Annotated in this window: 51 protein-coding genes, 1 tRNA gene and 1 riboswitch (1 of these 53 running past the window's edge); of the genes, 16 read left to right on the top strand and 36 right to left on the bottom strand. The window is 73.4% G+C overall.

The window, feature by feature from the left end; translation table 11 throughout:
* Window positions 1-194, bottom strand: partial view of a thiamine ABC transporter substrate binding subunit gene (locus ACFP2E_RS10210; protein ID WP_378522497.1) — the beginning only. The gene continues 904 nt to the left of window position 1, outside the view; the window shows 194 of its 1,098 coding nt (coding positions 1-194); the start codon lies at window positions 192-194; its stop codon lies beyond the left edge, outside the window.
* Window positions 183-293, bottom strand: a riboswitch (TPP riboswitch). It overlaps the preceding gene by 12 nt.
* A 63-nt stretch (window positions 294-356) precedes the next feature.
* Here ACFP2E_RS10210 and ACFP2E_RS10205 point away from each other — a divergent pair.
* Both ACFP2E_RS10205 and ACFP2E_RS10200 read left to right on the top strand, forming a co-directional pair.
* Window positions 357-1,271 (top strand): alpha/beta hydrolase, encoded by a 915-nt coding sequence (locus tag ACFP2E_RS10205; RefSeq protein ID WP_378522496.1) that lies wholly within the window; start codon window positions 357-359, stop codon window positions 1,269-1,271.
* A 19-nt stretch (window positions 1,272-1,290) separates the two neighbouring features.
* Window positions 1,291-1,722 carry a GNAT family N-acetyltransferase gene (locus ACFP2E_RS10200; RefSeq protein WP_378522495.1) on the top strand — a complete coding sequence of 144 codons (432 nt, stop codon included), beginning with the start codon at window positions 1,291-1,293 and terminating at the stop codon, window positions 1,720-1,722.
* Here ACFP2E_RS10200 and ACFP2E_RS10195 read toward each other — a convergent pair.
* Complete coding sequence (locus ACFP2E_RS10195; protein WP_378522494.1) at window positions 1,709-2,812, bottom strand: MBL fold metallo-hydrolase; 1,104 nt, start codon at window positions 2,810-2,812, stop codon at window positions 1,709-1,711. The two genes, ACFP2E_RS10200 and ACFP2E_RS10195, sit on opposite strands and share 14 nt — an antisense overlap.
* 73 nt (window positions 2,813-2,885) lie before the next feature.
* On the opposite strand from ACFP2E_RS10195, the gene ACFP2E_RS10190 reads away from it, so the two are divergent.
* The gene (locus ACFP2E_RS10190; RefSeq protein ID WP_378522493.1) at window positions 2,886-3,986 is read left to right on the top strand and encodes a PP2C family protein-serine/threonine phosphatase; all 1,101 of its coding nucleotides are present in this window, start codon (window positions 2,886-2,888) and stop codon (window positions 3,984-3,986) included.
* 57 nt (window positions 3,987-4,043) lie between these two features.
* Here ACFP2E_RS10190 and ACFP2E_RS10185 read toward each other — a convergent pair whose 3' ends face one another.
* Entirely contained in the window at window positions 4,044-4,352 is a 309-nt protein-coding gene (locus ACFP2E_RS10185) for an HU family DNA-binding protein (protein WP_378522492.1), read from the bottom strand.
* Between the two features lie 203 nt (window positions 4,353-4,555).
* Window positions 4,556-5,803, bottom strand: coding sequence for an alpha-hydroxy-acid oxidizing protein (locus tag ACFP2E_RS10180; protein WP_378522491.1), 1,248 nt, complete (start codon window positions 5,801-5,803; stop codon window positions 4,556-4,558).
* A gap of 121 nt (window positions 5,804-5,924) precedes the next feature.
* Between ACFP2E_RS10180 and ACFP2E_RS10175 the strand changes: the two genes are divergently transcribed.
* Together ACFP2E_RS10175 and ACFP2E_RS10170 are read left to right on the top strand one after the other, a co-directional pair.
* Window positions 5,925-6,251, top strand: coding sequence for a putative quinol monooxygenase (locus tag ACFP2E_RS10175; RefSeq protein ID WP_378522490.1), 327 nt, complete (start codon window positions 5,925-5,927; stop codon window positions 6,249-6,251).
* 165 nt (window positions 6,252-6,416) lie between these two features.
* A complete protein-coding gene (locus ACFP2E_RS10170; RefSeq protein ID WP_378522489.1) occupies window positions 6,417-7,631 on the top strand; it encodes an ATP-binding protein in 1,215 nt (404 codons plus the stop codon).
* A 23-nt stretch (window positions 7,632-7,654) separates the two neighbouring features.
* On the opposite strand, the gene ACFP2E_RS10165 is transcribed toward ACFP2E_RS10170, so the two are convergent.
* The 7 genes from ACFP2E_RS10165 to gabT form a co-directional block, all read right to left on the bottom strand.
* A complete protein-coding gene (locus ACFP2E_RS10165) occupies window positions 7,655-8,053 on the bottom strand; it encodes a rhodanese-like domain-containing protein (protein ID WP_378522488.1) in 399 nt (132 codons plus the stop codon).
* 32 nt (window positions 8,054-8,085) lie between these two features.
* Window positions 8,086-8,700: an SAM-dependent methyltransferase gene (locus tag ACFP2E_RS10160; protein ID WP_378522487.1), complete on the bottom strand. Its 615-nt coding sequence runs from the start codon at window positions 8,698-8,700 to the stop codon at window positions 8,086-8,088.
* Window positions 8,701-8,802: 102 nt separating this feature from the next.
* On the bottom strand, window positions 8,803-9,942 hold the full coding sequence (locus ACFP2E_RS10155; RefSeq protein WP_378522486.1) for a glycoside hydrolase family 6 protein: 1,140 nt from the start codon (window positions 9,940-9,942) through the stop codon (window positions 8,803-8,805).
* 114 nt (window positions 9,943-10,056) lie between these two features.
* A complete protein-coding gene (locus ACFP2E_RS10150) occupies window positions 10,057-10,932 on the bottom strand; it encodes a carbohydrate kinase family protein (protein ID WP_378522485.1) in 876 nt (291 codons plus the stop codon).
* A gap of 183 nt (window positions 10,933-11,115) precedes the next feature.
* Window positions 11,116-12,624, bottom strand: a complete 1,509-nt coding sequence (locus ACFP2E_RS10145) for an NAD-dependent succinate-semialdehyde dehydrogenase (protein ID WP_378522484.1) — start codon at window positions 12,622-12,624, stop codon at window positions 11,116-11,118.
* 48 nt (window positions 12,625-12,672) lie between these two features.
* Window positions 12,673-13,959, bottom strand: coding sequence for a Glu/Leu/Phe/Val dehydrogenase (locus ACFP2E_RS10140; protein WP_378522483.1), 1,287 nt, complete (start codon window positions 13,957-13,959; stop codon window positions 12,673-12,675).
* Window positions 13,956-15,332, bottom strand: a complete 1,377-nt coding sequence (gabT, locus tag ACFP2E_RS10135) for a 4-aminobutyrate--2-oxoglutarate transaminase (protein ID WP_378522482.1) — start codon at window positions 15,330-15,332, stop codon at window positions 13,956-13,958. Before gabT ends, ACFP2E_RS10140 begins: the two co-directional genes overlap by 4 nt.
* Before the next feature lie 113 nt (window positions 15,333-15,445).
* Here gabT and ACFP2E_RS10130 point away from each other — a divergent pair, with 113 nt between their 5' ends.
* On the top strand, window positions 15,446-16,930 hold the full coding sequence (locus ACFP2E_RS10130) for a PucR family transcriptional regulator (protein WP_378522481.1): 1,485 nt from the start codon (window positions 15,446-15,448) through the stop codon (window positions 16,928-16,930).
* Here the strand turns inward: ACFP2E_RS10130 and ACFP2E_RS10125 are convergent.
* The 6 genes from ACFP2E_RS10125 to ACFP2E_RS10100 form a co-directional block, all read right to left on the bottom strand.
* On the bottom strand, window positions 16,916-18,073 hold the full coding sequence (locus tag ACFP2E_RS10125) for a serine hydrolase domain-containing protein (protein ID WP_378522480.1): 1,158 nt from the start codon (window positions 18,071-18,073) through the stop codon (window positions 16,916-16,918). The genes ACFP2E_RS10130 and ACFP2E_RS10125 overlap by 15 nt on opposite strands.
* Window positions 18,070-18,903 (bottom strand): ABC transporter ATP-binding protein, encoded by an 834-nt coding sequence (locus ACFP2E_RS10120; protein WP_378522479.1) that lies wholly within the window; start codon window positions 18,901-18,903, stop codon window positions 18,070-18,072. Before ACFP2E_RS10120 ends, ACFP2E_RS10125 begins: the two co-directional genes overlap by 4 nt.
* Entirely contained in the window at window positions 18,900-19,907 is a 1,008-nt protein-coding gene (locus tag ACFP2E_RS10115) for an ABC transporter ATP-binding protein (protein WP_378522478.1), read from the bottom strand. Before ACFP2E_RS10115 ends, ACFP2E_RS10120 begins: the two co-directional genes overlap by 4 nt.
* A complete protein-coding gene (locus ACFP2E_RS10110; protein ID WP_378522477.1) occupies window positions 19,904-20,803 on the bottom strand; it encodes an ABC transporter permease in 900 nt (299 codons plus the stop codon). The genes ACFP2E_RS10115 and ACFP2E_RS10110 overlap by 4 nt, the downstream gene beginning before the upstream one ends.
* Before the next feature lies 1 nt (window position 20,804).
* The gene (locus ACFP2E_RS10105; protein WP_378522476.1) at window positions 20,805-21,818 is read right to left on the bottom strand and encodes an ABC transporter permease; all 1,014 of its coding nucleotides are present in this window, start codon (window positions 21,816-21,818) and stop codon (window positions 20,805-20,807) included.
* 108 nt (window positions 21,819-21,926) lie between these two features.
* Window positions 21,927-23,513, bottom strand: a complete 1,587-nt coding sequence (locus ACFP2E_RS10100; protein WP_378522475.1) for an ABC transporter substrate-binding protein — start codon at window positions 23,511-23,513, stop codon at window positions 21,927-21,929.
* 100 nt (window positions 23,514-23,613) lie between these two features.
* Here ACFP2E_RS10100 and ACFP2E_RS10095 point away from each other — a divergent pair, with 100 nt between their 5' ends.
* Window positions 23,614-24,495 (top strand): LysR family transcriptional regulator, encoded by an 882-nt coding sequence (locus ACFP2E_RS10095; protein WP_378539329.1) that lies wholly within the window; start codon window positions 23,614-23,616, stop codon window positions 24,493-24,495.
* A gap of 53 nt (window positions 24,496-24,548) precedes the next feature.
* On the opposite strand, the gene ACFP2E_RS10090 is transcribed toward ACFP2E_RS10095, so the two are convergent.
* Window positions 24,549-26,846, bottom strand: a complete 2,298-nt coding sequence (locus ACFP2E_RS10090) for a hypothetical protein (protein WP_378522473.1) — start codon at window positions 26,844-26,846, stop codon at window positions 24,549-24,551.
* Between the two features lie 193 nt (window positions 26,847-27,039).
* Here ACFP2E_RS10090 and ACFP2E_RS10085 point away from each other — a divergent pair, with 193 nt between their 5' ends.
* Together ACFP2E_RS10085 and ACFP2E_RS10080 are read left to right on the top strand one after the other, a co-directional pair.
* Window positions 27,040-28,809 carry an SLC13 family permease gene (locus ACFP2E_RS10085; protein WP_378522472.1) on the top strand — a complete coding sequence of 590 codons (1,770 nt, stop codon included), beginning with the start codon at window positions 27,040-27,042 and terminating at the stop codon, window positions 28,807-28,809.
* A gap of 100 nt (window positions 28,810-28,909) precedes the next feature.
* Window positions 28,910-29,113 (top strand): hypothetical protein, encoded by a 204-nt coding sequence (locus ACFP2E_RS10080; RefSeq protein WP_378522471.1) that lies wholly within the window; start codon window positions 28,910-28,912, stop codon window positions 29,111-29,113.
* A gap of 180 nt (window positions 29,114-29,293) precedes the next feature.
* Here the strand turns inward: ACFP2E_RS10080 and ACFP2E_RS10075 are convergent, their stop codons facing one another.
* The 5 genes from ACFP2E_RS10075 to ACFP2E_RS10055 form a co-directional block, all read right to left on the bottom strand.
* The gene (locus ACFP2E_RS10075; protein WP_378522470.1) at window positions 29,294-30,511 is read right to left on the bottom strand and encodes a multidrug effflux MFS transporter; all 1,218 of its coding nucleotides are present in this window, start codon (window positions 30,509-30,511) and stop codon (window positions 29,294-29,296) included.
* A gap of 14 nt (window positions 30,512-30,525) precedes the next feature.
* Window positions 30,526-30,777 carry a nickel-binding protein gene (locus tag ACFP2E_RS10070; RefSeq protein WP_378522469.1) on the bottom strand — a complete coding sequence of 84 codons (252 nt, stop codon included), beginning with the start codon at window positions 30,775-30,777 and terminating at the stop codon, window positions 30,526-30,528.
* Window positions 30,778-30,871: 94 nt separating this feature from the next.
* Window positions 30,872-33,472, bottom strand: a complete 2,601-nt coding sequence (locus tag ACFP2E_RS10065; RefSeq protein WP_378522468.1) for an ATP-binding protein — start codon at window positions 33,470-33,472, stop codon at window positions 30,872-30,874.
* A 141-nt stretch (window positions 33,473-33,613) separates the two neighbouring features.
* A tRNA-Thr gene (locus ACFP2E_RS10060) sits at window positions 33,614-33,686 on the bottom strand.
* A gap of 83 nt (window positions 33,687-33,769) precedes the next feature.
* A complete protein-coding gene (locus ACFP2E_RS10055; RefSeq protein WP_378522467.1) occupies window positions 33,770-33,952 on the bottom strand; it encodes a hypothetical protein in 183 nt (60 codons plus the stop codon).
* 104 nt (window positions 33,953-34,056) lie between these two features.
* Here ACFP2E_RS10055 and ACFP2E_RS10050 point away from each other — a divergent pair, with 104 nt between their 5' ends.
* Window positions 34,057-34,983 carry a LysR family transcriptional regulator gene (locus ACFP2E_RS10050; protein WP_378522466.1) on the top strand — a complete coding sequence of 309 codons (927 nt, stop codon included), beginning with the start codon at window positions 34,057-34,059 and terminating at the stop codon, window positions 34,981-34,983.
* A gap of 18 nt (window positions 34,984-35,001) precedes the next feature.
* On the opposite strand, the gene ACFP2E_RS10045 is transcribed toward ACFP2E_RS10050, so the two are convergent.
* From ACFP2E_RS10045 to topA, 5 genes are read right to left on the bottom strand one after another with little or no spacing between them, the layout of a single operon-like run.
* Window positions 35,002-36,597: an alpha/beta hydrolase gene (locus tag ACFP2E_RS10045; RefSeq protein ID WP_378522465.1), complete on the bottom strand. Its 1,596-nt coding sequence runs from the start codon at window positions 36,595-36,597 to the stop codon at window positions 35,002-35,004.
* A gap of 35 nt (window positions 36,598-36,632) precedes the next feature.
* Window positions 36,633-37,814: a DNA polymerase III subunit delta' gene (locus ACFP2E_RS10040; protein ID WP_378522464.1), complete on the bottom strand. Its 1,182-nt coding sequence runs from the start codon at window positions 37,812-37,814 to the stop codon at window positions 36,633-36,635.
* Complete coding sequence (tmk, locus tag ACFP2E_RS10035) at window positions 37,811-38,464, bottom strand: dTMP kinase (RefSeq protein ID WP_378522463.1); 654 nt, start codon at window positions 38,462-38,464, stop codon at window positions 37,811-37,813. Before tmk ends, ACFP2E_RS10040 begins: the two co-directional genes overlap by 4 nt.
* A gap of 10 nt (window positions 38,465-38,474) precedes the next feature.
* Entirely contained in the window at window positions 38,475-38,927 is a 453-nt protein-coding gene (locus ACFP2E_RS10030; RefSeq protein WP_378522462.1) for a hypothetical protein, read from the bottom strand.
* Between the two features lie 32 nt (window positions 38,928-38,959).
* A complete protein-coding gene (gene topA / locus ACFP2E_RS10025; RefSeq protein ID WP_378522461.1) occupies window positions 38,960-41,704 on the bottom strand; it encodes a type I DNA topoisomerase in 2,745 nt (914 codons plus the stop codon).
* A 164-nt stretch (window positions 41,705-41,868) separates the two neighbouring features.
* On the opposite strand from topA, the gene ACFP2E_RS10020 reads away from it, so the two are divergent.
* The 3 genes from ACFP2E_RS10020 to ACFP2E_RS10010 all read left to right on the top strand — a co-directional run bounded on the left by ACFP2E_RS10020 (window position 41,869) and on the right by ACFP2E_RS10010 (window position 44,136).
* Entirely contained in the window at window positions 41,869-42,672 is an 804-nt protein-coding gene (locus tag ACFP2E_RS10020; protein ID WP_378522460.1) for a hypothetical protein, read from the top strand.
* 224 nt (window positions 42,673-42,896) lie between these two features.
* A complete protein-coding gene (locus ACFP2E_RS10015; RefSeq protein ID WP_378522459.1) occupies window positions 42,897-43,370 on the top strand; it encodes an RNA polymerase sigma factor in 474 nt (157 codons plus the stop codon).
* A 4-nt stretch (window positions 43,371-43,374) separates the two neighbouring features.
* A complete protein-coding gene (locus ACFP2E_RS10010) occupies window positions 43,375-44,136 on the top strand; it encodes a hypothetical protein (RefSeq protein WP_378522458.1) in 762 nt (253 codons plus the stop codon).
* On the opposite strand, the gene ACFP2E_RS10005 is transcribed toward ACFP2E_RS10010, so the two are convergent.
* A complete protein-coding gene (locus ACFP2E_RS10005; RefSeq protein WP_378522457.1) occupies window positions 44,133-45,617 on the bottom strand; it encodes a methyltransferase in 1,485 nt (494 codons plus the stop codon). The genes ACFP2E_RS10010 and ACFP2E_RS10005 overlap by 4 nt on opposite strands.
* Window positions 45,618-45,690: 73 nt before the next feature.
* Here ACFP2E_RS10005 and ACFP2E_RS10000 point away from each other — a divergent pair, with 73 nt between their 5' ends.
* Complete coding sequence (locus tag ACFP2E_RS10000) at window positions 45,691-47,700, top strand: fused MFS/spermidine synthase (protein WP_378522456.1); 2,010 nt, start codon at window positions 45,691-45,693, stop codon at window positions 47,698-47,700.
* 73 nt (window positions 47,701-47,773) lie between these two features.
* On the opposite strand, the gene ACFP2E_RS09995 is transcribed toward ACFP2E_RS10000, so the two are convergent.
* Window positions 47,774-50,209, bottom strand: coding sequence for a sodium-translocating pyrophosphatase (locus ACFP2E_RS09995; RefSeq protein ID WP_378522455.1), 2,436 nt, complete (start codon window positions 50,207-50,209; stop codon window positions 47,774-47,776).
* A gap of 233 nt (window positions 50,210-50,442) precedes the next feature.
* A complete protein-coding gene (locus tag ACFP2E_RS09990) occupies window positions 50,443-50,781 on the bottom strand; it encodes an anti-sigma factor antagonist (protein WP_378522454.1) in 339 nt (112 codons plus the stop codon).
* A 197-nt stretch (window positions 50,782-50,978) separates the two neighbouring features.
* Here ACFP2E_RS09990 and ACFP2E_RS09985 point away from each other — a divergent pair, with 197 nt between their 5' ends.
* Window positions 50,979-53,366: a DEAD/DEAH box helicase gene (locus tag ACFP2E_RS09985; protein WP_378522453.1), complete on the top strand. Its 2,388-nt coding sequence runs from the start codon at window positions 50,979-50,981 to the stop codon at window positions 53,364-53,366.
* A gap of 24 nt (window positions 53,367-53,390) precedes the next feature.
* Window positions 53,391-53,819: a hypothetical protein gene (locus ACFP2E_RS09980; RefSeq protein ID WP_378522452.1), complete on the top strand. Its 429-nt coding sequence runs from the start codon at window positions 53,391-53,393 to the stop codon at window positions 53,817-53,819.
* 21 nt (window positions 53,820-53,840) lie between these two features.
* On the opposite strand, the gene ACFP2E_RS09975 is transcribed toward ACFP2E_RS09980, so the two are convergent.
* The 5 genes from ACFP2E_RS09975 to ACFP2E_RS09955 form a co-directional block, all read right to left on the bottom strand.
* Window positions 53,841-54,203 carry an Rv3654c family TadE-like protein gene (locus tag ACFP2E_RS09975; protein WP_378522451.1) on the bottom strand — a complete coding sequence of 121 codons (363 nt, stop codon included), beginning with the start codon at window positions 54,201-54,203 and terminating at the stop codon, window positions 53,841-53,843.
* Entirely contained in the window at window positions 54,200-54,565 is a 366-nt protein-coding gene (locus tag ACFP2E_RS09970; RefSeq protein ID WP_378522450.1) for a TadE family type IV pilus minor pilin, read from the bottom strand. The genes ACFP2E_RS09975 and ACFP2E_RS09970 overlap by 4 nt, the downstream gene beginning before the upstream one ends.
* Window positions 54,562-54,801, bottom strand: coding sequence for a DUF4244 domain-containing protein (locus ACFP2E_RS09965; protein WP_378522449.1), 240 nt, complete (start codon window positions 54,799-54,801; stop codon window positions 54,562-54,564). The genes ACFP2E_RS09970 and ACFP2E_RS09965 overlap by 4 nt, the downstream gene beginning before the upstream one ends.
* A gap of 154 nt (window positions 54,802-54,955) precedes the next feature.
* A complete protein-coding gene (locus tag ACFP2E_RS09960) occupies window positions 54,956-55,495 on the bottom strand; it encodes a type II secretion system F family protein (protein WP_378522448.1) in 540 nt (179 codons plus the stop codon).
* Between the two features lie 230 nt (window positions 55,496-55,725).
* Window positions 55,726-56,477: type II secretion system F family protein (locus ACFP2E_RS09955; RefSeq protein ID WP_378539327.1), on the bottom strand; the 752-nt coding region annotated here is incomplete at its 5' end.

The raw sequence follows: 56,477 nt of genomic DNA, 5'->3' as shown, positions 1-56,477 counted from the left end.
AGCTTCTTCGGCAGGCTGAACGACTCGTGCGTGACCAGCACGACCGGCCCGCCGGCGGTCTGGCCGCCCTCCTCGGGGGCGGGCGCCGGGTCGTCCTGGGCGACGACGGTGCAGGACGACAATGCCAGCGCACCCATAGCGGAGGTGGTGGCGGTGAGCGCGAGCGCGCGCGGCACGGAACGGACGGACTTCATCGGACTCCCTATCGCCGGTGCTAACCGGATCAGGTTCGGAGGGTCTGCGGCGGTTCCCGCACTCTCAGCACGCCCGGGCGTGCTCCCCTGTCTGTGGCGTCCAGCCTACGACGCCGGCGGTCGGCCGGATCCGGGGCCCGTCCCCAGCCCTAGGCTGGGCCCGTGCCCAGCCGCCGCCACGACCTCCTCGCCTACGCCGTCCCGCGGCTGCGCAAGGCCCGCGACCTCGACACCGAGGAGCGCGAGCGGGCCCGGGTGATGCGCTGGCACGCCGGCCTCGACCGGACGTTCCCGACCCGGCTGGTGCGGCGCTTCGACCGCCGGTTCACGCTCCGCGAGGAGGACGCCGGCGGGTTCCCGTCGTACGTGATGGAGCCGCGCGGCGTCGCCGTCCGGCGCACCGTCGTCTACGTCCACGGCGGCGGCTTCATGGCGCCGATCGACCCCTTTCACGTCAGGTACGCCGCCCGCCTCGCCCGCGGGCTGCAGGCGCGGGTGGTGCTGCCCGACTACCCGCTCGCGCCCGAGCACACCTGGCGCGACTCGTTCGACGCGATGACCGACCTCGCGGCACGCTGGTCGGAGCCCCACAACGGCGGCGGCGCGGGCACGGTGCTCGCCGGCGACTCGGCCGGCGGCGGCTACGCCCTGGCCCTGGCGCTGGCGCTGCGCGACCGGGGCGGCCCGCAGCCGGCGCAGCTGCTGCTGCACGCGCCCTGGGTCGACCTCACCGCCAGCACCCCGGAGACGGTCCACGTCGCCGACCACGACCCGTGGCTCTTCCTCGGCAAGATGCACGCCTACGCCGCGTGGTGGGCGGGGTCCGAGGAGGACCTGGCCCGGCCCGAGGTGAGCCCGGCGCTCGGCGACCTGCGCGGCCTGCCGCCGGCGCTGATGTTCTGCGGCACCCGCGACCTGCTCGTGCCCGGCTGCCGGCTGCTGGCCGACCGGGCCGCCGCCGCCGGCTGGGACCTGCGCTACCTCGAGGCGCCCGACCTGATCCACGTCTTCCCGCTGCTGCCCTTCATCCCCGAGGCGCGGCGCGCCTGGCGGCACACGCTGGAGTTCCTGCGATGACATCCCGCACGAGCCCCCGATGAGTCTCACGAGCCTGTCCTTCGACGCCCTCGACGCGCACACGGCGTACGACGCGTGGCGGCTGCGGCAGGACGTCTTCGTGGTCGAGCAGGAGTGCCCCTACCCCGACCTCGACGGCCGTGACCACGAGCCCGGCACCCGCCACGTCCTGCTGCGCGACGGCGACCGGCTGGTGGGCTACGCGCGGGTGCTCGACGACGGCGACGTGTGGCGCATCGGCCGGGTCGTGCTGGCCCGCGAGGCGCGCGGCCGCGGCCTCGCCGACGGCCTGGTGACGACCGCGCTCGCCGACTGCGTCGGCCGCGACGTGGTGCTCGACGCGCAGTCGGGGCTCGTGGGCTGGTACGCCGGGCACGGCTTCGAGGTGGCCGGGTCGGAGTTCCTCGAGGACGGCATCCCGCACGTGCCGATGCGGCTCAGGCAGTCCTGACGCCCGGGTCGGCGACCGGCCCGAACACCACGACCCCGTCGGGCCCGGTCTCGCGGGTCGCCCGGCCGCGGGTGACGAGCAGCTCGAGGTGCGCCTTGGTCTCCAGGGCGGCGAGCGCGGTGTTGAAGACGTCGAGCTCGGCGAGGCTGCGGGCGTGGCGGGTCCACGGCAGCGCTCCGGCGACCTCGACGGCGCTGAGGGCACGGTCGCCGGCGGGGCCGGCGGCCAGAGCCTCCGCGCACAGGTCGAGCCGGGCGTCGTGGTGGGCGAGCAGCTCGTCGACCCGGGCGTGGGTCGAGGCCGCGACCGGGCCGTGGGCCGGGAGCAGCCGCAGGTCAGGCAGACCGCGCACCTTGGTGAGCGAGGCGAGGAAGTCGCCGAGCGGCTGGGCGGCGGGGACCGGCTCGAAGCCGATCGACGGGGTGATCGTGGGCAGCACGTGGTCGCCCGCGAACAGCAGCCCCGAGGGCCGGTCCGCGAAGACGTAGTGGCCCTGGGTGTGGCCGGGCGTGTGGACCGCGCCGATCGTGCGCGAGCCGACCGTGAGCTCGCGGTCCCCCTCGAGCCAGGCGTCGGGGTACCCCCACTGGCCGAGGTCCGGGCGGCGGCCGTCGGTGAACTTCTGCCACTGACGGGCCACGTCGACCGCGCCCGCGGCGACCAGCAGGTCGACGGTCGGGTCGCTCCCGTCCTCCCGATGGGCGCCGTGCAGCAGGTCCAGGGTGGGCTTGTCCCCCAGGCCGAGGCTGACGTGGGCGCCGCACTCGCGGGCGATCACCGACGCCTGCGTGTAGTGGTCGCGGTGCACGTGGGTGACCAGGAAGCGGGTGATGTCGTGCACGGCGTACCCGATGCTGTCGAGCGCCTCCTCCAGGAGCCGGCGGCTCTCCGCCAGCGCCCAGCCGCCGTCCACGAGCGTGAGCCCCGCGTCGGTCTCGAGCGCGTAGACGTTGACGGCGCGCAGCCCGTCGTTCGGCAGCGGCAGCGGGATCCGGTGGACGCCGGGTGAGACCGGCCACGCGCCGGGATCCGACCAGTGGCGTCCGGAGTCCGGTGACACCGCGTGGGCGGTGTCGCTCGTCGCGGTCATTCGCGGGACTCTACGGCCCCGGGGCTGTGCGAGGGATGGCATCCCGGGGGTCCGGGTGCCCTAGGGTCGTCGGGTGGCCGGGACCGGGACCGAACGCGCGATGACCAGGGACGAGGGGTGGTTCGCCCTCTCGCTCCTGCTGCTCGCCGTCGTGACGGTCGTCGACCTGGTGACGCCGCGGAACAACCTGTCCGTCGCGTGCGCCGCGGCCCCGTTCCTCGCCGCGGCCACCTGCAACGCCGGTCGCGCGCTCCTGGTGGCCCTGGCCTCGCTCGGCGCCGGCCTCGCCCTGGTGGTGACCAACCGTGAGGACGCGCTGTCCGACACCACCCGCGTGGTGGTGCTGCTGCTCGCTGCCGTCCTCGGACCTCTCGTGGCCCGCACCCGGGAACGCCGTGAGCGTCAGGTCCGCGACCTCGCCCGGGTGGCGCGGGTCGCGCAGGAGGCGATCCTGACGCCCGTGCCGCCGTCGGCCGGGGTGCTGCGACTCGCCACGGCGTACGAGTCCGCCAGCCGGGAGGCGCAGCTCGGCGGCGACCTCTTCGCGGCAGTCCGCACCGACGACGCCACGCGCCTGCTGGTCGGCGACGTCCGCGGCAAGGGGCTGGACGCGGTGAAGACCGCGGCGCTCGCGCTGGCGCTGTTCCGCGAGGCCGCCCACCGCTTCGACTCCCCGGAGGGGATCGCCCGCCACTGCGACGAGCAGCTGCGGCCGCAGCTGGCCGACGAGGACTTCGTGACCGCGATCTTCGCCTCCATCGGCGACGACGGCTGCGTCGAGTACGTCAGCCACGGCCACCCGGCCCCGCTGCTGGCCCGCGCGGACTCGGTGGCGCCGGTGGAGGTCGAGAACCCCGGCCTCCCGCTGGGGCTCGGCCTCGAGGGTCTCGGCCCCGGGACCGAGCAGATCGCCCTCGAGGCCGGAGACCGGCTGCTGTTCTTCACCGACGGACTGGTCGAGGCCCGCGACCGCCAGGGCCGCTTCATCGACGTGATGGAGCTGGCCGCCGACCTCGGCACCGCCGACTTCGACCGGGTGCTGCCGAGCCTGCTGCTGCGGCTCCACTCGGCGGCCCCGCAGATGGACGACGACCTCGCCCTGCTGCTGGTCGAGTACGACGCACGTGAGGAGCCGGCCGCCACCCCGGAGACCGAGGCCGCCGCACCCGCCTGAAATGGCGCGCGGGCGCCCCACCGACCGGTGGGACGCCCGCGCAGCGCTGAGGGAGGTTCAGCCCTCGTTGACGGAGCGCTTGAGCGCGGCGCCGGCCTTGAACGCGGGGGCCTTGCTCGCGGCGATCTTGATCTCCTCGCCGGTCTGCGGGTTGCGGCCGGTGCGGGCGGAGCGCTCGCGCACCTCGAAGGTGCCGAAGCCCGGCAGGGTGACGCTGTCGCCCTTGACCAGGGTGGAGGAGATGCCGTCCACCACGGCGTCGACGACGCGCTCGGCCTGGGCCTTGGTCAGCTCAGCGGCCTCGGCAACGTGCTCGACGAGCTCGCGCTTGTTCATGTGTTCAACCTTTCGTCTGGGGTCGTGCACCGCCTCCGGTGCACGTGCCTGCGGACCTCGCCCGCGGGCCTGGGGTGGCCGGGACGCGCCCGGCCGGTGCCCACAGGGGCACACGACCGCACACCCTAAGCGCCTCGACCCCCCGAATGGTGCACGTGGCCCGGATTTCGGGGCGTCGGGACGTCCGGCGGGGTCCTCCCGACCCGACTTGACGGATGGCTCAGCGACGCCGATCAGCGACGCGGGGCGAGCCGCCGCAGCTGTACGACGTGGTCGGGGGTCAGCTCGTCGAGGGTGCGGACACCGAGCAGCTTCATGGTCCGCTCGACCTGGCCCGCGAGGATCTCGATGACCCGGTCGACGCCCTCGCGCCCGCCGGCCATCAGGCCGTAGAGGTAGGCCCGACCGACCAGCGTGAAGCGGGCGCCGTGCGCGACGGCCGCCACCACGTCCTGGCCGGACATGATCCCGGTGTCGAGGTGGACCTCGACCTCCGGATGGTGGGCGCCGAGCGCCGCCACGACCTCGGGCAGCAGGTGGAACGGGACCGGGGCGCGGTCGAGCTGGCGGCCGCCGTGGTTGGACAGCAGTACGGCGTCGACGCCGACGTCCGCGCAGCGGCGGGCGTCGTCGACGGTCTGCACGCCCTTGACCACGACCTTGCCTGGCCACTGCTCCTTGATCCACGCGAGGTCGTCGAAGGTCACGGTCGGGTCGAACATCGTGTCGAGCAGGTCGGCGACCGTGCCCGACCACGCGTCGAGCGAGGCGAAGGCGAGCGGCTCGGTGGTGAGGAAGTTGATCCACCAGGCCGGGCGCGGGACGGCGTTGGCGACGGTCCGCGGCGTCAGCGTCGGCGGGATCGTCATCCCGTTGCGCACGTCCCGCAGCCGGGCCCCGGCCACCGGCACGTCGACGGTGACCAGCAGCGTGTCGTAGCCGGCCCTCGCGGCCCGGTCGACCAGCGCCATCGACCGGTCGCGGTCCTTCCACATGTAGAGCTGGAACCAGTTCCGCGCCCCCGACGAGGCGGGTGCAGCGGCGGCCACGTCCTCGATCGAGGTGGTCCCCATCGTCGACAGCGAGAACGGGATGCCGGCCGCGGCCGCGGCCGTGGCGCCGGCGATCTCCCCCTCCGCCTGCATCATCCGGGTGAACCCGGTCGGAGCGATCCCGAAGGGCAGCGACACCCGCTTGCCCAGCACCTCGCGCGACGTGTCCACCTCGGAGACGTCCCGCAGGACCGCCGGGCGGAACTCCACGTCGGCGAAGGCCTCCCGGGCGCGCACCAGCGAGACCTCGCCGTCGGCGGCGCCGTCGGTGTAGTCGAACGCCGCCCGCGGCGTCCGCCGCTTCGCGATGCGCCGCAGGTCCTCGACGGTCAGCGCCTTCGCCAGCCGCCGCTCCTTCGCCGACCAGGTCGGCTCCTTGAACTTCAGCAGCGGTGCGAGGTCGCGCCGGCGAGGCAGCTGTCGCTTCATGCGGTCACTCCATCACGTGGGCCGCGCCACTGACGTCGGCACCGGCGCGGACCCCGGCCTGCCCGACCACCGGGCCGGTGGCAGCATCGACCGGCGAGCCCCCCACACGAAGGAGCCCCCCTTGATCTTCATCACCGCCAAGTTCCGCGTCCTGCCCGAGCACGCCGAGGCGTGGCCCGAGATCTCGCGCGACTTCACCGAGGCGACCCGCGCCGAGCCGGGCTGCCTGTGGTTCGACTGGTCGCGCAGCATCGACGACCCGAACGAGTACGTGCTGGTGGAGGCGTTCGCCGACGGCGACGCCGGCGCCGCCCACGTCGGCTCGCCGCACTTCAAGCAGGCCCAGGCGGACCTGCCGCAGTACCTGCAGGAGACCCCGCGCATCGTGAACTTCGAGGTGCCCGGCACCGAGTGGTCGGAGCTCGGGGAGATGGCCGTCGACCGCTGACCTCGGCCGGCGTGGAGGTGGCGATGCCCCCACGTGTTGCCGCCGTTTTCCGCGTTCCCGGCAAGTCCGCCGCCGTCATCGACTAGCCTCGCGTCAGGCCGCGGGGGAAATGATCTGCGACCGCGGTCTACGTTCATCCCGGGGGACGGACCGAAGGAATTGCGCATGCCCTCCGCCGCCCGCACCGGCACGCCCGACGTCGAGAGGTACGACGTCCTCCACCGCCCGCCGCGCCGCGACCTGGTCGCGCTGGCGGAGATCGCGGCCCAGGTCGCCGGCGCACCGATGGCCACGGTGAACCTCTTCACCGACTCCGAGCAGCACCAGGTGGCGACCGCCGGCTTCGACGCCGCCGTGTGCGACCGCAAGGACTCGATGTGCGCGCACGTGGTCGACTCCCGCGAGGCGATCGTCGTCGAGGACGCCCGGCACGACCCGCGCTTCCGCGACAACCCCTTCGTCTGCGGCCCACTCGGGTCCGTCCGCTTCTACGCCAGCCACCTGCTGACCGCCCCGTCGGGGGCGCCGATCGGGACGCTGGCGGTCTTCGACACCGAGCCCCGGTCGTTGGACGCCGAGGCGCGGGCAGCGCTTCAGGCGCTCGCCGACCGGGTGGTCGACCTCCTGGAGCTCGACCTGCGCACCCGCGAGCTCGAGGCCACGGTGCACCGGCTGGAGGTGGTGCAGGCCGACCTCGAGCGCTCCAACGGCCGGCTGGCCGGGTTCGCCGGACAGGCCAGCCACGACCTGCGCAACCCGCTGGCGGCGCTGACCTTCGCGCTGTCGGACATCGAGTACCGCCTCGAGTCGGCGGCCGGCGCGGGGACCGTGGAGGACCCCGAGAAGCTGCTCTGGCTGGCGCAGCGCGGGTCGGCCGCCGCCGCCCGGATGGAGGGGCTCATCGGCGGGATGCTGGCCTTCGCGCGGCTCGGTGGTTCGGCGCGGCACGTCCCCGTCGACCTCGGCACGGTGATGACCGAGGTCCGCGAGGACCTCGCCGAGCTGCTGCGGGGCGCCACGCTCTTCGACGGCGAGCTGCCCACGGTCACGGGCGACCCCGTCCAGCTCCGGGCGGCGCTGCAGAACCTCGTCGCCAACGCGGCCAAGTTCACGCTGCCCGGCCACGCGCCGGTCATCCGGGTCTCGGCGGAGCGCTGCGAGAGTGGCTGGCGGGTGGCCGTCGCCGACCGGGGGCCGGGCGTGCCCAAGGGGCAGCGTCACCGGATCTTCGAGCCGCTGGCCCGGCTCGACGAGCGCGTCGAGGGGATCGGCCTGGGACTGGCCACGGTCACCCGCATCATCGACGCCCACGGCGGCGACCTCGGGGTCGAGGAGAACCCCGGCGGCGGTGCGGTCTTCTGGTTCACCGTCCCGGACTGACCGCCCGCAGCCGCTGACCCCGCCTACGCCTCCCCGCGTGACCAGCGCAGCCAGGCCTGGAAGCCGCCGGCGAGGTCGGTGGCGCGCGCAAGGCCCAGCCGGCGCAGCGTCGCCGCGGCGAGGCTGGAGCTGAAGCCCTCGTTGCAGACCACGATCACCCGGATGTCGGTGTCGACGGCGACATGCAGGTGGAACGGGCAGCTCGGGTCGAGCCGCCACTCCAGCACGTTGCGGTCGACGACCAGGGCGCCCGGCAGCGCGCCGTCGCGCTCGCGCTGCTCCCACGGCCGGGTGTCCACGACGACCGCCCCCGCGGCGATCTCGGCGTCGAGGTCCTCGGGGAGGACACGGTCGAGACCCTCGCGGGCGACCTCCAGCAGCTGGTCGATGCTCGCTCGCTCTCCCTGGTCCATGGCGTCCATGGCGACCCCTCGTTGCTGTCCCCCGGGGCAGGTCAGCCCGGCACGGCGAGCCCGACGACGTGCCAGGTCAGGCCCCGGTGGCGGTAGCGCTCCCGCAGCGGGCCGGCTGCGGCCGACTCACGGAGCGCCTCGGGGTCGTGGAGGTAGGTGCGGAAGGTCCAGCCCCGCACCCTGAAGAACAGGTTGGCCACCGGGAACAGCACCCGGGTGACCGGGTTGCGCGGCGGGTGGCTGAAGACCAGCAGCCGGCGCGCGTGCCCGGCCGCCACGCCGAGCAGCCGCTGGTGGTCGGGGTAGCAGCAGACCACCCGGTGCAGCACCACGATGTCGTGCGGCTCGACGGCGCCAGGATCCTGGGCGAGGTCGACCTGCTTGCGGGTCATCCGCTCGGCGAAGCCCGCCTCCCCGGCCAGCGCCCGGGCGTCCTCCTCGTAGGAGTCCACGAGCTCGAGGTTGGTCGCCCGGGTCGCGCCGCGTCGCAGCAGCTCGACCTGGATGTCACCGACCCCCCCGCCGATCTCGAGCACCGACGCGCCCTGGACGCCCCCGTGCTCGACGAGGAAGTCGACCATCCGGCGGGCGGTGCGGTCGAGGCCGCGGCGGCGGTAGCGGCGCGCCAGCGAGCGCGAGAACCGCGAGCCGAACATGTCGCGGTACCCCGACGGATCGCAGCAGCCACCCATACCCGGAGTATTCCGCCACCGGCGGGGTGAGGGAACCGCCCGGACGGGCCGTTCTGGTCAGTCCGGTCAGTACGGTGTCGTCCGCGCCATCGCCAGCGCCCGCTTCCTCGAGAACGGCGCGCTCTGCATCACCAGCCACGGCCGGCCGATCCAGAGGTAGGCGTCGACGTGGCGGCGGGCGCGAGTCCGGTTGGCGTCGGTGAGCCCCCAGCGCTCGTCGGCCACCTTCGTGGTCGGCGGGATGCCGAGCGTGACGCACACCCGCTCGTCCCTGGTCTCGCACACCTTGGCGTTGTTGGGGTGGGAGCCGCGGTAGTCGTTGAAGTTGAACGGCTGGCCGTTCTCCGACGTGCTCACCACGAAGTGCCGGTCGGGGATGCCGCGGCGCTCGAGCTCGGCCACCACCTTGGTGCCGTGGGCGATGTTCTCGTCGGTCGAGGTGTAGTGGGTGACGTTGAGCGCGAAGCCCCGCACGTGCTCGACCCCGGCCCGGACCAGGAGCTCCGCGGCGGTCTCGGGGTCGTCCTTCGGCCAGTCCGAGGCGCCGGCGTCGATGTAGGTGGCGGCGTTGGGAAGCTCGGCGAACATCCGGGCGGCGTACGCGATGAGGCGTGAGTAGACACGCGAGCCGCCGGGCGCCATGAGCGCGAACGGCCCGTCGGGCTGGAGGATGATCGCGGCGTGCGCGTCGCCGGTGGCCGCGGCGAAGTTGCGGATCCACCGCTTGTACTGACGTCGCTCCTTCCTCGTGGGCAGCCGTTCCTTGGCCTCCTGCTGCCAGGGCACCATCCGATACACCGTCATCTGCGACAGCACCTCGGGGTCGCCGCCGGTGGAGTTCTGGATGTGGTCGCGCACCTTGGCGCCGATCTCTTTGGGGCTGCCGGTCCAGGCGCCGAACCACCGCGCCTTGGGCCGCAGCGCGATCTTGCCGAGCAGCTTCTTCTTGCGGCCGGTGGCGTTGACGTACGGCGCCCACGCGAGCTCGCCGGGCCCCTTGTAGACCCCCATCCGGCGGCCGGCCAGCGGGTTGTCGGAGGCCGCTCCCGCCGCTTCGGGCGCGTGGGCCGTGGGCGCAGGCTGCGGCTCCGCGGGCGAGCCGCCCGCGGGCACGGCGAGGCCACCGAGACCGGTGAGCAGCAACGTCGCCGCCACCAGGCGGCACCGCGCGCGGCGGGAGGCCGGGCTGGAAGTGGTGCTGGGCATGGACTTCCTCCCGAGATCGATCGGCCGGGCCCCTCCGGCCGTCACCCCTTCACCTTGCCCCGGGTGCGGCCCTGCTGTCAGCGGTTCCGGGGCAGCGGATCGGGTGCCGTTCGGTCAGGTCGCGGCGTCGAGGAGCGGGCTGAGGTGGCGGGTGCCGAGCGCCCGGGCCGCCTGACGGGCGCCCGCGCGCAGCGCGTCGTCCACGTCGCACCCGTCGAGCGTCGCGGCCAGGACGCCCGCCATGAACGCGTCACCCGCGCCGTTGGTGTCGACGACCTCGGCGACCGGTACCGCGGCCACGCGGTGCTCGGCGTGACCGGCCGACACCGCGACCGCGCCCGAGGCGCCGAGCGTGCACACCGCGAGCATTGCGCCCTCGTCCACGAGCCGGTGCAGGAAGCCGACCGGATCCGGCTGCCGGTCGGCGTTCATGAAGACGTGGGAGGCGGCCGCGAGGAACGGTCGGTGGTAGTCGTCGGTGCCGTTGTAGTCGTGGACGTCGGTCCACACCGGCAGCCCGGTCTCGGCGACCGCGGGCAGCAGCGCCCGGGACCGGTCGGACAGGTCCATCACCGCCACCCTCGCGCCGGCCAGTGCTGACGTGAGCTCCGGGCCCGGCGGGGAGGCGTCGGCCGGCGGGACGTCGAGGTAGAGCGACACCCGGCCGCCGTGGGCGTCCATCAGGTTGAGGTGGCGCTCGGTGGGACCGTCGGCGACGACAGCGTCGACCGCGACCCCCGCCTTGCCCAGGGCGTCGAGGACGAGGCGACCGCGCTCGTCGTCACCGACGACGGTGTGCAGCAGGACGCTGCGGCCGAGGTCGACGAGGTGCAGCGCCTTCCCGGCCGACGTGCCACCCACCGTCTCGTGGGCACCGCGCGCGAAGACCATGTGCGGCTCCGGCCTCGGCAGCACGTCGAGGTCGACCATCTGGTTCCACGACGCCGGCCCGCAGACCACCACCTCGGGACCCACCGCACCACGCTCCACGCCCACTCCTCACTCGTCAGGTGCGAGAAGTGTGCCGTCTCGGGTGGCACCGGTGGTCGAGGTGCGAGCGCAGCGAGCCTCGAGACCCCGACGCCGGCGCAGGGCAGCAACCACCCGGCGTACCGAGGTCTCGACGAGCTCGACCGACGGGGCCACCGCCCTGCTTCCGTGCGCCGGAGCGGGTCAGCTCCAGTCGACGGAGAAGTAGCTGGTCTCGCGGAAGGCGCGGATGCCCTCGCTGGCGCCCTCGCGACCGAGGCCGGACTGCTTGACGCCGCCGAAGGGCGCCGCGGGGTCGCTGACGAGGCCGCGGTTGACGCCGACCATGCCCGCCTCGAGCCGCTCGGAGAGCTGCAGCGCCCAGCGCAGGTCGCGGGAGTAGACGTAGGCGGCGAGGCCGAGCTCCGAGTCGTTGGCCTGGGCGAGCAGGTCCGCCTCGTCGTGCCAGCGCACGACGGGCGCGACCGGGCCGAAGGCCTCCTGGCGGACGACGTCGGCATCGCCGGGAACGTCGACGAGCACCGCCGGCGCGACGAAATGGCCGGGAAGGCCGGGCACCTCGGCGCGGTGCGCCACCCGGGCGCCCCGGTCCAGCGCCTCGGCGACGAGCGCCTCGACGCCGTCCTTCGCCCGCGCGCTGATGACCGGGCCGATCGCCGCCTCGTCGAAGGCGCTGCCGACCGTGAGCGCCTCCACAGCGGCGCCGAACTGCGCCACGAACTCGTCGTGGACCGCGTCGTGGACGTAGAACCGGTTCGCGGCGGTGCAGGCCTGGCCGCCGTTGCGGAACTTCGCGATCATCGCGCCCTGCACCGCGGCCGCCACGTCGGCGTCGGCCGCGACCACGAACGGCGCGTTGCCGCCGAGCTCCATCGAGGAGCTGACGACGCGGTCGGCGGCCTGCGCCAGCAGGTGCCGGCCGACGCCGGTGGAGCCGGTGAAGGAGATCTTGCGGACCCGCGGGTCGGCCAGCCAGCCGCCGACCACGGCGGCCGGGTCGGTGGTGTGGACGATGTTGACCACGCCCGCCGGCACACCGGCCTCCTCGAGCAACCTGCCCAGCAGGATCGCGGTCAGCGGCGTCTCGGCGGCGGGCTTGAGGACCACGGCGCAGCCGGCGCCGAGCGCCGGCGCGATCTTCCGGGTGGCCATCGCCGCGGGGAAGTTCCACGGCGTGACCAGGGCGGCGACGCCGACCGGCCGGGAGGTGACGATCGTGCGGGTGCCGCCCGCCGGCGCCTCCTGGTAACCACCGTCGAGCCGCACCGTCTCCTCGGCGAACCAGCGGAAGAACTCCGCGGCGTACGTCGCCTCGGCGCGCGCGTCCGCGAGCGACTTGCCGTTCTCGGCGCTGATCAGGGCGGCGAACGCGTCGGCCCGCTCGGTCATCAGCTCGAAGGCGCGACGCAGTACCTCGGACCGGCGCCGGGGCGGCGTCGCCGCCCACGCAGCCTGGGCGGCCGCGGCGGCGTCGACCGCGGCCGTGGCCTCGGAGGCGCCGCCGTCGGCGACGTCGGCCAGGTGGACCAGCGTCGCCGGGTCGTCGACGGGGAAGGTCCGTCCGTCGACGGCGGCCACGTGGTGGCCGCCGATCAGCAGCCCGCTCGCGGCGTCGAGCGCGGCCACGGTGTCGCGCACGTCCGCGGGGACACGGGTGTCGGGTGCCGGACGGTCCAGCGTGGTGTCGGTCATCGGGTCTCCTCGGGGGCGGTTCAGGTTCGGGTCAGCCGGGGCGGCCGGTCACGGGTAGAGCCCGCGCGCCTGGTGGGCGAGCGCGACCCGCTCGACGGCGAGCGTGGTGGCGGCGGTCCGCAACGGGACGCCGAGCCTGCGGGCGTGGGCGGTCACCCGCTCCCACGCGCGGCCCATCCGGTCGGCGAGCCGCAGCTCGACCTCGTCCTCGCTCCACCAGTAGGCCTGGTTGGCCTGGACCCACTCGAAGTAGGACACGATCACGCCGCCCGCGTTGGCGAGGATGTCCGGGACCACCAGCACGCCGGCGGCCTCCAGGACGGCGTCGGCCTCCGGGGTGGTCGGGCCGTTGGCACCCTCGACCACGACGCGGGCGCGGACCCGGCCCGCGTTCTCGCGGTGGATCACGCCCTCGACCGCTGCCGGGACCAGCAGGTCGACGTCGAGCTCCAGCACCTCCGCGGCCGGGATCGCGTCGCCGCCGGCGAAGCCGGCGACGGTGCCGGTGGCGTCGACGTGCGCCTCGAGCGCCGCGACGTCGAGTCCGCGCGGGTCGGCGACGGCACCGTCGACGTCGCTGACCGCGACGACCCGGACGCCGGCGTCGGCGAGGAAGCGGGCGGCGCCGCGGCCGACCTTGCCGAAGCCCTGCACGGACGCGGTCGCGCCGGCCGGCTCGATGCCGACGTGGCGCAGCGCGGCCAGGGCGACGTGGACGACGCCGCGCGAGGTGGCGCTCGGGCGGCCGAGCGAGCCGCCGAGCTCCAGCGGCTTGCCGGTGGTCACGCCGAGGACGGTGTGGCCGCGCTGGACGGAGTAGGTGTCCATCAGCCAGGCCATGGCGCGCTCGTCGGTGCCGATGTCGGGCGCCGGGATGTCGTGGGCCGGGCCGATCACCGGGCTGATCTCACTGGTGTAGCGGCGCGTCACCCGCTCGAGCTCGGCGAGGGAGTACTGCCGCGGGTCGATGCGTACGCCGCCCTTCGCGCCGCCGTACGGCACGTCGAGCAGGGCGCACTTCCAGGTCATCCACATCGCCAGCGCGCGGACCTCGTCGAGGGTGACGTCCGGGCTGTAGCGCAGGCCGCCCTTGGCCGGGCCGCGGGAGAAGTTGTGCTGCACGCGGTGGCCGGTGAGCACCTCGATCCGCCCGTCGTCGCGGCGCAGCGGGATGCTGACGGTGACCTCGCGGCGCGGGGAGGCCAGCATCCGGTGGAGGCCCTCGTCGTAGCCGAGGACCTCGACCGCGCCCGCGAGCTGGGTGAGCGCGTCGGCGAGCGGCGTCTGCTCGACCGGCGCCCCGGCCAGGGCGTCGGCGACCGGCGCGGCCGTCACCGGACCTCCCCGAAGACCTCGTCGAGCACGTCGCAGGCCTCGGCAAGCAGCGCGTCGGTGATGGCCAGCGGCGGCAGGAAGCGCAGCACGTTGCCGTGGGTGCCGCAGGTCAGGACGACGACGCCTCGGGCGTGCGCGGCCGCAGCGACACGCTTGGTCAGGTCGGCGTCCGGCTCGGTGGTGCCGGGCACGACCAGCTCGACGGCCAGCATCGCCCCGCGGCCGCGGACCTCGCCGACCCGCGGGTCGCGCTGCTGCAGCGCGCGGAGCCGCCCGCCCAGGAGCCGGCCGATCTCCTCGGCACGCCCGAGCAGCCCCTCGGACTCGATGGTGTCGATCGTGGCGAGCGCGGCCGCGCAGGCGAGCGGGTTGCCGCCGTAGGTGCCGCCGAGGCCACCGGAGTGGACGGCGTCCATCATCTCGGCGCGGCCGGTCACGGCGCTGAGCGGCAGACCACCCGCGATCCCCTTGGCCGACACGACGAGGTCCGGCACCACGGCGTCGTGCTCGACGGCGAACATCTTCCCGGTGCGGGCGAACCCGGTCTGCACCTCGTCGGCGACGAAGACGACACCGTTGGCACGGCACCAGCTTGCCAGCGCCGACAGGAAGCCGGGGGCGGGCACGATGAAGCCGCCCTCGCCCTGGATCGGCTCGATGACCACGGCCGCGAGGTTGGTCGCGCCGACCTGGCTCTCGATCACGTCGATGGCGCGCTGCGCGGCGGTGTGGCCCTCGAGCCCGCCGTCGCGGAACGGGTAGGACAGCGGCGCCCGGTGGACGTCGGAGGCGAACGGCCCGAAGCCGTGCTTGTACGGCATGTTCTTGGCCGTCATCGCCATCGTGAGGTTGGTGCGGCCGTGGTAGGCGTGGTCGAAGACGACCACCGCGGTGCGGCCGGTGTACGCGCGAGCGACCTTGACGGCGTTCTCCACGGCCTCGGCGCCGGAGTTGAAGAGGGCGGTGCGCTTCTCGTGGTCGCCCGGAGTGAGCCGGTTCAGCGCCTCGGCGACCTCCACGTAGCCCTCGTAGGGCGTGACCATGAAGCAGGTGTGGGTGAAGGCGGCGGCCTGCTCGGTCACCGCCTCCACCACACGCGGCGCACTGTTGCCGACCGTGGTGACGGCGATGCCGGAGCCGAGGTCGATGAGCGAGTTGCCGTCGACGTCGACGAGCACACCACCGCCCGCCGCGGTGACGTAGACCGGCAGCGTGGTGCCGACGCCGGCGGCGACCGCGGCACCCTTGCGGTCCTGGAGCTCCCGCGACGCGGGCCCCGGGATCTCGGTGACCAGGCGGCGCTCCTGCGGCAGGGCGGGCCCGCCGGCGGTGCGCGGCGCGCTGGGTGCGGTCGGCTGGGCGGTCGCGGTCATGGCTGCTCCTCGTGCGTGCGGATCGGGTACGCGCACCGTAGGGCGGCCGTCGGAACCGGCACGATGTCGGTTGTGCACAATTTGCACAGGCTGCCTGTGCAAAACTGTCACCCGTGGTGACCGTGGCCGACCTGCTCGCCGTCGAGGGGCTCGGCCTCACCCTGCGGCACGCCGCCGACACCGGGGCGACCCTGCGCTGGGTGGCCACCAGCGAGCTCGTCGACCCCTCCCCGTTCCTCGAGGGCGGGGAGGTGCTGCTCACCACCGGCATCGAGACCGCCGCCTGGGCCGAGGAGTGGGAGCCGTACGCCGCACGGCTGGCCGGGCGCGGTGTGGTCGCCCTCGGGCTCGGCCTGGAGCTGACCCACGCCGTCACCCCGGAGGAGCTGGTCGAGGCCTGCCGCCGGCACCGGCTCACGCTCTTCGAGGTGCCACTGTCGACCTCCTTCGTGGCGGTGAGCCGGACCGCCGCCTCGCTGCTGCAGGCCGAGGAGGAGTCGGCGACCGCGCGGGGCCTGGAGCAGCAGCGGCTGCTGGTGCAGGCGGCGCTGCGCGAGGACGACCCGGGCGCCCTCGTGCGCCGGGTGGCGCAGGTCGGCGTGGCCGCCTGCACGGTCACCACCGACGGCGGGAGCGACCTCGGGCCGTTCGGCGACCGTCCCGAGGTCCTCGACCCGGTGGCGGTCCGCGAGTCGGTGGCCGGCATCCGCCGCCGGGGACTGCGGGCGGCGGCGAGCCACAGCACCCCGGCGGGGACGTTGCTGGTCCACCCGCTCGGGGTCCGGGGCCGCCCCTCGCGCTACCTCGTCGTCGGCTTCGCCGGCCACGTCACCGAGCAGCAGCGCGCCGCCGTCGCGACCGCAGTCGCCCTGGCCGGGCTGGCCGAGGAGCGCCACCGGACCGCCCGGGAGTCGGACCGGCGGTTGCGGGCTCGCGCGACCGAGCTGCTCGTGACCGGCGACCGACGGACCTGCGCCCTGGTCCTGGACCTGGTCTCACCGCCCCGGCCCCGCGTGCCGGGGTCGCTCGTCGTGCTGCGCGCCGCCGGGTCCGACGAGGACCTGGAGGACGCGCTCGGCGCGGTGGAGGTGGCCGGCGCCCTCGCGGGCGTCGTGGCCGGCGAGCTCGTCACGGTAGTCGGGCCGGCCCGGGCACGGCCCCTCGCCGAGGCGCTCGTCGCAGCAGGGCTACGGGTGGGCCTGGGCGAGACCGTGCCGGCCGACCGGGCGGCGTACGGCCACGAGACCGCGGGTCATGCTCTCGAGCTCACGACCACCGACTCGCCGGTGGCCTCGTGGGCAGAGACGGTCCACGAGGGCGTGCTCTCGCTGGTCGACCCGGACCGGGCGGCGGCGTTCGGGCAGGCGTTCCTCGGCGACCTCGCCGAGCGGGGCGACCACCTGGTCGAGACGCTGCGGTCCTTCCTCGTCCACCACGGGTCGCTGCTGAAGGTGGCCGCCGACCTCGGGGTGCACCGCAACACCGTGCGCCACCGCGTGGCCCAGGTCGAGGAGGTGCTGGGCAGGTCGCTCGCCGACCCGCAGGCGCGGGTCGACGCGTGGGTGGCGCTGCAGGCGCGGCCGTCAGCCGGCGACTGAGGCAACGAGCCAGCGCATGAACTCGCTGTTCGCGCGCAGCGCGTCGAGCGAGACCGCGTCGCGGTGGGCGGCGAACTTCGCCACGACCACCCGCGCGGTCGGGTCGACCCAGAGGTACTGGCCGTGGATGCCCGCGCCGTAGACCACGCCGTGGTCGTCGCCGGTGACCCACCACTGGCCGAGGTAGCTGCCGTTCGGGTGGACCTCCTGGAACGGGCTCCCCGCAGCCGCCTCCAGGCTGCCGCCCGCCAGCAGCTGCTGGATCCACGCCTCGGGCACGACCTGCCGGCCGTCGACCGCGCCGCCGTCGAGCACCAGCTGGCCGAAGCGGGCGAGGTCACGGGCGGTGCAGGCGACGCCGCCGTTGGCGAAGGCGAAGCCGCCCGGGTCGACGGTGATGACGGCGTCGTTCTCCGTCGGCACCAGCGACCACAGCTCGTCGGAGAGCACCTCGTGGTAGCGGCGGCCGGTGGCGCGCTCGACCACCCACGCTAGCGAGTCCGTCGTGGCCGAGCAGTACTGCAGGTGCCGGCCGTGCTCGCCCAGCCGCTTCAGCGTCGTCAGGAACTCGTAGGTGTCCGCCGGGTCGTCCGGGAGCCGGGGCCGCCAGCCGGCGACGCGGTCCTGCTGCGCGACGTGGGCGGCGGGGTCGTGGTAGGCCTCGACGTAGTCGACGGAGACCTGCATGTCGAGCGCCTGGCGGATGGTGGCGTCGCCGAACGCCGACCCTGCCAGGTCGGGCACGACGCTGCCGATGGTCGTCTCCTCCGTGACCACGCCCTGCCCGATGAGCCGACCGTAGAGCAGTCCGCAGAGGCTCTTCGAGATCGACATCAGCGTGTGCCTGGTGTCGACGGTCATGTCCTCGCCGTACCACTCACGCACCGGTACACCGTCGCGCAGCACCACGACCGCGCGGCTGCCGGTGGCCTCGACGAAGCCGTCGAACCGGGACCGGTCGAGGTCCCCGAGCCCGACCGCGCCACCTCCGGTCCGCTCGCCGCGGGAGACGACCGCGGTCGGGACGAGCTCGGTCAGGTGGCTGAAGCCCCACGCGTTCCACGGGCTGTCCTGCCAGTTGGTGAGGTTGACCTCGCCGGGAGCCGGGGGGTGGGCCAGGGCGTAGCCGGGTCGGCTGTTCACGTGAGGGAGTCCTCTCGGCTGGGAAGCAGGGAACGCAGGTTCTCGCTGTCGACGGACGGGCTGGCTGCGACGAGCTCGCGCGTGTAGTCGTGCCGGGGATCGGTGAGCACCTGCTCAGCGAGCCCCCGCTCGACGACGCGCCCGCGCAGCATCACGACCACCGACTCCGCGAGATAGCGGACGACGTCGAGGTCGTGGGAGATCATGATGAAGGTGAGGCCGTGCTCGGCCCGCAGGTCGCGCAGCAGGTTGAGGATCTGCGCCTGCACGGACACATCGAGCGCCGACGTCGGCTCGTCGAGGATGAGCAGCTCGGGTGAGGTGGCGAGCGCCCGGGCGATGCCGACGCGCTGGCACTGGCCGCCGGAGAGCTGGTGCGGCAGCCGGTCCCGGTGGGACGCGGCGAGGCCGACCTGCTCGAGCAGCTCCTCGACGCGGCGCTGCCGATCGGGCGCGCGCATCCGACCGTGCAGCTGCAGCGGCTCGGACACGGAGTCGGCGACGGTCATCCGCGGGTTGAGCGCCTGTACCGGGGTCTGGAAGACCATGCCGATCCGGCTGCGCATCCGCCGCCGCTCCCGGCCGTTCATCGTGCCCAGCTCGGTGTCGTCGAAGGTGACGGTCCCCGAGGTGGGGCGCAGCAGTCCGAGCATGCAGCGCACCAGTGTCGTCTTGCCCGAGCCGGACTCCCCCACCACACCGAGCGAGGTGCCTCGGTTGACGCTGACCGAGACGTGGTCGAGGGCGGTGTGGGAGGACCGGCGGGTGCGGAACTCGTGGACCAGCTCGTGGGTCGAGATCAGGGCGGTGCCTGTCACGGGGTCGGTCACAGCTCTGCGCTCCTCAGGCACGCCGTCTCGTGGGACGGGCTCAGCGGCGCCAGCGGCGGGTCGGTACGCCGGCACTCCTCGACCACGGCGAAGCAGCGGTCGGCGAACGCGCAGCCCTGCACGGCCAGCAGGTTGCCGGGGACCTGGCCGGGGATGGAGCTGAGCCGCTCGTCGGTGGCCGTCGGCAGCGCCCCGATCAGGCCCCGGGTGTAAGGGTGGCCCGGGGCGGCGAGCACGACGTCGGTCGGTCCCGTCTCGACCACGCGGCCGGCGTACAGCACCGCGACCCGGTCGCAGGTCGTGCGCACCACGCCGAGGTCGTGGGTGATGAGCAGGACGCTGAAGCCCAGCGAGCGCTGGAGCTCGAGGATCAGCAGCAGGATCTGGCGCGAGACGGTCACGTCGAGCGCGGTGGTCGGCTCGTCGAGGATCAGCAGCTGGGGCTCGCACAGCAGCGCCATGGCGATCATCGCCCGCTGCAGCATGCCGCCGGACAGCTCGTGCGGGTAGGCCCGCATCACCCGGTCGGTGTCGGTCAGCCCGACGTCGTGCAGCCGCTGCGCGATGAGGTCGCGGGCAGCGGCGCCGCGGAGGTTGCGGTGGCGCCGCAGCACCATCCGCATCTGGTCGCCCAGCGTGAAGAGCGGGTTGAACGCCGTGCCGGGGTTCTGGAACACGATGCTGACCGCGTCGCCCCGGTTGCGCGCCCGCTCCGCCTCGGGGAGGGCGAGCTGGTCGACGCCGTCGAACACGATCTGGCCGGTGGTACGGCAGCCTTGGGCAGGGAGCACGCCGAGGACGGCCTGCGCGGTGATCGACTTGCCGCAGCCGGTCTCCCCGACGATGCCGAGGACCTCGCCGCGGCCGACCTGGAGCTCGATCCCGCGGACCGGCCGGTTCGTGACGGCGCCGCGGTCGTGGAACTCGACCTGGAGGTCCTTGACCTCGAGGAGCGCGCCCGTGCGGGCCTCCGGGAGCCCCCGGTGCCGGGCAGGGGTGCTCACCGCTTCACCTTCCTCGGGTCGAGGACGTCGCGCAGGGCGTCGCCGAGCAGGTTGAACGCCAGCACGGTCACGAAGATCGCGAGGCCCGCGAAGGTCGAGATCCACCACGCCGTGAACAGCTGACCCCGGCCGTCGGCGACCATCAGGCCCCAGTCGGGGGACGGCGGCTGGGCGCCGAGGCCGATGAAGGCGAGCGACCCGGCCGCGAGCACGACGGTGCCGATGTCGACGGTGGCCTGCACGAGGACCGGCGTCATCGAGTTGCGGACGATGTGGCGCCGCAGGATGGTCCGCGACGGAACGCCGATCGCCTCGGCCGCGGTGACGAACGGCCGCTCGCGCAGCGAGCGCGCCTCGGCCCGGACGAGCCGGGCGTACCAGGGCCACCACGACACCGCGAGCGCGATGCCGGCGTTGAGGAGCCCGGGGCCGAGCAGGGCGACCACGATCATCGCGAGCAGCAGCGGCGGGAACGACTGGAACAGCTCGGTCACCCGCATCAGCACCTCGTCCAGCCAGCCGCCGCGGTAGCCGGCGACGGCACCGAGCGGCACGCCGATGAGGGCGGCGACGAGGACGACGGCCACCGAGACCATCAGCGCCGGCCGGGTGCCCATGATGACCCGGCTGAGCATGTCGCGGCCGAGGTCGTCGGTGCCGAACCAGTGCTGGGCGCTGGGCGGGAGGCTGGCGGTGGCGACGTTGGTGACGCCGCGGCCCTGGTCGGGGTACGGCGCCAGCCACGGGGCGAGCGCCGCGACGACGACGAGCAGCAGGATCAGCAGCGTGCCCAGCATCGCCAGCCGGTCCCGCGCGAGCGCGCGGAGCAGGTTGCGGACGCGGGTGGGCTGGGCGTCGAGAGCGGGGGACGGCTCAATCGCGACCTGGGCGGCCATGTCAGCTCCTCATCCGGGGGTCGAGCCGCGCCTGCAGGAGGTCCACGACGAGGTTGGTCACGAGGTAGCCAGCCGCGCCGAGCAGCGTGATCGCCATGATCACCGGGTAGTCGACCGCGAGCATGGCCTGCGTGGCGTAGGCGCCGATGCCGGGCCAGTTGTAGACGACCTCGACGAAGAACGTGCCGGTGAGTGCATAGGCGATCGAGAGGCCGAGCACGGTGAGCGTCGGCGACACGGCGTTCTTGAGGGTGAGCTTCCAGGTGATCAGCCGGTCGCTGAGGCCGTAGGCACGGGCCGTGAGCGTGAAGTCCTGGTCCAGCGCCTCGAGCATCGACGCCCGGGTCATCCGCGCGATCAGGCCGAGCGGGTACGCCGCGAGCGTGAGCGCGGGCAGGACGAGGTGCTCGAGGCCGTCGCGGAAGGCGACCCAGTTGCCGGTGAGCAGGCTGTCGAGCAGCGGGAAGTGGGTCACCGTGGCGATCGGGCTGCTGTAGGCGATGGTGGTGCTGAACTGGCCGGTCGCGTGGAGCAGGCCGAGCTGGCCGACGACGAGGACCTGGAGCAGCAGGCCGAGCCAGAACGCCGGCATCGAGATGCCGCCGATGCACAGGAAGCGGATCAGCCCGTCGAGGACCCCGCCCTGGCGGCGGGCGGCGACGACGCCGAGCGCGACGCCGAGGACGGCGGCCAGCGTCATGGCGGCGAAGATCAGCTCGAGCGTCGAGGGGAGCCGCTGCAGAATGTCGGGGAGCACCGGCTGCTTGGTGGCCAGCGAGACCCCGAGGTCGCCGGTGAGCAGCGAGGCGACGTAGTCGACGAACTGCACGGGAAGCGACCGGTCGAGGCCGAGCTCCTCGCGGATCCGGTCCAGCGTCTCGGGGGTGGCCTTGGGTCCGGCGTAGACGACCGCCGGGTCGGAGGGGACGACCCTCGACAGCACGAAGGTCAGCAGGGTCAGCGTGGCGAGGACCGCCGCCGAGGTGGCGATCCGCTTCGCGACGTAGAGGGTCATGGGGTCCTTCCACTCACCGGCTGCTCGAGGCGGGTCGGGGCCGGTCAGGGCCGGTCGGTTGGCGGGGGCGTCGACGACGATGATGCGCCGACGCCCCGCCGCCGGACGTCAGGCCGGGCGGAACCCGGCGAAGAACGTCGTGAACGGGTAGTTCTCGTTGAACTCCTGGGTCTCCAGGCCGCTCGGGACCACCGACACCGCCTGGGCGTCGTACAGGAACGCGCCCGGCGCCTCCTCGTGGAGCAGCTCCATCGCCTCGACGTAGAGCGCCTGCGCCTGGTCACGGTCGGTCGCGGTGAGGGTCGCGGCCTCGTCGATCAGGGCGTCGTACTTCTCGTTCTTCCAGTAGCTCAGGTTGAAGAACGGCACGTCGGAGCTGTGGAACAGCGAGTAGAGGTTGTCCGAGCCGGCGTCGGAGTAGGTCGGCCAGTAGTAGAGGACGAAGATGTCCTGGGCCTTGGCCGGGTCGGCCTTCGCCTCCTCCCACTGCTGGTTGAAGAGCTGCGCCTTGACCGTCACGTCGACGCCGATCTGTGCGAAGGCGTCCTTGATGAGCGGGACGAACCGGTCCTCGGCAGCGTTCTCGGAGGCGTAGGTCAGCGTCAGGTCGAAGCCGTCGGCGTGGCCGGCCTCGGCGAGCAGGTCCTTGGCCTTGTCGAGGTCCTGGCTGTACTGCGGGACCTCCTCGGAGAACGGGAAGATGCCGTCCGGCACGGGTCCGTGCGCCTGCGTGCCGTAGCCCTGGCCGCCGACCTGGATGATGTCCTCGTAGGGGATCGCCCAGGACAGTGCCTGGCGCACCTGCGGGTCGTCGAGCGGCGGGCGCGTCGTGTTGAAGAGCGCGAGGAAGTTGAACGGCGACTTCGAGACCTTCACGTTGTAGTCGTCGTTGCTCTCGAACGTCGACACGTTCTCCAGCGGCACCTGCGTGGAGTAGTCGACCTCCCCGGTGGTCAGCATCTGCTGCGCGGTGACCGCGTCGGAGGTGATGGCGATGTCGACGGTCTCGTACGTCGGCATCCGCTCCTCGTTCCAGTAGTCCTCGTAGCGCTCGAGGACGACCTTCTCGCCGGCGGTGTAGGAGGCGAGGGTGTAGGGACCGGTGCCGCCGTCGACGCCGGACTCGAAGAACTTCTCGTCCTTCTCGGCCTTCTCGAGCATCGAGGGGGCAACGATCCAGGCGCCGTACGTCGACGAGGCGATCAGGTCGACCGGGGCGGCGTAGCCGAGCTGGAGCTCGACGGTCATCTCGTCGGGGGTGCTGATCTTCTCGACCGGCGCCCAGATGAACGAGGCGCCCGCGCGCTCGCGGGCTGCGTCGAGGCTCGCCTTCACGGCAGCGGCGTCGACGGTCTCACCGGTGTGGAAGGTGACGCCCTCGCGGATGTCGAACGTCCAGGTGAGGCCGTCCTCGGAAACCTCCCAGCCGGTGGCGATGGCGGGGGTGTACTCCTCGGCGCTGCCCGCGGGGTTCTTCCACAGCAGCGGCTCGTAGAGGTTCCCGAGGTACATCGCCTCGGTGGAGAAGGACTTGACCGGGTCCCAGGTGGTCACGGAGGCCGACGAGGCGACGGTCAGGACGCTGGTGTCGGCGGCGGGACCCGCACCGCCTGCGGAGCTCTCCCCCGAGCAGGCGGCGACTGCTGACAGACCCACGGCCGAGAGGAGGGCTGCGACGAACTGGCGGCTCTTCATTGGACTTTCTCCTTGTGGAGGAACTGACGTGACGCCATTCTGGGAGCCACATCACATACCGTCCAATACTCAGGATGGCGTGTTCTCATACCTCGGAGGCATGATGGACCTGCGTCTGCTGCGGTACTTCCTCGCGATCGTGGACACCGGGTCGGTGACCGCGGCGTCGAAGGAGCTCTTCGTCGCGCAGCCGTCGCTGTCCCGCCAGCTCCGGCGGCTCGAGCACGACCTGCAGCTCCAGCTCTTCGCCCGCGTCGACCGTCGGCTGGTGCTCACCGACGTCGGCCGGCAGTTCGTGCCCATCGCCCGGGACCTGCTGGCGCGGGCCGCGCACGCCCGGACGATGGTGGGCGCCATCGCGGCCAGCTCGACGCCGGATCTCGTCGTCGCCGGCCCGACGACCACCATCAGCGACATCGTGGCCCCGTTCATCGCCTCCGGCGGGCCGGCGTCGCTCGCCAACGTCGTCGAGACCTCGCCCCAGGACGTCTACGAGGTGGTCGCCCGCGGGCAGGCCGACTTCGGCCTCGGCAGCTCGGTGCCCTCGCGGTCGCTCGAGGCCGAGGTGCTGGTCCGGGTCGAGGTCTGGGCGCAGGTCCCGCAGGACCACCCGCTCGGCGACCGCGGGCAGGTCGACCTCGCCGAGATCGTCACCCACCCGCTCGTCCACCTCGACACGAGCCACGCCGTGCGCCGCGCCTTCGACGCGGCCACCACCCGCGACGGCCTGACCTACGACGTCGTCGCCCAGGCCCGCTCCCCCCGGCTCGGGCAGGCGCTGGCCGCGGCCGGCCGCGGTGTCTGCATCACCTCCGACGACCCGCGCTACGACCTCGCCTCGCCGCAGATCATGGTCGACGGCGAGCCGCTGACCGTGACCCTCTACGCCGCCTGGGACCGCGACCACTACGCCGCGCGCCACATCCGAGAGACGGTCGCCCGGCTCCGGGAGTTCACCGCGGAGCGCTACGGCCACGCGTGACCTGCTTGTCCCCGTGAGCGGGGGGTCACGCGTGGCCGTACCGGGGTCCGGGCTCAGGACACGTCGAGCGTCACGTCGTCCACCACGAAAGAGGTCTGGAGCGAGTAGTCCTCCGACCCGGTGAGCCGCAGCGTGATCTCGGAGCCGGAGTACGCCTTCAGGTCGAAGGTGCGCAGCCGGTACCCGGACTCGTCGAGGTTCGACCAGGTCGCGAGCGTCAACGTCCCCGACGAGGTGACGACCTCGAGCCGCAGCGTGTCGTAGGCGACCGGCTCGGTCTCGGCGGAGTCGATCCGCAGGTACAGGTCCAGCTCGGCCGACGCGCAGCCCACGGGGATGGTCACGGTCTGGCTGAGGGTCTCGGTGTTGGTGTAGCCGAAGCCGTTGAGCCACGCCTTCCAGGTCCCGGTGCGCGCGGGCTGCAGCGCCTGCCGGTTGTCGATCACGCCCGGACTCGCGGACCAGGGCGCGGCCGTCCCGGTCTCGAAGCCCCCGTTCCCGATCAGCTGCGCGGCGGTGCAGCCGCCGCCACCGCCGCCGGTCATCGGGGCGAGCTTGCTGGCCTCCTTGACCACCGCACTGTAGGCGAACTCGTTGTTGTCGCTGAAGTAGTAGTAGGTGGCGCCGTTGGGCATCATCGCGACCGTGATGCCGCCGAAGCCGGACATGAACGGCACGTGGAACGGCGAGGTGTACGACGGGTCGTCGGCGCTCGTGTACTGCTTGGCCCAGACGCTGTTGTTGTAGGTGAAGCCGTTGCCGGTGGGGAGCCCGCGGTCGGTGGGCGTGCGCTGCATGCCGGCGTCGACGACCGCCTCGGACAGCAGCCGGGTGCCGGCGGGCGACTTCCCGTCGTCGTTGTTGAGGAGACGGGCGACCTTGGCGATGTTGTCCTGGGTCCAGAACATGCCGTAGCCGGCGAACGCCTGACCGGTCGCCGAGTTGTCGGTCCGCAGGCTGCTCCAGCTCTCGGCCGAGGTCTTGATCGGCTTCAGGACATCGTCGCGGAGCATCGCGAAGATGTCCGCGGAGGTGCCCTGCTTGCTCCTGAGGTACTGGTGCTGGGCGCGACCGAGCATGAACGTGTCGGAGGTGTGGTAGACCCACTGCGTCCCCGGCGCCACCTTCCGCGGGAAGCCATTGGCCGCGACGTCCATCTTGGTCGCGTACGGCTCGGCGACGAAGAAGTCGGTCATGGTCTGGCCGGCCTCGTCGACCTCGTAGCCAGGAGAGGTGTAGCTGCCGGTCGCCATGTCGGCGGCGTGGTCGAGCGTGACCCCGTTCCACTGGGGGCCGCTCGCCTCGGCGACGTGGGCGTTGACGGCCTGCTGCGGCACGGCGTCGCCGTACAGGTGGGCGAGCCGGGCCATCGCGACGGTGCCGAACATCGACTTCGCCGTCGAGTACGACGGGAGCAGCATCTGGTCGCAGAAGGCGTAGCTGCCCTGCCGGGTGCCGCAGGTGGAGACGTAGTTGACGCCCTTGTAGTAGAAGCCGTATGCGGTCATGTGGGCCGGCGTGACGCCCGACCCGAACCTGCTCATGTCGAGCCCGGCCGATGGGTAGTCGGTGGCCAGCGAGGAGATCGGCTTCGTCGGCAGCCGGTCGGCGACCTCGGCGGCGTAGGCGTCGCCGATCGCGGCTGCGCCGGGCATGGCGGTCTTGTTCCAGGTGGCGCTGACCTGGCCCCACATGTCGAACTTGTGGTACTCGCAGGTCTCCTGCGTTACCTGGTAGCGCACCTGCGAGGTGGTGCTGGCATCGAAGAGGAACGTCATCACGCCGTTGTGCACGCAGTTGGCGTTGCGCTCGACGAGCGCGAACGGGAAGGCGGCGCGGCTCTTGCCACCATCACCGCTCTCCTTCCAGACCCGGCCCGGGCTGACGACGTAGTTCCAGCTGGCGTTGCCCGTGATCCGCAACCCGCGGTCGGCGGGCACGAGGTGGCTGCCGTTCTGGACGAAGCGCAACGACATGGCCGGCAGGTGCTTGACCGTCTCCACCGTGCCGTAGCCGTAGGGGTCGCGGATCGGGGAGTAGCCGCCCGATGTCGCGACGTTCTGCAGCGTCAGGGTGCCGGTGAACTCGTGGGCGGGCGGAGCGGCGTTCGCTGGAAGCGCGAAGGCACTGTCGGCGACGGTCCCGGTGGGCGCCCCGGACGCGAGCTGGGACGCGGTGAGGACGGTGCGACTGACCTGGCCGGTGCCGGTGAGCGGGTCTCCGGCGACCGGCGTGCCGACCGCGTGGGCGGCCGGGCCGGGTGTCAGGACGGTCAGGGTGGCGGCCAGGGTGGCGGCCGTCGCAGCAAGCAGCGGGACCGCCGCCAGCCTGGCCGTGGGGCGTGCTCGCATGCTGCGCTCCTCCGGGGAGTCGGCGCTGTCCGCATGACCGCGCCGGATGCGAGTCACTGTGGCGGCTGCGCCCTCGTGCGGTCCAAGACCTGTGCCGCATCGGTGTCATGCCCGACCGACAGGCATGCCCGGTCCGTCGTGCCAGACGTTGTACCTTGAGCGGTCCCCGCTTATGGCTCGAAGGAGTGCCTCCGTGTCGCTCGATGCCTGGGTCACCCTGGCCGTGATCCTCGCGGTCCTCGTCCTCCTTGTCCGGGGCCGCACCTCGCCGGCCGTGGTCGTCTTCGGCGGCGCGGTCGCCGTGCTGATCCTCGGCGTGGTGGAGGCCGACGCGGCGTTCTCCGGGTTCTCCAACTCGGCGCCGATCACGGTCGCCGCCCTGTACGTCGTGGCGGCCGGGATCGAGAAGACCGGAGCGTTGACCCCGGTCATGCAGAGCACGCTGGGTGAGCGGGGCTTCTACCGCCGGCCGCTGGTGCGGACGCTGCTGCCGACGGCGGGTGCGTCGGCGTTCCTCAACAACACCCCGATCGTCGCGATGCTGATCCCGCAGGTGACGACGTGGGCGCAGCGGCGCGGCGTGGCCGTCTCCAAGCTGCTGATGCCGGTCTCGTTCGCCGCGATCCTCGGCGGCCTGATCACCGTCATCGGCACCTCGACCAACCTGGTCGTGTCGGGGCAGATGGGAAGCCTGGGCCTCCGCGAGATCGGCTTCTTCGAGATCGGCCTGCTCGGCCTGCCGATCGCCCTGGTCGGCCTCGCCGCCGTGATCGCGCTCGGCCCGCGGGTGCTGCCCGACCGCCGCTCGGTCCGGACCGAGATGGAGGAGGAGGGACGCCGGTTCGCGGTCGAGATGATCGTCGAGCCCGGCGGCCCAGTCGACGGCAAGACCGTCGCCGAGGCGAACCTGCGCCACCTGTCCGGGATCTTCCTGACCTCCGTCGACCGCGGCGACACCACCATCGCGCCGGTGCGGCCCGAGACCGTGCTGCGCGGCGGGAACCGGCTCCACTTCGTCGGGCAGGTCGACCGGATCGTCGACCTCCAGGAGATGCGCGGGCTGCGGTCCGCGGAGCTCGAGCACGTCCTCGACCTCGACGACCCGTCCGTGCGCTACTTCGAGGTCGTCGTGGGCTCGCGGTCCCCGCTGGTCGGCCGCACCCTGCGCGACGTCGGCTTCCGGTCGGCGTACCAGGCGGCGGTGCTGGGCATCCACCGCTCGGGCCACCTGGTCGAGGGTCGGCTCGGCACCACCACGATCCGGGTGGGCGACACGCTCGTCCTGGTCTCGGACCCCGGGTTCAAGGACCGGTGGCGGGACCGCGCCGACTTCCTCGTCGTCGCCGAGCTGGAGGGGACGCCGCCGGTCGCGACGAAGAAGGCGTGGCTGCCGGTCGGCCTGCTGCTCGGCGTCGTCGTGCTCGCCGCCACCGAGGTCGTCCCGATCCTCGAGGGCGCGCTGGTCGCCGCCCTGGTGCTCGTCGGAGCCCGCGTGCTGTCACCGCTGGAGGCGAGACGGGCCATCGACATCGAGGTCATCGTCGTCATCGCCTCGGCGTTCGGGCTGGCGGCCGCGATGGCCGAGTCGGGGCTCGCCGACACCATCGCGTCGGGGCTGGTCGACGCGTTCGGCGGGATGGGTGACCGCGGCGTGCTGCTCGGCCTGGTCCTCGCGACCGTGGTCCTCACCGAGCTGATCACCAACAACGCGGCCGCCCTGCTGATGCTGCCCATCGCCGTGCAGGCGGCGGGCGCCGCCGGCCTCGACCCGCGCGGCGCGGCCATCGCGATCGCGGTCGCCGCGTCGGCGTCGTTCCTGTCACCGATCGGCTACCAGACCAACATGATGGTCTACGGCCCCGGCGGCTACCGGTTCGGCGACTACGCCCGGCTGGGCTGGGTGCTGACGGTGACGGTCATCGGCGCGACCGTCGTGCTGACCCCGATGCTCTGGACGGCGTGAGTTCGCGCGCCGGACGTCGCGCTACCACCGGGCGAAAAACTTGAGTAATTCACTCTAGATTGTCTATTCTGAGTCGTCGCCACGACGATCAGGGGGACAGATGGGGTTCGACATCCAGGCGATCCTGCGCCGGACCACGCAAGTGCTGTCGGCCAGGGCCGGACAGCAGGGCGCAGTCGCGAACGCCCGTGCGGCCGCGACCGACCTGGCCCGCCGCCGCCTCGAGCACGAGGAGGTCGAGCTCTACCTCCGCCGGCGGCGGGCGGCTGCGCCCGCTCCGCGCGCACGGCGCGCCGCCCTCTAGGACAGCGACTGGTAGCAGAACGGTTCTTCACGCCCGGCACGACCACGTCCGCGGAGCTCCGGCCCAGGGCGGCGTACCGCTCGAGCACGGAGGGCGGTCCCGGACAGGCAGAGCCACCGGGCGAGACGCCTCCCCCTGCTGGTCGACCCCGTGCGGGACGGTCACGCCCCCCGGAACGCCCTAGCCGCGCCGATAGGTGGGGGTCCCGAGCGCCAGGAGAAGAAGCGTCGCCCCTGCCGCGACGAGGATGGCGGTCGCGGTGGCCGATCCGCCGCCACCGAGGCCTCCGACGAGCAGGCTCCCCAGGGCCGCCGTTCCCTGTTGCAGGAACTCCAGCAGCGCGGTCGCCGATCCGGCCCGCTCGCCGTGCCTGGTCAGCGCGAGCGCGAAGGTGTTCGGCGCGATCATGCTGACCGTCGCCAGCAACAGCCACACCACGCCGAGGAGTCCGACCAGCCCACCCGCCCCGCTTCTCATGATCACCATCAGCAGGACCGCGAGGACGAGCGCGGCCGGCGTGGCGACCCGCACCACCTGCAGAGGCTCGACCGTACGGACCACGACGGCGTTGACCTGGAACCCGCTCATGAGAGCCGCGCTCATCAGCGCGACGACGAGGCCGAAGCGCTCCTGGCTCAGGCCGTACTCGACCTGGAGGGTGAAGGGCGACCCGACGATCCAGCTGATGATCACGCCCCAGGCCAGACCGCCGAGGACGGCGAGCACCACGAACCGACGGTCCCGGGCCAGCGCGGCGTAGCCGCGCAGCGCCGGGCCGATGCCGCCGGCGCGGCGGGCCTCACGCGGCAGCGTCTCCGGCAGCCAGCGCCAGACCACGGCCAGGACGGCCGCACCGGCGAGAGCCAGCACTCCGAAGACCGCCCGCCACCCTGCGGCGCCGGCGATCATGCCACCCAGCCACGGTGCGATCAGCGGGGTCACCGCGAACACCAGCATCAACCGCGAGATCACCCGCGCTGCAGCGCTGTCCGAGCACCGGTCGCGGACGACAGCCATGGCGGTGAGGCCACAGGCAGCCACCGCAACACCCTGCAGGAGCCGGAGGCCCACCAGCGCCCCGACCGTGGGGGCGAGCATGCATCCCACGGAGGTGACCACGTGCACGACCAGGCCGACCAGCGCCGGCAATCGCCGGCCGTACCGGTCCGAGAGCGGGCCGACGACCAGCTGGCCGGCTGCGGCGCCGATCAGGCCTGCCGAGATCGTGGCCTGAGCGGCAGCCGGCGATGTTCCCAGGTCCCGCGCCACGGCCGGCAGCGACGGAAGGTACAGGTCGACCGTCACTCCGCCGAGGACGATCATCCCGCCCAGCAGGAGGACCAGACCTCCCGACGGCGGCGCGGACGCCCGGTGTCCTACCTGGGTCTCCTGCGACATGGCACGGTCCCGGCTCAGCGGTGCTCGGAGACGGCGAAGATCTCCTCGGCGACCAGCCCGTGTGCCTCGCGATGCACGGCGGCAGCGTCCTCGGCCCGGTCGGCCTCGACCAGGCAGAAGATCTTCTCGCCGGTCTCGTCGATCCAGTAGCGCAGGTAGCTCACGCCGTACTTGTCCTGGACGGCAAGGTCCGCCTGGTGTGCCTGCGCGGCTGCCGCCGCGTCGACGCCGCCCTCGATCGTGTGGATGTCCATGAAGAGGGCCATGGCCGGTCTCCTTCTCGCGTCGTGTCGGTCCTTCGACGCTAGGGCCACCGGCCGCGGGTGACGTCCGTGGAGACCACTCAAGAGTTTGCAAGCGCTACTCAGGAATGAGTCTGTCGCAGTCCAGCAGGCCCTGCTCGCGCGCCTTCCGGACCGCAGCCTCACGACTGCCGGCGTCGAGCTTGTGCAGGATGGCCGTGACGTGGTTCTCGGCTGTGCGCGGGGAGACGAACAACCGGTCCGCGATTTCGGCGTTGCTGAGGCCCTCGGCGAGAAGCGCCATCACCTCGGACTGCCGGGTCGTCAGCCCCGCAGCATGGGTGCGCGCGGCCCGGGAGGTCCCGCGCGGGGCGCGGAAACCCCGCTGCTGCAGCTCGCGCCGGATCCGGCGCGCGGCGCCGTCGGCGCCGAGATCCTCGACGATGCGCAGCGCCCCGACGGCCTGGGCGTCGTCGCCGTGCAGCAGAGCCATCGCCTGGTCGTAGCCGGCCCCTTGCGCGGCCCAGAAGTGCGCGGCGCGCTCCGGTTGACCGCGCATCGTCCAGCCGTACCAGTCCAGGACCGACGTCGGCACTGTGGTGAGGCGGCCGAGCTTCCACATCCAGAAGGCGAACGCCCCGCTCGGCCAGCGCGCACCGCTGCGACGCCCACGCTCGAGGACCCCGTCGAGCTCGCCGAGCCATTCCGGGTCCTCCTCGCCGGTCAGCCACAGGAACTCCGCCACGACCCCCGCCGCAGGATCGAGGAGCCTGAGCTGGTCCCACTGCCGAGCCAGCGTCCACGCGTGCCGCACCGCGGCGGCCGCAGCCGACCCCCGTTGCCGCATCGCGATCGTGGCGAGGATCCGCGCCGCTGTCGGCTCCACGTCGGCTCCCCTGCCGAGCAGCTCCGAGGCCTCCTCCTCTGCAGCCGTCCACTCCCCGATCCACATCAGCAGCTCGGCCCGCATGACCCGCGCGAACGACTCCTGGGGCCGCAGCTCGTAGCGGGCCGCGGCCGCCAGGCCCCGCTCGACCAGGTCGAGGGCGCGACGCAGGTCCCGCACGTCCGCGGTCTTCCCGGCGAGGATCATCAGGGCCTCGGTCTCCTCGAAGTGGTCACCGCTGACGGAAGCCCGGGCATGGGCACGTTCCATCAGCGGGATGCCCCGCGGGTCGCCGGCGTTGTGCAGGAAGATCCCCTTCAGGGTCAGGGCGTTGGCGGCGTTGCGCTCGTCGCCGGCGGCCTCGGCGAGGTCGATCGCCCGGTCCAGGGCGATGGCCGGTTCAGCCTGCTCGTCACCGTGGCGGAGCAGGTGCAGGCGGGCTCGCTCGGTCAGTGCGAAGGCGAGGTCCGCTCCGGGTGGCCGCTCTTCGAGGACCGCGACCGCCTCCTCGGCGGCGGCGTCGGCCTCGCGCGGACGCCCGGCGTTCTCGAGCACCATGACACCCCGTGCCACCGCCCTGGCTGCGGCACCGGGGGAGCCAGCCTGCCGCCACAGGTCCACCGTCCGGGGCAGCGCAGCCATGGCGTCGTCGGGGTAGCCGTGCTGCGCCGCCGTCCGCAACCAGTCCTCCGCCAGGCCGGCGGCCTCGTCGACAGGCATCCGGTCGAGGAGCGGCGCGATCGCGCGGAAGTGGGTGATCGCTTCACGAGGGCTGGACGCCGCCATCGCGGCCCGGGCCGCCCGCGGTCCGAAGGCGATGAGCGTGGCGTCGTCACCGACTGCGCGGGCATGGTGCACGACCCGAGCGGCCTCCCCCTCGTCGCCGAGGTAGGCCAGCACCTGGTGGTGGAGCCGGCGCCGGCGGTCGCCCGGCAGCGAGGACTCGACCACCCGGCGCTGGATCTCGTGCCGGAAGCGAACCCCGTCGGAGTCCACCCGCAGCAGGCCCCGTCGTACGCCGTCCTCGACGTCGGCCCCGGCCGGCGGCAGCACCGCCTCCACCAGCGGCCACTCGGCGCCGCCCGGGTGGATGGACACCAGCTCGGCCAGCCAGCGGGCCGGTGGGCTCAGGTGCGACAGACGTGCGAGCACGGTGTCCTCGACAGAACGCGGCGCCACAAGTGTCTCGGAGGCCAGAAGCTCGGTGACGAAGAGCGCGTTGCCGCCGGTGACGGCGAGCAGCTGTGACGGCTCGACCGGAACGTCAGCCGCCAACGCAGTGACGGCGGCCAGGGAGAGCGGTGGGAGAGCGATCCGCTCGACGTTCGACGGCGGCAGCTCCCCGACGATCTGCCGCAACGGATGGTCGGCATCCACATCGTGATCGCGGTAGGTCAGCACGAGCAGCCCCCGGGTCCTCGTGATCCGCCGCCCCAGGAATCCGATGACGTCCAGCGTTGCCTCGTCCGCCCAGTGCGCGTCCTCGACCACCAGCACCGCAGGCTCCGCGGGCGGGGACAACAGGTCCAGCAGCGCTTCCATCACCGCCGTGCGCTTCCCCAGCAGGAGGGCCGCCGCCACGGCAGGGCTTCCCCTCGCCACGTCCCGGACCGGACCGAGCGGCTGCGGAGTCCCCAGCGGGTCGCACCACCCCACGTGCACCAGCGCACTCCCGGCGGCGTCTGTGACGAACGCGTCGACCAGGGCGCTCTTGCCGATCCCCGCCTCACCGCGAACGAGGACGACCCGCCCCTCGCCCTGTCGGGCGCCCGCCAGCAGGACGTCGAGCCGAGCGATCTCCGGCTCCCGCCCCACCAGCGACGCAGCGTCCATGCCTGCACCGTATGACCTGTGCCGCACACGCCACTACGTCTCGGCGGCAGTCGTAACGGGCTCTCACCGGAACTGGGATTCGACTCCGAGAAGCACTGAGGGCCCCCGACTGCATCTCTGCAGATCGGAGGCCCTCGCCGGAGCCGCCTGTCGGAATCGAACCGACGACCTATTCATTACGAGTGAATCGCTCTACCGACTGAGCTAAGGCGGCGCGCTGCCCGGCTGATGGTCATGACCGGCCGGGCAACCCGGGGAAGTATACGGACCGCCCCGGTCGGGAGCGAAACCGGTGCGTCAGGCCGCGAGCGAGACGGTGCGCTCGGCGCGCGCGTTGCGACCGGTGACCATGGCCTGCTCGGCGCCGCACCAGCAGGTGTAGGACACGACGATGCCCTCGTCGGTGTTGGTGAGGCCGCTGATCTGGCTCGGGAAGATCAGCTGGCGCTTGTCGCAGGCGGTGCAGTGGCTGTCGAACATGGGGGACCTCCCTCGAGGATCGATACGTCTGTCACGTACCAGTCTGAAAGAACGCAAGCCATAGGGGTAGCCTCTCTTTCCGAGAGGTTCCCAAGGAGTCCCCTATGCTTTCTCTCCATCAGCTGCGCTGCTTCCTCGCCACCTACGAGCACGGCTCCCTCACCGCGGCCGCCGAGGAGCTCGGCTACGCCCAGCCGTCGGTCTCCGAGCAGATCAGGGCGCTGGAGAAGACCCTCGGCGTCCCGCTCTTCCGCCGGGTCGGCCGCGGGGTGGTGCCGACCACCGTCGCCGACGACCTGCGTCCGCACGCGGAGGCAGCGATCGGGGCCGCCGAGGAGGCTCGGCGGGCGGTGCAGAGGGTGGTGGCGCTGGAGACCGGCACGATTCGCTTCGGCATGTTCGGCACCGCCCGGTTGTACGCCGGCGCCGGCCTCGTCGCCGACGTGCTGACCCGCCACCCTGGCGTCCGGGTGGAGCTGATCGGCCAGAACTCCTCCGACGTGCAGGAGCACCTGCGGCGCGGGCGTATCGAGGCCGCGATGATCGCTGTCCCGACTGTCACCAGCGAAGGGATGCACGTCACCCCGGTGGCGCGCGACGAGCTCGTCTACATCAGTGCCGACCCCGAGCAGGTGGCCTCGCCGGTGACCGCGCAGCGACTCTCCCGCGCCTCGCTGGTGATGCCGGAGACCACCTGGCGCGCCGACGACTCCACCCGGATCGTGCTGCGCCAGATGCTCCACGAGACCGGCCGGAACCCGCAGACCCGGATCGAGGTCGAGGACGTCGAGACCGCTGTCGAGCTGGTCGGGATGGGCCTGGCCGACTCGGTCATCCCCAAGGGCGCAGCGCTGCAGCTGCTGCCCCGGCTGGCGCCCAACGCCGGGATGGTCTCGCTGCGGCCCCGCCAGTTCGACACCCTGGCGATCGTGCACCGGGCCGGGGCCGCCCTCTCCCCCGCGGCGAAGCTGATGATCGAGCTAGCCACCGCCCGGATCCAGGCCATCGCCGACCCGGTCCACCCACGCTGACGCGAGCTCGGGCAGCGGTCAGCAGGAGAGGCCGTCGTCAGGGACGGCGCCGTCGAGCAGGTAGTCGTGGACCGCCTCGTCGATGCAGTCGTTGCCGGCGTTGTAGGCGGTGTGGCCGTCGCCGTCGCGGCTGACCAGAACGCCCGACTCGAGCTGTTCGGCGAGCGCCTCCGCCCAGGCGTACGGCGTGGCCGGGTCGCGGGTGGTGCCGATGACGACGATCGGCGCGGCGCCCTCGGCCCGCACCTCGGGCACCTCGACGGACGACTCCACCTCGAGGCCGCCGCACCCGACGAGGCCCCACGCGAACACCTCGCCGAAGGTCGGCGACGCCTTCTCGAAGTCGTCGAGCTGGGCGGGCACCTGCCGGGGCGTGACGGCGTACGGGTCGTCGAGGCAGTTGATCGCGTAGATCGCCTCCATCGAGTTGTCGGTGTAACCGTTGGCGCCGCGCGAGGTGTACAGGTCCGACAGCTGCATCAGCGGGGCACCGTCGCCGTTGAGCGCGGACCGCAGCGCGGTGCTGAGCACGAACCAGTAGTCCGCGACGTACAGCGGCGTCACGATGCCGTAGAAGGCGTTGCCGACCCGCAGCTCGCGGCCACCCGGGGCCGGGAGCGGGTCGTCCTCGATGTCGGCGAGCAGGTCCTGGATCGTCTCCAGCCCCTCCTCCACGTCGTCGCCGAGGAAGCAGGAGTCGGAGGTCGCGAGGCAGTCCTCGATGTAGGCACGCAGCGCGGTCTCGAAGCCGGCGGCCTGCTCGAGCGCGAGCTGCCGCGAGTCGAGCGAGAGGTCGACGGCGCCGTCGAGGACGAACCGGCCGACCCGGCCGGGGAACAGCTCGGCGTACGTCGCGCCGAGCTTGGTGCCGTAGGAAGCGCCGAAGTAGTCCATCTCGGCCTCGCCGAGCGCGGCTCGCAGCACGTCCATGTCGCGGGCGGCCTCGACGGTGGTGACGTGGGCGGCCACCTCGCCCGAGCGCTCCGCGCAGCCCTCGCCCATCGCGTCCACTGCGCGCTGGAACTCCCGGCGCTCGGCCGCGTCGTCAGGGCTGGGGTCGCCGGCGACGAACTCGTCGAGCTCGGCGTCGGTGAGGCAGTCGACCGGGGCACTGCCGCCCGTGCCGCGGGGGTCGAAGCCCACGATGTCGAAGCCGTCGAGCAGCGGGTCGCGGAAGACCAGGCTCGCCTGGGCGGCGTAGTCGGTCCCGGGGACGCCGGGGCCGCCGGGGTTGACCACGAGCGAGCCGACCCGGGCCGCCGGGTCGGTCGCCGGCCGCCGCAGCAGGGCGACGTCGATGGTGCGGCCGTCGGGCTCGGCGTAGTCGAGCGGCACCCGCAGCTCGGCGCACTGGAAGCCGTCGCGGCACTCCGACCAGGTGAGCTGCTGCTCGTAGAAGCGGGCGAGCTCCGGGGACGGCGGGTCGGTCGCGCCCGGCTCGGCGGAGGGCTCCTCCGTCGGCGTGGGCGGCGCCGACGAGGTGGCCGCGGCGTCGGGCCGGGGGTCGTCCCCGCTGCTGTCGGCGCTCAGCGCCGCCCACAGCGACACCGCGCCGCTCGCGACGAGCGCGACCACCAGCAGCAGCGCCAGGACCACGACGGTCTTGTTCCTCATGCCCCAGTCCTCATGGCCCAGTCCTCATGCCTGCGTCACCGCCTCGCGCCGTCCGGCGCCTTGAGTGCCACCATCATGGACTCCAGCGCCAACTGGGGCGGGACGTTGAACTCGAGCATCTGCTCGCGCGCGTCGAGGATCCAGCCGATCCGGCGCAGGTTGAGCTCGGGGCTCGAGACGGCCGCGACGTCCTCGACGTCGCCGCGGATCTCCTCGTTGACCAGCTGCCCGGGCGCCCCGACCGCGAGCGCGATCGCGTCGCGGTAGACGGAGATCAGGTCCATCAGTGCGCGGTCGACGACGTCGAGGTGGCGCCGCTTCGCGCGCTTCTTCTGCTCCCGCTCCAGCTCGGCGAGGGCGGGGCCGTACTCGCGGGGCCGGCGGCCCCGCTCGACGACGCCGTACGACGCGTCGAGGTCGGCCTTCTCGCGGGCGTCGAGCTCGCTGGTGATGAGGTCGGCCTCCTGCTTGGTGACCTCGGCGAGGTTGCTCGCCGCCCGCATGCAGTCGCCGAGGGAGCGCAGCTTCGCCGGCAGGGAGACGACCTCCTTGCGGCGGTTGCGGGTGTCCTCGTCGCGGGCGAGCGCCCGGGCCCGACCGATGTGACCCTGGCTGGCGCGGGCGGCGTACGACGCCAGCCCCTCGGGCACCGCGTCGGCGCGGACGAGGAAGTCGGCGACCTCGCGGGCGGTGGGGGTGGTGAGCGTGACCAGCCGGCAGCGGGAGCGGATCGTGGGCAGGACGTCCTCGACGGTGGGGGTGCACAGCATCCAGACCGTGCGGTCGGACGGCTCCTCGATCGCCTTGAGCAGGGCGTTGACGGCCTGCTCGGTCAGCCGGTCGGCGTCCTCGACGATGATGATCTGCCAGCGCCGGCCGACGGGCGCGAGCGCCGAGCGTCGCACCAGGTCACGGACCTCCTTCACCGAGATCGAGAGCTTCTCGGTGCGGATGACGGAGACGTCGGCGTGGGAGCCGGCCAGCACGGTGTGGCAGTCGTGGCACTGCCCGCAGCCGGCGCGCTCGCACTGCAGCGCAGCCGCGAACGCGACGGCGGCGTTGGAGCGGCCCGACCCCGGCGGGCCGGTGAACAGCCAGGCATGGCTCATCCCCTGGCCGCCGGCGGCGGTCCGCAGGGCGCCGATCGCCGCCGCCTGGCCGACGAGGCTGTCCCAGACGGTCCCGGCCTGCGCGGTCGTGCCCTGGCCGACCGTCATCGGCGGGCCTGCCCCAGCAGCGGCGCGACCCGGTCGCGGACGGCCGCGGCGATGTCGTCGATCCCCTTGCGGGCGTCGAGCACGAGGTAGTGGTCGGGGTCGGCGTCGGCCATCCGCAGGAACGCCTCGCGGACCCGGCGGTGGAACTCCTCCGACTCGCCCTCGATCCGGTCGCGGCCGTCGAACCGGCCGAGCCCCTGCGCCGGCTCGAGGTCGAGCACGACGGTGAGGTGGGGCCGCAGGTCGCCGGTCGCCCAGCGGGCGACGGCCTCGACCTCGGCGACGTCGAGCGAGCGGCCGGCGCCCTGGTAGGCCAGCGTGGAGTCGACGTAGCGGTCGGTGATGACCACCTCGCCCCGCTCGAGCGCCGGACGCACCACCGTGTCGACGTGCTCGGCCTTGTCGGCGGCGTAGACGAGCGCCTCGGTACGGTCGGAGAGCTCACCCGTCTCCGGGCTCAGCACGATGCGGCGCAGCTCCCGGCCGACCTCCGTGTCTCCGGGCTCGAAGGTCAGCCGGACGGCGTACCCCTCGTCGCGGAGCCACTCGGCCAGCATCCGGGACTGCGTGGACTTGCCGGAGCCGTCGCCGCCCTCGAAGCAGACGAACACGCCGGTGGGCGCGTGGACGCCGGGGAAGTCTCGCTGCACGGGGGTGACGCTACGAGGTCGCACCGACGTCCGCCACCGGCGGGTCACCCGTCCGGCCCCCGTCCGGTGTGGTCCGGCAGGCGTACGCCGACTCGGCGCGCAGCTGCTCCGGACTGCAGGTGTCGCCCGGGAGGGCGAGCAGCAGCACCACCACGGCCGGCGCCACGACCAGCGGGGCAGGGCTCGCGAGGCGGGGGCGGCCACCTCGCCGCCACAGCACCACCGCGACCGCCACCGACAGCACCGCCGACAGGGCGAGCGCGCCGACCGCCAGCCACCACGCGGCGTCGTCCGGCCCGGCGGCGCACAGCCGGCCCTGGGGCGAGGCAGCGGCCGGGAACGAGATCGCGGTGTCGCTGACCCCGCACACCCCGATGACGAAGAACACCCCCGCCAGCAGGTGCAGCCCGACCGCGACGGCGCACGCGTACGCCAGTGCGACCACGGCCCCGACGTTCCCCACGGCGCGATTGTCCACGCGCGGGGCCGCCGGCGTCAGGACTTCTTGGCCGCGGCCTTCTTCGTCGTCTTCTTCGCGGCGGTCTTCTTGGTCGCCGACTTCTTGGCGGCGGTCTTCTTGGCGCCCTTCTTGGCCGCCTTCTTCGCCGGCCCCTTGGCGCGCCGCTCCTCCAGCAGCTCCGCCGCCCGCTCGAGGGTGATGCCCTCGACGGTGTCGTCCTTGCGGAGGGTGGCGTTGTACTCGCCGTCGGTGACGTACTCGCCGAAGCGGCCCGCCTTGACGACGACCGGGTTGCCGGACACCGGGTCGTTGCCGAGCTCCTTGAGCGGCGCCGCGGCGGCCGCCCGGCCGCGCTGCTTGGGCTGTGCGTAGATCGCCAGCGCCTCGTCGAGGGTGATCGAGAAGATCTGCTCCTCGGACTGCAGCGACCGGGAGTCGGTCCCCTTCTTCAGGTAGGGCCCGTAGCGGCCGTTCTGGGCGGTGATCTCGACGCCCTCGGCGTCCGTGCCGACCACCCGCGGCAGCGACAGCAGCTTCACCGCGTCCTCGAGCGTGACCGTCTCGAGGCTCATCGACTTGAACAGCGAGCCGGTGCGCGGCTTCGCGGACTTCGGGGCGTCCTCGGGCAGCAGCTCGGTGACGTAGGGGCCGAAGCGGCCGTTCTTCGCGACGACCTGCAGCCCGGTCTCGGGGTGGGTGCCGAGCTCGGTCTCCTCACCCGCCGGGTTGGCGAACAGCTCCTTGGCCTTCTCCAGGGTCAGCTCGTCCGGCGGCAGGTCGTCGGGCACGTTGGCCCGCTTGCCGGCCGGGGTGCCGTCGTCGCCCGGGCCCTCGAGGTAGGGGCCGTAGCGGCCGACCCGGAGGTTGATGCCGGAGTCCGGGTCGCCGATCGGGAAGGTCGCCAGCTCGCGGGCGTCGATGTCGCCCAGCTCGCTGACCAGGGTGTGCAGCCCCTGGACGGAGTCGGAGCCGTAGTAGAACTCCGCGAGCTCGGTCGCGCGGTCGCGACGTCCGCCCGCGATGTCGTCGAGGATGTCCTCCATCGTGGCGGTGAACTCGTAGGAGACCTGCCGCGGGAAGTGCTCCTCCAGCAGCCGGATCACCGAGAACGCCAGCCAGGCCGGCACCAGCGCGGTGCCCTTCTTGTAGACGTAGCCGCGGTCGATGATGGTCTTGATGATCGAGGCGTACGTCGAGGGGCGGCCGATCTCGCGGTCCTCGAGCTCCTTGATGAGCGTGGCCTCGGTGTAGCGCGCGGGCGGCTTGGTCTCGTGGCCGGCGGCGGACACCGACGCGGCGGAGACGGCGTCGCCCTCCTCCAGCGCGGGCAGCCGGGTCTCGGCGTCGTCGCGGGCCGCGGCGGCGTCGTCGGTGCCCTCGACGTAGGCCTTGAGAAAGCCGTGGAAGGTGATGACCCGGCCGGTCGCGGCGAAGACGACGTCCTCGCCGGTGGCGGCGGCGCCGCCGATGCGGACCGACACCGACTGGCCGACCGCGTCCTTCATCTGGGAGGCGACGGTGCGCATCCAGATCAGCTCGTAGAGCCGGAACTGGTCGCCTGTCAGGCCGGTCTGCGCGGGGGTGCGGAACGACTCGCCCGCGGGGCGGATCGCCTCGTGCGCCTCCTGGGCGTTCTTGACCTTGCTGGCGTAGGTGCGCGGCGCGTCGGGGAGGTACTCGGCGCCGTACAGCTCGCGGACCTGGGCGCGGGCGGCGCCGACGGCCGCGTCCGACAGCGTGGTCGAGTCGGTACGCATGTAGGTGATGAAGCCGTTCTCGTACAGCCGCTGCGCGACCGACATCGTCACCGAGGCGGAGAACCCGAGCTTGCGGGACGCCTCCTGCTGCAGCGTGGTGGTGCGGAACGGCGCGTAGGGCGAGCGGCGGTAGGGCTTCGACTCGACCGACCGGACGTCGTACGTCGTGTCGCGCAGGCCCTCGACCAGCGCCTCGGCGCGGGCCCGGTCGAGGTGGACGGTCTTCCCCTCGGCCTTCTCCTTGAGCCGACCGTCGGGGCCGAAGTCGCCGCCGCGGGCGACGCGGGCACCGTCGACGGAGTGGACCTTGGCCGGGAACATCCGCTGCTCGTGCTTGCTGCCGGCGTCGAACGTGCCCTCGAGGTCCCAGTAGGAGGCGACCTTGAACTTCATCCGCTCGCGCTCGCGGTCGACCACGAGCCGGGTCGCCACGGACTGCACCCGGCCGGCGGAGAGGCCGGACATGACCTTCTTCCACAGCACGGGGCTGACCTCGTAGCCGTAGAGCCGGTCGAGGATGCGGCGCGCCTCCTGCGCCTCGACGAGGTCGTCGTTGATGTCGCGGGGGTTCTCGACCGCGGCGAGGATCGCGGGCTTGGTGATCTCGTGGAAGACCATCCGTCGCACCGGCACCTTGGGCTTCAGCTCGTCGAGGAGGTGCCAGGCGATGGCCTCCCCCTCGCGGTCCTCATCGGTGGCGAGGAAGAGCTCGTCGGCCTCCTTGAGCAGGCCCTTGAGCTTGGTGATGTGCGACTTCTTGTCGCGGGGCACGACGTAGTAGGGCTCGAAGCCGTTCTCCACGTCGACCGCGAGCCGTCCCCACGGCTTGTCCTTGATCTTGGCCGGGGTGTCGGCCGCGCTGTTGGGCAGGTCGCGGATGTGGCCGATGGAGGACTCGACGACGTACCCGCTGCCGAGGTACCCGCCGATGGTGCGGGCCTTGGCCGGGGACTCGACGATCACCAGCTTGTGTGCCACGAGACTGCTTCTCCTTGGGGTTCCGGGGTGCGGCCACGGTGTCATACCCGGGCCACGCCTGGGCCACACCGGGCTTCGCGGGGCACACGGTAGCGCGTCCCGGGTCGGGCGGCCCTTCCTCGACCTCCCGGGCACTCCCTGTGGAGGACCCCGGCGGAGCCGCGGGATCCCTGCCAGCGTGGTGGGCCCACGACCCCTCGGAGGCCCGGATGACCCTGCCCTTCCCGCTCCTCGGCGCTGACCCGCACCCGTTCGACCCCTGGGACGAGCCCCGCCCGACCGACCGACGGCCGCTGGACCGGATCACCCACCTGGTGCTGCTCGACGGACGGCTGGTCGACGTCTGGTCCGAGCCCGTCGAGGCCGGCCCCTGGCAGCGGCACGCCGACGAGCTCGACCTGCGCCGCCGTCCCTGCCGGCCGGCCCCGGCGTCGGAGCCGCCGTACGACGCAGCGCTGGCGTGGCTGTCCGACGTGGCGGGCGGGGTCGGGGCGCTGGCGGCGCTCGACGACGCGCCGCTGGTGCCCGGCGGGCTCGCGCTCCCCGACGCGGCGCCCGCCGACCGGCAGCGACTCGAGGCGACGGCCACGCTGCTGGCGCGGGTCGCCGACGAGCTCTTCGACGCCGAGGCCGCCATCGCGCTGCGCCGGGCGCTGCTGCTGGTCTGGGCTGCGAGCCCGGACGCCGTGCGCAGGGCCCGCAGCGCGGCCGCGCTCGCGGGCGGGATCTGCTGGGCCGTCGGCAAGGCCAACGACCTGTTCACCCGGCGCGGGATCACCCAGACCGCGGTCCAGCACCGGCTCGGGCTGTCGTCGTCGATGTCGTCGCTCGGCGCCGGCGTGCAGCGCGAGCTCCGCGGGTTCGCACTCTTCACCGGCTTCCGGCCCCACGGGCTGCCGGACCTGCTCCCCCTCGGGCACCCCGAGCTGCTGACCTCGTCCACCCGGCGGCTGCTCGTCGCGATCCGCGACCGCGCCGAGGAGGCCCGGGCCGCCGCTGAGCCGACGGGCTGAACTTCGCGCAAGAATCTGTGCGACCTTCTCAACGTTCCGGCACCCGCCCCCGTCTCTAGGGCGAAGGTGAGAGGGAACGGCCTCTCGGGACGCGATGCCGGGCGACGAGCGCCCGGCCGACAGGGGGAACTCGGGTGACACGCACGACCGCACCGACTGACAGACCGGGGCCGCGGCCCCCGGGCGACCGGGACGACCGGGGCGACAGGGACTTCGCGGAGTTCGTGTCGATCCACACCCGACCGCTGCTCGGCCTCGCCCACGCCCTGACGGCCAACCCGCACGACGCATGGGACCTGACCCAGGAGACCCTCGCCCGGATGGGCGAGCGCTGGGGCCGGTCCCGGGTGGACGACCCGGCGGCGTACGCCCGGACGGTCATGGTCCGGCTCAACGTCGACCGGATCCGGCGGCTGCGGCGCGAGCTCCCCTTCGGGAGTGTCCGGGACGAGCAGGCGGTCCCGGTCGTCGGCGACGTGGACCCCTGGCTGGTCGAGGCGTTGGCCACCCTCTCACCGCGACAGCGCACGGCGGTGGCACTCCGGTACGTCGAGGACCTCGACGTGCGCGGCATCGCCGAGCGGATGGGGTGCTCGGAGGGCACGGTCAAGAGCCAGCTCTCCCGCGCGACCGAGCGGCTGCGGGCGCACGCCCGCGAGCACGGTCCGCTGCGGGTGGCACGGGGACGAGAGGACTGAGGGAATGAACCACGAGGACGAGCTGATCAAGGGCTCCTACGAGCGGCTGGGCACGGCTCTGTTGCCGCCGGCTGACGCCGCGGAGCGGGTCGCGCGCCGGGTGACGGCGCGTCGGCGACGGCGTACGGCACTGGCCGGCACGGCGGCGGCTGTCACGGCCGGCGTCGTCGGCTCGGCGGCGGTCTGGGCCGCCGGCGGACCCGGTGGGGACGGCGGCAACGTGACCGTCGAGGACGCCCCGGCCGGCTTCGCTCCGGCCGGTCCGACAGGTCCCACGAGCACGCTGCTGCTGACCCGGCCCGACGGGTCGACGGTCGCGTTCGACGACGTGACCGTCAGCTGCGAGGCGCCGTTCGGCGAGGAGAACGCCCAGGGCAAGGCTGCCGGGCGGATCTGGCTGACGAGCCCGCTGCGCGTCGAGGGCGCCGACAACCCCGGTGACGACGCGGCCCAGGCGGTCACGACGTTCGTCTACTTCGAGGGCGTCGTCGACAAGCTGCGCGACGAGGACGGGACGGGGCGGACGTTCCGGCTGCCTGTCGACGGAGACTCCGAGAGGGTCCCGTTCGTGCTCTTCGTCAACGACCCGGACTCCGGGAAGGGCGGCAACGAGGTCTCCAGCAACCAGCCGGAGGCCACGGGCACCGTCCGGGTGCTCGAGGTGGGCTGCGACCCGGCACCGGTGCTGGCGCTTGAGGTCGTCGATGCCACGCTCGGCAGCGAGGAGGGCAAGGGCACCCTCGACCTCGCCGGCGAGGTCCGCTAGCCCCCCTGGCCCGCGAGCAGGAAGCCCTCGTCGACGAGCTCGCGCACGACCGGCAGGTAGGTCGTGCGCAGCTCGTCGACGTCACCGTCGAGGATCTGCGCGAGCGCGTCGAGGATCTGGCCGACGGCGAGGTCGCCGTCGCAGGCGCCCACCAGGGCGGCCTCGACGGTGTCGGCCTGCCGGGCCCGCATCAGGCCGCGCTGCTGGCGCAGCACCACGGTGCTGGGGTCCTCGGCCCCCGGGACGCCGACCGTCTCCTGCACGACGTCCTCGCGGCGCACCAGCGTCGACGAGAGCTCGACCGGCGTCCGGACCGCCGCACCCCAGGCCGCGATGGCCGGGGCCACCGGCTGCTCGACGGCGTGCGGCCACTCCAGGAACGTGTGGTTCGGCGCCCCAGGAACACCGCCGGGCGCACCCCCGCGTCGGCGCAGGTTCAGCCAGCCGAAACCGACCCCCTCGACGCCCTGCTCCTCCAGCCACGACAGCCAGGTGTCGTAGCGCTCCAGGTAGTCGGCGGCGCCGTGCAGGCCGGCGTCCTTGAGCCAGAGCTCGACGTACGCCGCGGGGTCCATGACCTCGCGCTGGACGGTGAACGCGTCGACGTCGTCGGTCAGCCAGCCGCCCAGCCGCTCGTCCCACGGCATGTCGCGGGCGATCACCCAGTTGGCCAGCACCTGGCACCAGCCGCCGTCGTCCAGGTGGTCCGGGGCGGTGCGGACGATGTGCTCGACGGCCTCGTCGCCGGGCAGGCCCGAGTCGCGGTAGACGAGCCGCTCCCCCGTCGCGGGCGAGATCACGAACGGCGGGTTGGTGGCGATGAGGTCGAACCGCTCGCCGCGCACCGGCTCGAAGAAGGAGCCCGCCCGCACGTCGATCCGGTCGAAGCCGTTGAGGGCGGCATTGAGCCGGGCGATCCGCAGCGCCCGCTCGTTGACGTCGGTGGCGACGACCCGGCCGCTGTGCGCCGCCAGGTGGAGCGCCTGCACCCCGCACCCGGTGCCGAGGTCCAACGCGCTGCCGACCTGGTCGCGGATGGTGAGCTGCGCCAGCGAGGTGGACGCCGGGCTGATGCCGAGCACGTGGTCGGTCCCGACCCGGTTCGGGCTGCCGTCGAGGCCGGGCGTCAGGTCGCTGACGACCCAGAGGTCGAGACCGTCGGTGGCGTACGGCCGGACGTCCAGCCGGGCCGCCACCTCGCCGACCGTGCGCTCGAGGATGCCCTCGGCGCAGAGCGGGTCGACGAGACCGGGCAGCGCCCGCTCCGCCTCGCCCAGCGCCACCGGGGCCTGCAGCAGGAACAGCCGCACCAGCGTCTCCACCGGTGAGCCGCCCGCGGTCCGGCGCAGCCCCGGCACGGTCTCGTTGCGGGCCAGCGCGTCGTGGGCAAGCGGCCCCAGCACCTCGGCGACACCGTCGTAGGTGAAACCGGCGTCCTCGAGGGCGCCTCGCAGCCGCTGGGTCAGGTCGGTTCCGGTCATCCGCCGACCCTACGACCCGGGCACCTCGGAGAGATGCCGCGGAGGGGCGACCGCAACGCCTAGGCTCCCTCGCATGCGGACCGGGCGGGGCACCACCATGCTGTTCCTCGTCACGGCCTTCCTCGGGGCCGCGCTCCTCTTCGTGGTCCAGCCCCTGGTCGCCAAGCTGCTGCTGCCGTCCTACGGCGGCTCGGCCACGGTGTGGAGCACCGCCTCCTTGTTCTTCCAGGTGGTCCTGCTCGCGGCCTACCTCTGGGCGCACTGGTCCACGAGACGCTGGGGACATCGCCGCCAGCCGGGCGTCCAGCTCGCGTTGCTGCTGGCGCCGGTGCTGGTGCTGCCGCTCGCCCTGCCCGCCGGCGCGCAACCGGGCCCCGACGCCGAGCCCGCGCTGTGGTTGCTGCGCACGCTGGCACTGATGGTGGGGCTGCCGTTCGCCGTGGTCGCGTGCACCGGCCCGGTGATCCAGCGGTGGTACGCCTGGGTCGGCGACCGCGGCGAGGACCCCTACTTCCTCTTCGCGGCCAGCAACCTCGGCAGCTTCGTCGGCCTGCTCGCCTATCCCCTGGTCGTCGAGCGCTGGCTGTCCCTGGGCGCGCAACGACTCGCGTGGTCCCTGGGCTTCGCCGCGTACGCCGTGCTGATGACGGTGTGCGCCCTCGTCACCATCCGGGCCGGCCGCGAGCCCGAACTGGTCCGGCTGGAGGTCACGCCGGCACCCGGCGGTCGCCGCATCCTGTCGTGGGGGCTCCTGGCTTTCGTCCCGTCGTCCCTCATGCTCGGCGTCACCGCCCACCTCTCCACCGACCTGTCCCCGGTCCCGCTGCTGTGGGTGGTGCCGCTGGCGATCTACCTGGCGACCTTCGTGGCGGCGTTCGCGCGGTCGTCGCGCACCCAGCCGGTGTGGGCAGGCTGGCTCGCGGTCGGACTCGGCGGGGCCGCGCTGCTGACCGCGGGACCGGGCACGCTGGCGGTGGCGGCCGTGGTGAACGTCGCGTTGGTCGGAGCCGCCGGGTATGCAGCCCACGGCCGGCTCGCGGCGGACCGTCCGGCCGCCGACCACCTCACGTTGTTCTACGTCGTGGTCGCCGCCGGCGGCGCTGCCGGCGGCCTCCTCAACGGCCTGGTCGCGCCGGTCGTGTTCGATCAGGTCTGGGAGTATCCGCTCGTCCTGGCCGTGCTGCCGCTGCTGCTGCTCGGCACCCGCGTGCGGCTGCCCGTCTTGCGACTGTTGCACCCGCTCGCGGCGACGGGGCTGATGGTGGCGCTGGCCGCGTGGACCAGCCAGCTCCAGCTCGACGGCGCGGTCGACCGGATGCGCTCCTTCTACGGCGCCTACAAGGTGGTCGACGACGCCGACTCCCGGACCCTCGTCCACGGCACCACGGTGCACGGGCTCCAGTTCCGGGGCGACCGGGCGGAACGCGCCCTCCCGACGACCTACTACGCCTCGCGGGGGTCGTGCGCCGACCTGTTCCGGGTGATGCGGGCGACAGGTGACCGGCTCGACGAGGTCGGCATCGTCGGCCTCGGCGTGGGCACGATGGCTTCGTACGGCGAGGCGGGCGAGCGCTTCACCTTCTTCGAGATCGACGCGGAGGTGGCGGCGACTGCGCAGGACGCCTTGCAGTTCAGCTTCCTCGCCGACAGCGACGCCGACGTGGAGGTGGTCATCGGCGACGGGCGGCTCGCCCTCGCCGACCAGCCGCGCGGCACCTACGACCTCCTGGTGCTGGACGCCTTCAGCTCGGACTCCATCCCCGTCCATCTCCTGACCCGCGAGGCGGTCGAGGAGTACGCCGAGGCGATGGCACCTGACGGTGTGCTGCTGGTCCACATCAGCAACCGGTTCTTCGACCTCGAGCCGGTCCTGGCCTCGGCCGCCGCGGAGCTGGGCTGGACGGCGAGCGTCGGGACCAGCCGGGCGGACACCCCGGGAGCCAAGCCCAGCACGTGGGTGGCTCTCACGCCGGACTTCGAGGTCACCCGGATGCTGCGCGGACAGGCCGAGTGGCGACCAGCCGGCGAGGAGCGGGTCCGCTGGACCGACGACTACGCGTCGGTCCTCTCCGTGCTGCAGTGAGACGGGGAGGACCCGCCCCGGTCACCCGGGACGGGTCCTCACTCCTCATGCGCTCCCGACGGGAGCCCGGCCGTCAGTGGCGCGGCGGCTCGAACTGCTGCGTCGGGGCCGGGTCACCGTGCGCGCCGGTCGCGTGACCGGCGCCGGAGCCCGCGGGGACCGCCTGCTCGCTCGCCGGCGAGGCCGGGCCGGCGGGTGCCGCCGGCTGGCCCGGCTCGTCGTCACCGATGACCGCGGAGCGGCGCTTGGAGACGACGACCGCCGCCACGATCAGCGCGGTCGCGACCAGCGAGATGGCGATGGACAGCCCGCGGTTGGCGTCGGCACCCAGGGTCATGGACACCACGGCGCCGACGATCAGCAGCGACACGAGGTTCATGACCTTGAGCAGCGGGTTGATGGCCGGGCCGGCGGTGTCCTTGAACGGGTCGCCGACGGTGTCGCCGATGACCGTGGCCGAGTGGGCCTCGGACCCCTTGCCGCCGTGGTGGCCGTCCTCGACCAGCTTCTTCGCGTTGTCCCAGGCGCCACCGGCGTTGGCGAGGAAGACCGCCATCAGGGTGCCGGCACCGATCGCGCCGGCCAGGAATCCCGCCAGCGGACCGACGCCGAGACCGAAGCCGACGGCGATCGGCGCGAAGATCGCGAGGATCCCGGGCGTGGCGAGCTCGCGCAGCGAGTCCTTGGTGACGATGTCGACCACCCGGCCGTACTCCGGCCGCCCGGTGCCCTCCATGATCCCGGGGATCTCGCGGAACTGGCGGCGCACCTCGAACACGACCGCACCGGCGGCGCGGCCGACGGCGTTGATCGCCAGGCCCGAGAAGAGGAACACGACCGCGACACCGATCAGCACGCCGACGAGCACCTCGGGTGCGAAGACGAAGAAGCCGGTGAAGAAGTCGCTGCCCTCCTGGTTGCTCAGCTCGGCCTCCTCGGCGGCCTCGATGGCCGAGCCGATGTAGGAGCCGAACAGCGCGCTCGCCGCGAGCACGGCGGTCGAGATCGCGATGCCCTTGGTGATGGCCTTGGTGGTGTTCCCGACCGCGTCCAGCTCGGTCAGGATCTGCGCGCCCGCCGGGCTGACGTCGCCGGACATCTCGGCGATGCCCTGCGCGTTGTCCGAGACCGGGCCGAAGGTGTCCATGGCCACGATGACGCCGACCGTGGTCAGCAGGCCGCAGCCGGCGAGGGCCACCGCGAACAGCGCCACGGAGAGCGCGCCGCCGCCGAGCAGGAACGCACCGAACACGGCCGCGCCGATGACGAGCGTGGTGTAGACGGCGGACTCGAAGCCGACCGAGAGACCCGACAGGATCACCGTCGCGGGACCGGTCAGCGAGGTGCGGCCGACGTCCTTGACGGGACGGTGGTCGGTGCCGGTGAAGTAGCCGGTGAGGCTCAGGATGACCGCTGCCAGCACGATGCCGATCACGACCGCGAGCGCGGCGATCAGCGCCGGGTTGCCGTCGGGGGCCTGGGTCAGCCGGTCGAGCGCGCTGGTGCCGGCACCCTCGAGCTCACCGAAGCTGGTGGGCAGGTAGACGAACGACAGCACGAGGCTGGCGATCGCAGCGATGCCCGCAGACAGGTAGAACGCGCGGTTGATGGTGGTCAGGCCGTTCTCGCCGGCCCGGGGGCGGCAGAGGTAGACGCCGGCCACCGCGGTGAGCGCACCGATGGCGGGGATCAGCAGCGGGAAGACGAGGCCCTTGTCGCCGAAGGCCTGCGAGCCGAGGATCAGCGCGGCGACCAAGGTGACGGCGTACGACTCGAAGAGGTCGGCGGCCATGCCGGCGCAGTCGCCGACGTTGTCGCCGACGTTGTCGGCGATCGTCGCCGCGTTGCGCGGGTCGTCCTCGGGGATGTTGTTCTCGACCTTGCCGACGAGGTCGGCGCCGACGTCGGCGGCCTTGGTGAAGATGCCGCCGCCGACTCGCATGAACATGGCGAGCAGCGCCGCACCGAAGCCGAAGCCCTCGAGCACGATCGGGGCGTCGCCCTGGAAGAAGAGGACCACGAGGCTGGCGCCCAGGAGGCCCAGGCCGACGGTGGCCATGCCGACCACGGCGCCGGTGCGGAAGCCGATGTTCATGGCGGGGTCGCGGCCCTCGGACTCCGCGGCGGCAGCCACGCGCAGGTTGGCCCGCACGGCCAGCCACATGCCGAGGTAGCCGATGGCGGCCGAGAAGCCGGCGCCGAACAGGAACGCGATGGACCGGAAGATCCGGATCACGGCATCGTCGGCTGGGAGCGCCAGCAGCAGGAAGAACGCCACCGCGGCGAAGATGCCGAGCGTCCGGAACTGCCGGGTCAGGTAGGCGTTGGCGCCCTCCTGGACCGCATGGGCGATGTTCTTCATGTTGTCGGTGCCCTCGCCGGCGGCAAGTACCTCCTGGCGGAACATCCACGCCATCCCGAGCGCGCCCAGCGCGATCAGGGTGACGACGATGACCAGGACGAGGTTGCCTCCGGAGACGTCCACGACGGCGGGATGGATCCCGGTCATGTGCTTCCTCCTGGGAGTGACTCAGATCACGAGCGAACGTCGCGGAGTCTACGCACGGGCCCACCCCCGGGGACACGTAGGTGTGAGGCGCGCCACACGTCTTCCCGGAAATCGGCGACGCGAGCACGCCCCGCACCGGAGTCCGGGGACGGAGGAAGCGACCCGTGACCTTCTGCCACGGGTCGCGGGCAGGCGAGACCGACCAGGGGTCGACCTGGGGGAGGGCGGCGGCCTCAGTGGGCCGCGAGCGCCTCGTCCGCCGACTCGTGGATCACGAACACCTTCGCGAGGCCGGTGATGCGGAAGATCTTGAGCAGCCGGTCCTGGCTGCACACGAGCTGGAGCGACCCGTCATGGGCACGCACCTTCTTCAGGCCGCCGACGAGGACCCCGAGACCGGTCGAGTCGAGGAACTCGACCTCACCCATGTCGACGACGAGGTCATAGACACCTGCGGCCACAAGCTCGGTGATCTTGTCGCGGAGCTTGGGGGCGGTGTAGACGTCGATCTCGCCGCCGACGGCAACGATCGTCTTGCCATCGACCTCGCGAGTCGCAAGCGTCAGGTCCACTGTCTCTCCCCTTGGGGCGCTGGTGATGCAGGTGCCGAAACCACCGTGGCATCAGCGCCGGATGCTCTACCGGGAATATCAAACCAGATGAGAGGCCCCGGCGCCTCTACTTGGCCTCGAGCGTGTTCGTCGACCATACCCCCGCCAGTCCGGGCACGGCGGCCGGGGTGTCCCCAGGCTTTGCCAGACTTCGCCCCGTGGAGCCAGCCCGTCCCCGACCAGCGCACCGGCCAGCGCTGTCGGTGCCGCCGCTGCGCGACCTCGTGGACCGCCTGGCCGCGGTGCCGGGCCGGGAGGACCGGCTCACGCACCTCGAGGTGCTGCCGCCCCGGGAGGCGTCGTCCGTCGACTGGCCGGCGTGGACCCCGGAGATCCTCGTCGACGCCTGGGCGCGTCGCGGCGTGTCGCGGCCGTGGCGACACCAGGCCGAGGCGGCCGAGGCCGCCCACGCCGGCCGCCACGTCGTGGTCGCCACCGGCACCGCCTCCGGCAAGTCGCTGGCCTACCAGCTGCCGGCGCTCACCGCCGTCCACGAGTCGCGCGGTCGCCGAGGCGAGCGGGGGGCCACCGTCCTCTACGTCGCCCCGACCAAGGCGCTCGCCCACGACCAGCTGCAGGCGCTCGCCTCGCTCGGGCTCGACACCCGCATCACCACCCACGACGGCGACAGCCCGCGCGAGCAGCGGGACTGGGCCCGCGACCACGCGGAGTACGTCCTCACCAACCCCGACATGCTTCACCGGTCGCTGCTGCCCGGCCACAGCCGGTGGGCGGGCTTCCTCGGCTCGCTGCGCTACGTCGTCGTCGACGAGTGCCACCACTACCGCGGGGTCTTCGGTGCGCACGTGGCACAGGTGCTGCGCCGGCTACGCCGGATCTGCGCGAGGTACGGCGCCTCCCCCACCTTCGTCCTCGCCTCCGCGACGGTGGCCGACCCGGCGACCACCGCCGACCGGCTCACGGGACTCGACTGCGTCGCCGTGACCGACGACGGCTCCCCGCGCGGGCAGGTCGCACTCGCGCTGTGGGAGCCCCCCTTCACCTCGTTCGTCGGGGAGAACGGCGCCCCCGTCCGCAGGGCAGCCTCGTCCGAGTCGGCCGACCTGCTGGCCGACCTGGTCGCCGAGGACGTCCGCACCCTCGCCTTCGTCCGCTCCCGCCGCGGGGCCGAGCAGATCGCGCTCAGCGCCCGTCAGCTGCTGGCCGAGGTCGACCCGTCGCTGCCGCCGCGCGTGGCGGCGTACCGCGGCGGCTACCTGCCCGAGGAGCGACGCGCGCTCGAGGAGGCGTTGCGTCGCGGCGAGCTCACCGGTCTCGCGGCCACCAACGCGCTCGAGCTCGGTATCGACGTCAGCGGCCTCGACGCCGTGCTGATGGCCGGCTTCCCCGGCACCCGCGCGGCGCTGTGGCAGCAGGTCGGCCGGGCCGGCCGCGGCGCGCAGGACGCGCTCGCGGTGCTGGTGGCGCGAGACGACCCGCTCGACACCTACCTGGTCCACCATCCCGAGGCGCTGTTCGGACGGCCGGTCGAGGCCACGGTCTTCGACCCCGGCAACCCCTACGTCCTCGGCCCGCACCTGTGCGCCGCCGCCCACGAGATCCCCCTCGCCGAGGCCGACCTCGAGCTGTTCGGCCCGACCGCCCGTGAGGTCGTCGACCAGCTGACCGACAGCGGGCTGCTGCGGCGTCGACCGCGCGGCTGGTTCTGGACCGACCGGCGCCGCCCCTCCGACCTGGCCGACATCCGCTCGACCGGCGGGTCGCCGGTCCAGCTCGTCGAGGCCGTGACCGGCCGCGTCGTCGGGACCGTCGACGCCTCGAGCTCGCACGCCACGGCCCACCCGGGCGCGGTCTACGTACACCGGGGCGAGACCTGGCTCGTCGAGTCACTCGACCTCACAGAGCACGTCGCCGTGATCAACCCGGCGGAGCTCGACTACTCCACGACCGCCCGCGAGGTCACCGACATCACCGTCGTCGGCGAGCGGGAGCACCGCACGTGGGGTCCCTGCCGGCTCGCCCTCGGCGAGGTCGACGTCTCCCACCAGGTCGTGTCGTTCCTCAAGCGGCGCCAGCCGTCAGGGGAGGTCGTCGCCGAGGAGCCGCTCGAACTGCCGGTCCGCTCGCTGCGCACCACCGCGGTCTGGTGGACGGTGCCCGACGAGGTGCTGGCCGACGCCGCGCTGCTGCCGGCCGACCTGCCGGGGGCCGCCCACGCAGCGGAGCACTGCTCGATCGGACTGCTGCCGCTCTTCGCCACCTGCGACCGTTGGGACATCGGTGGCGTCTCCACCGCGGTGCACCCCGACACCGGCCGGCTCACCGTCTTCGTCTACGACGGACACGCGGGCGGTGCCGGGTTCTCCGAGCGCGGCTTCCGCACCGCCAGGACCTGGCTGACCGCCACCCGGGAGGCCATCGAGTCCTGCGGGTGCGTAGAAGGGTGTCCCTCCTGCATCCAGTCCCCCAAGTGCGGCAACCAGAACAACCCGCTCGACAAGCAGGGCGCGGTCAGGCTGCTCGACGCCCTGCTCGCGACCGCCGACACGCTGCCGGAGCAGTCGGCGCCGGCGACCCCGCGGTAGCCCGCCCGGGAGTAGATTCGAAGCATGGTGGTCCTCGGTCTGCTCCTCATCGTCCTCGGGCTGCTCGCGATCCTCGCTGGCGTCACGAGCAGCGAGGGCCCGGTCGAGCTGCTGGGCTACGAGACCAGCGCGGCGGTGCTGTTCGTGATCGGCGTCGCCGCCGGCGCTGCCGTCCTCTGGGGCTGGTCCTTCGCGAAGTTCGGCGTACGCCGCGCGATGCAGCGCCGTCGCGAGCGCAAGCAGCTGGCGGAGCTGTCGAAGAAGCTCGACCACGCGGAGCCCGGCCGGACCGGGGAGAAGCGCGCCGGAACCAGCAGCACGGACGAGGCCGCCCCGTCCGGCGACGGCCACCGTCGCACGACCGCCCCTTCCGACGGGGGCGACGACGCCGACGATGCGCACGGCCGTCACCAGAAGCCGAGCGAGCCGAGCGGCGCCGACGACCGAGGCTGAGCCCGGGCGCGCCAGCACGGCTCAGCCGGGTCCGGCCCGAGCCCGGGCGGCGAGGTCCGCACCGGGACCCAGCCCGCCCGGCCAGGAGGGCCCGGTGACGGTCACCGTCACCTCCACCACGGCCCCCGCCGACCGGCAGTCGGTGAGCTCCGCGCCGTTGGCGGCGGCGACCCGGGCGGCTGCCGGGCACGCAGCCCCGCCGTCGCGCAGCGCCACCGCCCCCGCCAGCGCACTCAGGTCGGCGGCGGACTCGGCGACGTGGTGCGCCCGCACCATCGCGGCGACCGTCCCGAGGGCGACGCCGAGCAGGAGCAGCACCGCCAGGAAGGTGGTGGCGGCCAGCGTCGCCGAGCCGTGCTCCGGGTGACGGCGCTCCCGACTCACCCGGGGTCCTCGACGGCTGCGACCGCCTCCGCGCGGAGCGTGGCGCCGGGCAGCGCCACGAGCAGGCCGCCCGGACCGGCGACCTCGCCGCTGGCGACGACCCGGACCTCGGAGGAGGTCACCGCGGTGACCTCGACGGTCACGCCCGCCGGGGCTACGCGCCGGCCGTGGGCCACGGCGTCGGCCGGACTGTCCCCCCGGGCGACGGCCCGGGCGGTCTCCCGCGCCGCGTCGACGACCCGGACCTGGGCGGCACCGACGGCGAGCAGCCAGGCGAGCGAGGCCGTCACCGCGACGAGCAGGGGCAGCGTCAAGGCGAGCTCCGCCGTCGCCGCGCCCCGCTCGTCCCGGTGCCGGGTCATCCGATGCCCAGCAGGCCGAGCACGTGGTCGAACAGGGACGTGAGGAGCTGGTCGCCGAAGCCCCCGGTGAGCATCTTGTAGAGCAGCCCGGCGAGGCCGGCGCCCGCCGCGGTGCCGACGGCGTACTCGGCGGTGGTGATGCCCCGCTCGCCCCGACGGGACGAGTGGGCGGGGTGCTGGTCGGGGTGCTGGTCGGGGTGCTGGTCGGGGTGCTGGTCGTGGTGCTGGTCCGCCATCGGGTCCTCCTCGACGGGCCGCCTGGTGCGGCCGCTCGGCACCGACCCTCGCCGAGCCGACCGCCCGCGCGCCGGCGCAGGTCGGCCGACTGTGGACCCGGGCAGTGACACCGCCGCCGGTGGACGGCCACTGGCCCGTCCGGGCCCGGTGGGCTCACTCCGCGAGCCCCGAGACCAGCCCCGCGACCAGCGGGACGATCCCGAGCAGCAGGAAGCTCGGGAGCAGGCAGAGCCCCAGCGGGAGCGCGGCCCGCACGCCCACAGCCCTCGCCCGGTGCTCGACCTCGGCCCGGGCCGACGCGGCGAGGTCCTCGCCGAGCCGGTCGACCGCGGCCACCACCGACGCTCCCGTCTGGTGCGAGCGGGCCAGTGCCCGGCCCAGCGGGCCGAGGACCTCGTCGCGGGCGAGCGAGCCCCAGACGAGGGCCGGGTCCGCGCCCAGCGCGAGCTGCTCGGCGAGGGGGCGCAGCCGCGTCGCGGCGGGCCCGGGCAGGGCCGCACACACGAGCCGCAGGGCGGACGCCGGAGCTGCACCCGACCGCAGCGACGCCCCGAGCAGGTGGACGAGGTGCGGTAGGTCGCGCCGAACCGCGGCCCGCTCGCGCCGCACCGCGGCGGGCTCGACCCGGCCCAGCCACCACCACGCGGCCGCGGCCGCGAGCAGTCCGACGACGGGGGCGAGCGGACCGCCCACGAAGAGCGCTGCACCGAGCCCGGCGAGTCCGGCCGACCACCCCCGGCGACGGTCTCCTCTCCCCTGATCCGGCCGAGGCACTCCCGCAGGGTCGGGACCACCGCCCGGAGCAGCTGCGAGCCGGGGTGTTCCGGCGGCCAGCAGGAGGACGACGGCCCCGACGGCTACCCCGCACAGCACGGACGACGACCCCGGCCCCGGGAGCAACCCGGTCACCTGGACGGCGGCCGTCACGCCCCGGCCTCCACCCCGTCGGCGATGGCCTCGAGCCACCACAGGCCGGCGAGGCCGACGGCGCACCCCGCGGCCAGGCACACGAGGCCGGCGGGGCTGCGCAGCAGGAAGCCGAAGGGGTCCGCCCCGGACCCCGCGCCCATCGCGAGGGCCAGCAAGGGCAGGCCGGCCACCAGCCGGGCCGTGGACCGGGCCGAGGCCAGCTCGCCGGCCACGACGAGGCGGGTCGCCCGGTCCGCCCGGAGCGCCGCCGCGCACCGCTCGACGGCGCCGGCGAGGCCGTGGCCGGTGCGGTGGGCGATCGACCACGCGCCGGCGAGCAGCCGGAGGTCCTCGGCCCCGGGGTGGCCGGCCAGCGCCCGCAGCGCGGCGGGCACGTCCCCGCCGAGGTCGAAGCACTCGGCGACGGGCCGCAGCGGCGGCCAGACCCGTACGGCGTGGCGCAGCGCGTGCCCGGGGGGTTGGCCGGCGCGCAGCTCCGCACCGAGGGCCTCGCAGCACTCGGCGACCCGCCCGGCTACCGCCTGGGCCCGTCGTCGGCGGCGTCGCCGCCGCGCGAGCGCGCCGATGCCGAGGGCAACGCCGCCGGCGATGGCGACGAGCGCGCCGTCGGCGGGCGTCAGGACTGTCAACCAGGCGGCCAGCGGGACGCCCGCGAGGAGCACCGGCCGGAGGACGGCGGACCCTCGCGGCGGAGAGCGCAGCCGCAACGGGGCGGGTGGCACGGCCAGCGCCACGGCGACGGCCC

Origin of the sequence: Nocardioides sp. GCM10027114 (assembly GCF_042659625.1) — a bacterium.
Classification (GTDB): Bacteria; Actinomycetota; Actinomycetes; order Propionibacteriales; family Nocardioidaceae; genus Nocardioides.
This window is presented reverse-complemented; position numbering and strand designations above follow the sequence as displayed.

Bases quoted from the DNA above. Each gene is read 5' to 3' on its own strand.
- ACFP2E_RS10200 (WP_378522495.1), top strand. From the start codon at position 1,291: ATGAGTCTCACGAGCCTGTCCTTCGACGCCCTCGACGCGCACACGGCG.
- ACFP2E_RS10195 (WP_378522494.1), bottom strand. From the start codon at position 2,812: ATGACCGCGACGAGCGACACCGCCCACGCGGTGTCACCGGACTCCGGA.
- ACFP2E_RS10180 (WP_378522491.1), bottom strand. From the start codon at position 5,803: ATGAAGCGACAGCTGCCTCGCCGGCGCGACCTCGCACCGCTGCTGAAG.
- ACFP2E_RS10170 (WP_378522489.1), top strand. From the start codon at position 6,417: ATGCCCTCCGCCGCCCGCACCGGCACGCCCGACGTCGAGAGGTACGAC.
- ACFP2E_RS10165 (WP_378522488.1), bottom strand. From the start codon at position 8,053: ATGGACGCCATGGACCAGGGAGAGCGAGCGAGCATCGACCAGCTGCTG.
- ACFP2E_RS10160 (WP_378522487.1), bottom strand. From the start codon at position 8,700: ATGTTCGGCTCGCGGTTCTCGCGCTCGCTGGCGCGCCGCTACCGCCGC.
- ACFP2E_RS10155 (WP_378522486.1), bottom strand. From the start codon at position 9,942: ATGCCCAGCACCACTTCCAGCCCGGCCTCCCGCCGCGCGCGGTGCCGC.
- ACFP2E_RS10145 (WP_378522484.1), bottom strand. From the start codon at position 12,624: ATGACCGACACCACGCTGGACCGTCCGGCACCCGACACCCGTGTCCCC.
- gabT (WP_378522482.1), bottom strand. From the start codon at position 15,332: ATGACCGCGACCGCCCAGCCGACCGCACCCAGCGCGCCGCGCACCGCC.
- ACFP2E_RS10110 (WP_378522477.1), bottom strand. From the start codon at position 20,803: ATGGCCGCCCAGGTCGCGATTGAGCCGTCCCCCGCTCTCGACGCCCAG.
- ACFP2E_RS10105 (WP_378522476.1), bottom strand. From the start codon at position 21,818: ATGACCCTCTACGTCGCGAAGCGGATCGCCACCTCGGCGGCGGTCCTC.
- ACFP2E_RS10100 (WP_378522475.1), bottom strand. From the start codon at position 23,513: ATGAAGAGCCGCCAGTTCGTCGCAGCCCTCCTCTCGGCCGTGGGTCTG.
- ACFP2E_RS10095 (WP_378539329.1), top strand. From the start codon at position 23,614: ATGATGGACCTGCGTCTGCTGCGGTACTTCCTCGCGATCGTGGACACC.
- ACFP2E_RS10090 (WP_378522473.1), bottom strand. From the start codon at position 26,846: ATGCGAGCACGCCCCACGGCCAGGCTGGCGGCGGTCCCGCTGCTTGCT.
- ACFP2E_RS10080 (WP_378522471.1), top strand. From the start codon at position 28,910: ATGGGGTTCGACATCCAGGCGATCCTGCGCCGGACCACGCAAGTGCTG.
- ACFP2E_RS10075 (WP_378522470.1), bottom strand. From the start codon at position 30,511: ATGTCGCAGGAGACCCAGGTAGGACACCGGGCGTCCGCGCCGCCGTCG.
- ACFP2E_RS10070 (WP_378522469.1), bottom strand. From the start codon at position 30,777: ATGGCCCTCTTCATGGACATCCACACGATCGAGGGCGGCGTCGACGCG.
- ACFP2E_RS10065 (WP_378522468.1), bottom strand. From the start codon at position 33,472: ATGGACGCTGCGTCGCTGGTGGGGCGGGAGCCGGAGATCGCTCGGCTC.
- ACFP2E_RS10055 (WP_378522467.1), bottom strand. From the start codon at position 33,952: ATGTTCGACAGCCACTGCACCGCCTGCGACAAGCGCCAGCTGATCTTC.
- ACFP2E_RS10050 (WP_378522466.1), top strand. From the start codon at position 34,057: ATGCTTTCTCTCCATCAGCTGCGCTGCTTCCTCGCCACCTACGAGCAC.
- ACFP2E_RS10045 (WP_378522465.1), bottom strand. From the start codon at position 36,597: ATGAGGAACAAGACCGTCGTGGTCCTGGCGCTGCTGCTGGTGGTCGCG.
- ACFP2E_RS10040 (WP_378522464.1), bottom strand. From the start codon at position 37,814: ATGACGGTCGGCCAGGGCACGACCGCGCAGGCCGGGACCGTCTGGGAC.
- topA (WP_378522461.1), bottom strand. From the start codon at position 41,704: ATGACACCGTGGCCGCACCCCGGAACCCCAAGGAGAAGCAGTCTCGTG.
- ACFP2E_RS10020 (WP_378522460.1), top strand. From the start codon at position 41,869: ATGACCCTGCCCTTCCCGCTCCTCGGCGCTGACCCGCACCCGTTCGAC.
- ACFP2E_RS10010 (WP_378522458.1), top strand. From the start codon at position 43,375: ATGAACCACGAGGACGAGCTGATCAAGGGCTCCTACGAGCGGCTGGGC.
- ACFP2E_RS10005 (WP_378522457.1), bottom strand. From the start codon at position 45,617: ATGACCGGAACCGACCTGACCCAGCGGCTGCGAGGCGCCCTCGAGGAC.
- ACFP2E_RS10000 (WP_378522456.1), top strand. From the start codon at position 45,691: ATGCGGACCGGGCGGGGCACCACCATGCTGTTCCTCGTCACGGCCTTC.
- ACFP2E_RS09995 (WP_378522455.1), bottom strand. From the start codon at position 50,209: ATGACCGGGATCCATCCCGCCGTCGTGGACGTCTCCGGAGGCAACCTC.
- ACFP2E_RS09980 (WP_378522452.1), top strand. From the start codon at position 53,391: ATGGTGGTCCTCGGTCTGCTCCTCATCGTCCTCGGGCTGCTCGCGATC.
- ACFP2E_RS09970 (WP_378522450.1), bottom strand. From the start codon at position 54,565: ATGACCCGGCACCGGGACGAGCGGGGCGCGGCGACGGCGGAGCTCGCC.
- ACFP2E_RS09965 (WP_378522449.1), bottom strand. From the start codon at position 54,801: ATGGCGGACCAGCACCACGACCAGCACCCCGACCAGCACCCCGACCAG.